Here is a 57,671-nt window from a genome sequence, read left to right on the forward strand (position 1 = left end):
ACCTTCCCTGACTGCGTCAGGGCTTGGCTCGGGATTACCATACTAAAGGCTTCCCCGAATTTGATGAATGTTCACTCCGGCGTTTCCACCGAAGCAGCCCAAGCAAGACCAAATATTAGCCTTTCGGCTAATCGATAAACTGCGTATCAGAGTATCAAAACGGCACTGCTGCCATCATTTGGAAATACGTTCTTGAGCCCGACGAGCTACCAACTGCTCCACCCCGCGATGTTAATTTTACCACGTTACCATCGTAACGGGCTGCAAATATAAAGACAAATCTGAAAGCGCAAAAGTTCGCGGTAAGTTTCTCAATTATTCTTCTGATTCGGGAGCAAGCTGCACGCGCAGGCCATCCAGATCGGGGGTGATGCGCAGCTGACAGCCAAGGCGGGAATTATCTTCCACAAAGAAGGCCTGATCGAGCATGTCTTCTTCGTCGCCGCCCATGTCGGGCAGTTCCGTATCGGAGATTACGTAACAGTGACAGGTACTGCACAGGGCCATCCCGCCGCAGGTGCCCTTGACGGGGAGCTCGTAGGCTTTGCATACTTCCATTACGTTCATGTTCATGTCCGTGGGCGCCTCCAGCTCGTGGGCTTCACCGAGGCGGTCGATAACGGTGATGGTGATGTTTCCTTCTTCGGTCATGGGGATCTATTTCGCGGCGAAGATACTGCGCTTCGGCGGGTCTGTTTATTATCGTACCTTTGCGGCTTCTTTTAGCAAGGGGCAGGTTGATCCGACCCATCACTAACCTACTGAGCGGCCGGCGGTCGTACGGATAATCCGTTGTCAGACAGATGAAAAAATATATCAACCTCTTCGATTTCGACCAGAAGGTCAACTATCGCATCGAGATCCTTTCGGGACTTACCGTTGCGCTGGCGCTGGTCCCCGAGGCAGTGGCTTTTGCATTTCTGGCCGGCCTTCCTCCACTAACGGGCCTGTATGCTGCCTTCGTCATGGGTATCGTGACGGCGGTATTCGGTGGGCGACCGGGTATGATCTCCGGAGCTACCGGTGCGGTGGCCGTGGTGATCGTATCCCTGGCCCAATCACACGGCATCGAGTACATATTCGCTACCGTGGTGCTGGCCGGCATATTCCAGGTCGCGGCCGGCGTCTTACGCCTCGGTAAATTGATGCGGCTGGTCCCCCACCCTGCCATTTTCGGCTTCGTGAACGGCCTGGCGATCATCATCTTCATGTCGCAGCTCGACCAGTTCAAGAACCCGGCTACGGGCGACTGGCTGAGTGGTACGCAACTGTACTTGTTCGGCGGACTCGTACTGGTGACCATGCTGATCATCTGGGGACTGCCTAAGATAACCAAGACGGTTCCCGCCTCGCTGGTTGCTATTCTGACCGTATTCGGTATCGTAGCCGTAGCGGGTATCGACACCAAAACGGTCGGGGACATGGCCAGCATTTCCGGTGGCTTTCCTCCCTTCCACATTCCGGCGGTGCCTTTCACCTTCGAAACCCTCACGATCATTGCCCCCTACGCCCTTGTGGTGGCCGGAGTGGGGCTGATCGAAAGTCTGCTTACCCTCAACATTATCGACGAGATCACGGAGACGCGCGGCCGGGGCAACAAGGAGGCGGTGGCGCAGGGAGCAGCCAACATTCTGAGTGGTTTCCTTTCCGGAATGGGAGGTTGCGCCATGCTCGGACAGAGCCTGATCAACATCAGTGCCGGAGCAAGAGCGAGGTTATCTGGCATCGTCGCCGCAGTCATGTTGCTTGTCTTCATCATGTTCGGCAGCAGTCTGATCGAACTGGTACCGATGGCCGCGCTGACGGGTCTGATGATCATGGTAGCGGTAGGCACCTTCGAGTGGGCCAGTCTGCGCACCTTCGGCCGGTTTCCGAAATCGGACATCCTGGTGATGGTGCTGGTCACCCTCGTCACCATCTTCCTGCACAACCTGGCCCTGGCCGTCATCGTGGGCGTGATCATCGCGGCCCTGCGGTTTGCCTGGGAGAGTGCCAAGCGAATCCGTGCAAGAAAACACATCGACGAGAATGGAGTGAAGCATTACGACATTTACGGACCGTTGTTTTTCGGCTCGGTGGCCGTGTTCGCGGAGAAATTCGATGTACTGGGCGACCCCGATGAGATCGTGATCAACTTCGAGGAAAGCCGGGTGGTCGATATGTCGGCCATCGAGGCCCTGAATAAGCTGACCGAACGCTACCAGAAGGTCGGCAAGAAGGTACACCTGGTGCACCTCAGCGAAGACAGCCGCCGCCTGCTCAGCCGGGCGGGGGCCATCATCGAGGTCAACGTGCTGGAAGACCCGACGTATAAGGTAGCCGTGGACAATCCATAGCACGTTACCTTCGCCCTCGCTATGGGCGCAAAACGCATCGGCATTACGGGCAACATCGGGGCGGGGAAAACAACGGTTTGCCGGGAGTTCGAACGCTTAGGGGTGCCGGTCTACTACGCCGACGCCCGGGCTAAAGTGCTAATGGTCGACGACCCCCTGCTGAGGGGTTCAATCGCCGAACGGTTTGGCGCAAACTCCTATACCCCCGAGGGTCAGTTGAACCGCTCCCATTTGGCTGACCGCGTGTTTGGCGATGCGGCTGCCCTGGCTGCACTGAACGAACTCGTTCACCCCGCCGTCGCCCGCGATGCGGCCGCCTGGCATACGCAACAAACCCACCCCTATACCCTCCACGAAGCGGCCATACTGTACGAGATTGGTGCGGCTGGTGCCTACGACGGAATCATCGTGGTAGCCTGCCCCCAAGAGATTCGCTTCGATCGCGTGATGGGTCGGGATGGCGTCGATCGCTCCGCCGTCGAGTCGCGCGCCGCCCGCCAGTGGAGCGATGAGGAAAAAGAAGCCGCTGCCGATTACGTGATCCGCAACGACGGACAGCGACTGATTCTTCCCCAGGTGCTGCGTGTGGATCGGTTGATCCGCGAGGGCGCTACGACAAACTAGTCCGTTCGCACTTATTCGGCGCGTACATCGTTTATCCGGAACCCAAGCAATCCTTCCCATGCGCTACCTGATTTTACTTTGCTGTCTCCCGCTCTTCATTGCCTGTGCCGCAGAACTGTCGCCGGATGAGATAGACCGGCAGTCGGCCTACTCCTTTCCGGCCCGGCCGGGTGAGGCCGATCAGTTTCCCATCGCGACCGAGGAAGACACCCTGCCCCTCCCGAAGGCTTCTGCTAACGATAGGGTGTCCACCCCGCCTGGTGCTCCTGCTCCTACCCCTTACGGACTAACCATTGAGGAGGAGCCGAAGACATACGATGGATCGAAGGGCACTTCCGAGACCGCCGCTGCTCCCGCGCTTGCCGCCCAAAAACTGTTGACGGGAAAATGGGTGAATGCCGAGGACGGGCAGGAAATGGTGGAGCTTACCCCGAGCCACTACAAAACCTTCTACGAAGGCAGCCTGCTGGTACAGGAGGATATGACCTTCTACGCGAGCTGCCCCAGTGCCTGCAGCGGAGGCAAACCTACCAATCAACCCTGCTTTACGATATCCGGACCGGCCCAGACGGATTGCTACGGTATCGTACGGCTAAACGAGGAGGTACTGGAGCTGCGCATGCTGGGCGTCAGCAACGAAACGGTGGTTTATCGGAGGGCGGACGAATAATTGAATACCTAAACGCCCCCGCGGACGGTTAATAGGGGACACGAATTCTCTATGCGACCAATATTTACCCTCCTTTTACTCCTTTCCTGCTTTTTCCAGCCCCTTGCCGCCCAGTTCAATGCGACCCTGATCTCCAACCTGAACTACGACGACGGAGTCAACGACATTTGGGGATATACCGCTCCCGACGGCACGGAATATGCCCTCGTCGGCCTGAACCGCGGTGTGTCGGTGGTCTCCCTCGCCGATCCCAAAAACCCAGTCGAAGTAGGACGCACCACGGGAGTTGACAACCCCTGGCGGGACATCAAGACCTACGGAACTTACGCCTACGTGACCGCCGACCGCGGTGAAGATGGACTTACGGTAATCGACCTGAGTAATCTTCCGGAATCCATCAGCTTCGAGCATCACCTTTACACCGTCCCCGGCTTCGATAAGCCGTTCGCGCGGGCCCACAACATTTACATCGATACCACAGCTGCCCTTGCCTTTACCGCCGGTGGCGACGGCAACGTGAACGCGGGCGGCATTCTGATCTTCGACCTGAAGGCGAACCCCGCCCACCCGCCGTTGATTGCCATGGGACCCAGCATCTACAGCCACGATGTGTACGTGCAGGATAGCATCATGTACACCTCCGATATCTCACGGGGGGAACTGTCCATTTATGACATTCGCGAACTAGACGACATCAAGCTGCTGGGCCGTACCCGCACACCCTTTGCCTTCACCCACAACGCCTGGACCAACGCCGAGGCAACCACGGTCTTCACCACCGACGAGAAGTCAAATGCATCGGTTGCCGCCTACGACATTCGTGATTACAACGACATCAAGCTGCTGGACGAATACCGTCCGCTGTCCAGTCTCAATACCCGGACCATTCCCCACAACGTGCACGTGATCGATGACTATTTGTCGATCAGCCACTATACCGATGGCCTCCGCGTGGTCGACGCCAGCGATCCCTCTAATTTGATCGAAGTGGCCAACTACGACACCTGGCCTGGAGCGAACGGGGGATACAACGGCAACTGGGGCGCCTTTCCCTTCCTACCGAGCGGTCTTACCTTGGTCAGTGACCGAAGTACCGGACTTTACGTGATTGACGTAAATTATGTGCGCGCCGCACGCCTTGAGGGAACCGTGACCGACCGCTGGTCGGGTGCGGGGGTCAACAATGCAATGGTCCACATCACGGCCGATCAACTGAACGAGGGCATGACCGACGCGTTGGGCAGCTACAAAACGGGTCTTGCAACGGCGGGCACCTACCGGGTAATCGCTACCGCAGCCGGATACCTACCGGACACCCTCGAAGTCACGCTAACCAACGGTACCCGGACTCAGCTCGATATCGTGCTCGAGCCCATCCCGACCTTCAGCGACGTAACGCTGACCGTAAAGAGTAGGCGCAGCGGCCTTCCCCTGGACGGCGCGGTAGTAAAACTCCAGGCCGAGGAACGCGACTACACCCAGACAAGCAGTACCGCGGGCAGCATCAAACTCGACAGCGTGCAGGAAATTCCCTACACCATTTACGTGACCGCGTTCGGTTACCTGCCCCGCACGATGGATGGGGTGGCCTCCACGACCATTAGCGGTTCCGTTATTTTGCTCGATGAAGGGTATGCCGATGGCTTCGTGACCGACCTCGGTTGGAAGGCCACGGCTTCCACCGAAGCAGGCTGGCAACGCGTTCGGCCGGGTGAAGCGGACGAGGTGTTTGGCGACGACGGTCCCGGCAGCGATTCGGCTAATGACCTGGGAGACTTCGCTTACCTGACGGCCATTGCTCCGGATGCGGACGAGGACGTCGTGACCACGCTGGAATCACCCAATCTAGACCTTAGCGATTATACCTCGGGAGCTACCCTATTCCTCGATTACTTTCTTTCTGGCGGAGATAGCCTCGTAGTAAGCGCACGGGACAAAACCGGTGAACTGAACCGCCTCGCTGCCTATACCCGCCCCACGAATGGCTGGAAATCTGATAGCCTGACGCTTCCGCGGGGTGTCGTTTTGGAAGATTCCTCGACGGTGGTGATCAGTGCGAAGAGCGGGGCCGGCAGTGTAGCATCCTCGGTAGTCGGGTTTGACAATTTTCGTATCCTGCGCGGTGAGCTATCTACCGGCACCCGCTCCTACCCCGAACTCCTTTCCTTCTCGGTACTGGCTTATCCGAATCCAACCACCGCTTCGTTCACCTTACAAATAGACGACCCGGAGGTACTGCGGGCCGATCTGAGGGTTTACACTGCGAGTGGACAGTTGATTCATCAGCGCGTCATTAGTGGAAGTGACCCGATCACCTTCGGCGCTGACCTGCCTTCCGGCCTGTACTTCGCCACCCTACGCGCTGATGGTCGAGCGCCCAGGACGCTGAAATTGCTTAAGCGCTAGATTGAAAGTTGTCCTACCGCTTGGCCTGATCGACCACTACCCGTAGTCCGATGTGGTCCGATGCGGGGACTTCGTCTCCACCGGTCGAATCCACGAAATCGTAGGCACTGTAGCCGTAGTGTCCGGTTCCCGAAGTGTACTCCGCTACGTTTCCGCCGACGTCGTACAGCTTTACCTTTCCGACCTGTACGGGTGCGAAGCTACCGACCGGCTTGATCAGGGTGGTACGCAATTCGTTGACCTTCCTGCGCAGATCAGTCACTTCGTCGCGGGTGATCTCGTATCCGGCCCAGAAATTCAGGGTGTTCTCCTTGGCTCCGACCTTGCGCGCCTGTTCCTGCAGCTGCTTGGCTTCTTTCTCATTCGGCATTCTGGCCTGCCGGCCCATCTTTTTGCTTAGCCAGGCCAGGTACGCTTCGGCCTGTGGCCGGGTGAGTTCAGCGGGCAGGTTGCCGCCTCCCACGGTCACCGGGTACTGGGGGTCGAAGGCCGCGTACTGGGCGGCCGTCAGTTCAAATCGGGCAATGGAGATGGTATCCGCACCGAGCGAGACGAGTTCGGGAAGCAGGATATCGTCCTCGTACTGTCCGTAGAGTTCATCGTGTTTGGCTACCGTGTCTTTCTCCAGGAGTTGTGCCAGGGGGCTTCCTTCCTTAAGGGCGGGGTTGTCCTTGCTGTCCTTTCCGAAAAGGTAGGTGTCGATCCAGGCCAATTCTTCCTCCATCTTCCGCTTTTGGTGGGTGATCCTCTGGAGACCGTGGGGCTGGCCCGGGAACCAGAGGAACCGAACGGGGGCCTGGGCGATTTGCTGGAGCGCCCGGTAGTATTCCCAACCCTGATCGCGGGGCACCGCCCGGTCTTCACTACCGTGAAAAATGATGGTCGGCGTCTTCACCTTTTCCATGTCAAAGAGGGGCGACTTGATCAGGTAATTCTCGTTGTAGTTCTTTCCGTTGGTATCGTCCCACGGTGCTCCCCCAAAGTAGCTTTGGTCGAAGCTTACGCCAAAACTGCAGGTGCCGAAGTCGCTGGTCCAGTTGACGTCCCCCGCGCCGGGGCAGGCCACTTTGAAGCGGTCCGGATAGCGTACAGTAAGCATCGTCGTAAGGATGGCGCCGTTGCTCCACCCCATGCTGCCCAGACTATCGGGGTGTACTTTCCCCTCGGCGATCAGCCGGTCGATGCCGGCGGTGATGTCTTCCATCTCCGGCTCGTAGTAGTTCTGCTTGATGCTCTCGACGTAGCTCAGTCCGTGGTTGCTCGAACCGTGGTAATTGGGCTTTAGTACGAAGGCGCCCCGCTGGCTCAACAGTTGGGGATAGGTGCTCCAGCGCTCGCTCCAACGGTCCAGGTCGGCACCGGAGGGCCCGCCGTGAATGCTCAGCATCAGGGGATATTTCCTACCCTCCCGGTAATTGGCTGGGTAGTACAGGATGCCGCTCACCAGTTCGCCTTCGTATCCCTCCCACTCGATTACTTCGCTCCGGGCAATGGACTTCTTTTTGAGATTCTGGTTAAGCTTCACTAACTCCTCCGGGTTCTTTACGGCGTCTCCGGTAAAGTCAGCGACGAAGTAGGTTGGTAGGCGGGATGCCGTAGAGTACTGAAACACAACCTTTTTACCATCCTCACTGAACGCCATCAGGCTGACGTGGTCCGCCAGGGTATCCAGATCGATGTCCCGGCGCTTCCCCCCCGGTCGGTAGATGGCCTGACGCATGGTGGCGCGGTTGGCCAGACTTGCCACCACGTCGTTGCCGACAACGGTAATGTCTTCGACGCCGTTCTCCCAGTCCAGTTCGACGGCTTGCGGCTCCGTACCGTTAACCGGCAGGTAGTAAAGCTGACCGATGCCCGCGCCGTCCCACTCCGGGTCGCTGCTTTTGGTGGCGGTGAAGTAGAGCCTTTCTCCACTAAGGGAAAACTGCAGGTTGCGGGGCCCCTGCAGACCGGTAAAGATCCGTCGCTCGGTACCCGTAGCCAATTCCTTCAGGTAGTACTCGCTCTTAGGTTGAGCGTCCGCCGCCTGGTGGGGGCTCCCCTTCAGCACGTAGGCCAGGTACTTGCCGTCTCTGCTTACGCTGTACCCGCCGACGGGTTTCACGTTTTCAGTCAGGCGGGTGCTCTGTTTTTCTTTGAGATCGTACGCATACAGGCGATCGATCTTCCAGCTACTGGTGTCCTCGATCACCACTACATCGTCCTTCTTTTCCTCGAGCTCCTGTGCGGTAAGCGTCTTGCCCTCGTAGCTGACGTAGGCCAGGGTATGCTCGTCGATCCACTGGGGGTCCGAGATTCCGTTCTTAAACTCCTGTACCTCCTGGGCTTCGCCCCCGTACACGCTCATTTTCCAGAGCTTTTTGCCCTCATCCCTGCCGCTGAGGAAGTAGATGTCCTCGCCGTCGCGGCTGAAGACGGCCGAGTGATCGCTGTCGTCGCCGGTAGTAAGCCGAACCGTGCGGAATTCGCCGTCCTTGCGGCTATCCAGGCGGGTTAGGTAGAGGTCGTGGACGAATTTATCCTTTTTCTTGTCCTCGGCCGCCCGTTGTTTGCTCCACAGGACCATGCTTCCATTGGGAGAAAACGACACATTGCTCACGTACTCGGTGTGGACGATGTCGTCAACCGTCCACTTCGCGTCATCCGTCTGGGCGCGGACGCAGGAGCAGAGCAAAATGGCTAATAGCGCAGTAAGTCGGTAGTTCATTCCGTCGTATTTGTGGTGAAGGTAAATGTACACGATTATCCTGCGCAGCAAAATCGCACTACCGTATTTAAATCAAATTATTTGTTATTTAATATTCAAACAACAAAATGTTTGTATATTTATGGAACAAACTCCCCGTGATGACCGCCACTCCTCCCCGTTTCTCCAGTGCCCGTTTCCTCCAGCCGGTGGGCCGGAATACCGCCTACGCCACCCTGCTGAAAATCGCGAACGACCGCCAGGCTACGCTGCGACAGATCGGCAATGCGGACGGGCGTACCGATAGCGGGCCGACCGCTGCCTGATCATCGAATGATTTCAATCTCTATTTTTGGCGGGGAACGAGGTACAGCTCCTCCTGACGGCCATTGATGTAGGTGAACCGGTCGCCGTCCCAGAAGCCATCCTCCTCCAGCATGATGCGTACATCTTGTTGCCACTCCTCTAGGTAGGTGCGGTTGTTCAGCTCGATGCTGTATGCCGTACGGGGGTAGATCGGATAGTCGCCGTTTACCGGTACGCCCTCCTGCATATCCCACAATCCGATCGTCGGTCCGGCACCGTGGCCGTGGTAGCCGATGGGGTGAGAGTAGATTGTCGGACGTAGGCCTTCCTCCCCCGCCGTCGTTAGTGTGTTTTGAAGCAATTCGTTGCCCGTGCGGCCGGTACGGAAGCCTTCGGTTAGGATATCCATCAGCCTTAGACCCTTCCTGTGGGCGGCCAACAGGTATTCCGGCGCCGCGGTTTCTCCGGGACGGAGGATGTAGGCATTTTGCTGGGTGTCCGTATTGAGCCCACAGTAGGTTATCCCAAAGTCGCAGTGCAGCAGGTCTCCCGGCCGGATGATCTCCGCTCCGGGGCGTCCACCGAATCCGTAGAGTTCCTGTTCCTGTGCGCGTTGCACGTCGACCGTTGGGTGGAACCACGTCGTCAAGCCAAGTTCACGGACCCGTTCCCGGAGGTACCAAACGACGTCTTCGGTGGTGGTCACGCCTGGCTGAATGACCCGTTCGCTAAAGGCCTCCGCGATAATCTCGTGCGCGATTTGCATAGTTTGGCGGTACACGACCATCTCGGCGGGAATTCGGGTTTCTAGCCATCCGATGGCCAGGCGTTCGCCGTTGACGATTCGATCGGAGTACGGCTTCGGTACCACCTCCAGGAGCCGGTCGTAGTGGTAGCTGCTTATCCCATCCGCTAAACCGAAGGAGGCACTGCGATTGACGGCTATTTTCTGGGGATTGCGCGTAGTGATGATTTCGGCAAGCCGCGCCCACTGGTCGGGCTGCTGTTCCTGGTCCCAGGCCTTTTTAAATACCTCACCTACGTCGTAGCGCGCGCACGCCAGTGTTTCCAACGGTTGTCCCTCTCCCGGATCATAAACGACCAGCATGGTGGTGCGCCGGGCACCCATCCAACTGCTCGGAAGCATGGTCCTCACCACCGCATCTTCGTTGTACTCCCGGGTGATCATAATCCACATATCGATGCCCTCTCGGCGCATTAAATCCGGTACGACGGTGGTGAACCGTTCCTTCAACCAGTCGTCCCGCAGCATCCCCTGCTGCTCGAGCGATAGGATCAGGGGCATGCCGGACTGCGTCATGACGGTACCGGAGAGAAAAAACAGGATAGAGAGCAGTAGAAAAGTAGTACGGACCACGGGAAAGATTTTGTGGCCGGCTAAAGTACGACTACCCAACTTCCTTACCTTCGCGAGAGTGAAGCGCTCTTCGATCCCCGTACTGTTGGTCTGTTACCTCATCATCGTCGTCGCGCATCTGTACTATCCAAAGTGGGCGCAGGCGGGCGGTGAGGCGACCCTGAGTTACGACGTGTCCGGATACTATATGTACCTGCCGGCCACCTTCATTTACGGTGACCTGAAGCAAGTTGCTTTCCTTCCTGAGGTAATAGAGACTTATCACCCGACCAGCGACCCCTACCAAACCTTCACCCATCCCGGCGGCAATGAGGTGATGAAGTATAGCCTGGGGCAGGCGATCATGTACGCGCCCTTTTTTGCCATCGCCCACGCGTATGCCACCGTTGCGGACGACTATCCGGCCGATGGATTCTCTTGTCCCTACCAGTTAAGCATCTCGCTGGGGAGTTTACTGGTTGCGTTTCTTGGACTGTTTTGGTTGCAACGCGTGCTGCGACGGTACTATTCCTACCGGACCGTCGCGGTGACCTTGCTCATCATCACCCTGGCTACTAACTACCTCAACTATTCGGCCATTGACGGAGCGCTGACGCACAACTACGAGTTCACGCTCTATGCGCTGCTGCTGTTGATGACCTCCCGCCTGTACCGACACCCAAGGGGCGAGCGGGAAGTCTTCCCCGTTGGACGGTGTCTGGGAATCGGGCTTATTCTGGGCCTGATGGCACTTACGCGGCCTACTGAAATTCTTGCGGTCGTCATCCCCCTCACCTGGGGTATGCGGGTGGGAAAGGGAGAATGGAGCAAGCGCCTACAGTTGCTTCGCCGCAATCTTTCCCGCATTTTGGTGGCCGCCGTCGGGTGCCTTGCCGTGGGATCGCTGCAGCTGTTTTACTGGAAGTACGTCACCGACGACTGGATCGTGTACAGCTACCAGGACCAGGGCTTCGACTGGTGGCAGCCCCACCTCATCGACGGCCTGTTCAGTTACAAGGCGGGCTGGCTGACTTACACCCCGGCCATGTGGATTGCCGTACTCGGATTTCTACCGCTGTACCTCCGTAGGAAGGGGACGTTCATCGCCCCCCTGCTGCACTTTCTGCTGTTTATCTACGTGGCCTTCGCCTGGAGTGTGTGGTGGTACGGGGGCAGCCTAGGACAGCGGACGATGGTTCAGGCCTACCCCGTGCTGGCCTTCCCCCTGGCGGCCGGCGTATCGTGGGCCCTGCGCCGGGGCAAGGTGGTTCGGTACGTTTTCATTGCCGCCGTCGTATTTTTTGCGGCGCACAATCTCTGGTTTACCCACCAGGCCCACCGGGGTGGCTTACTGATGATCGAGTGGATGAACCGGGCCTATTACTGGCGTACGCTTTTCACCTTCGGGGTCGACACCGACGACCAGCTGCTGCTCGACAATCCGGAATTTTACCGTGGCACGCCGCACCGAATCGACACCCTGTATACCAATCCCTTTGACTCCCTCAGTCCGGTGCCCTGTGCCACGGAGCCAATCAGTGGCGCGGGATCGCTTTGCCTTTCGGGTCCGCGCGACGCCAGTGAGGTGTACTTCATCCCGGGCACCTACGCCGGTCGCCAGTGGATACGTGCGTCCGTCGATTGCAGCATCACTGCGCCCCGCTACGGCGTTCACTATTCGACCCAGTTCGTCCTGCGCTTTTACCGCAACGGAGAGCAAACCAAGGAACGCGTCATCCGTATGCACCGGGTGCTGAATGAGGAAAACAACCGGAGCGTCCTGATCGAGGCCCGGGCTCCGAAGGATGGGGCCGATGCCGTGTCGGTGCACTTCTGGAACGGGGGGGCGGATCAGCCGTCTATTCTGCTCGACAATCTGGTAGTCACTGCCCTGGAGTAAGCTTTTCGCGGTCTATGCCACGGTAGAAGTTGCCCAGAAGCTCACCCGCCGGCTTGCCGCCCGGTGTGAACCCCGTATTGGTACTCCTGCGGCCTTCGTCGTGCCCGAGGTAAGAGGGCCACTTCCAGATGAACATGCCCCGCAGGCGCTCGGAATTGAGGCTGGCGGTGAGCAGTGCATCGTAACAGCGGGCCTGGTCCCTTAGGCTGGCCGACCGCTCGCCCGCCTCCGCGTGCGGATTCAGCCACGCCCGCTCGACGGATCGGAACCCGACTTCCGTCAGCCACAGGGGCCGGTCAAACGCTACGCTCACACTATCGGCCAGGTGCATCCACGTTTCGGCACCGGCACGAAGTTCGGCATCGGTCGGCCGGTCGCTGGTCGACAACGGGTAGTAACTGTTCAGTCCGATGGCGTCGAGGTCCGCCCAGAAGGTTAGTTGCTCGAATTCCCGTCCCCAGTTTGCGGCATACGTCAGCTTGCCCGAATACACTTTCCGCAGATCAGCAATGATCGACCGCCAGGCATCCGGGTGGCCAAGGGTGGTTTCCACCAGTTCCGTACCGATGCAGAGGGCTTCCACTCCCTCCTCCTCGGCCATTTTACCGTAGTGCATGATCCAGTCGCGGTAGGCCCGGAAAAATTTGTCCCACTTCTCCTCGCTTTCAAAGTTTACGTCGCCCGGCCAGCCCCCACTGACCCAAATCTGGGGCTTAAGCAGCACGAAGCAATTTCGCTTCCTGGCTTCCCGAATCGCAAACCGCACCGCCGGGTCGTTTTCCGAACCCGCCCCATCGGGTACGGGTAATTCACCCACCTCACCGGCCTGCCGCATGAAGGTGTACGGCACGATCGCCACGGAGTTAACGTGCATCCGTTGCAGGCTATCCAGCGAAGGGCCGATCCCGGAACCGCCGTACCCATTGTATACCCGGTACCCCTCATGGGCGACGGTCATCCCCCGTAGAAAGCCTTCCACTGGAATCCGCTTACGGGGTCGGTGGTCGAGGTGGTCCGGCACGAGGTGTAAGTCCCGGCCGCTGACCTGGTACGCCTCCATGTTTCCGCGCCAGAGTCCGATTCGTTCCACGCTTGGGTACAAATAGACCCGGGAGACGTCGGACATGACTGCCGGGTCCGCCAATAGGGTATCGGCGATTTTGGTGAGGCGTTCCGGCATTATTGGTCCGTCCATGGCGTAAAAAGCGACTCCATCCCGGTCCAGTACAGGCTTCGTGGAGGCCTGTAGGGTAATTTCTTCATCGGTAGCCAGCGTCCAATCGCTTCGCCCGGCGTAATCCCCCATTCGGCGGGATCCGTTGTCGGCAAGGATTTCGTAGGCCCACCGGCCCCGGAACACCCCGCCCCATTCCGAAGGAAGTTCGCGGAGGTACCGTACTATCCGCTCCGTATCTACGCTTAAGTATAGCGACACTACCGAGGGCATAGTATCCCTGACGGTCAGTGGATTAAGGTAGCCGTTCAGTATCATTAGTTCATCCGAGTTAAGGGTGAACGGTTCGCCGAATGCGCGTTGGGGCAAATCTGCCAATTGATCCGGCAGGTGGTCACCAAAGATGATCGTCGGCAGGGACGGATCGATGTCAGCACAGCCGACGACCCGCACGTCCACGTCTGCACTACTTCTGCGGGCCAGGCTATCAATGTAATTAACGAGACCGGCTGACTCGCTGCATACCACGAATTGCCAGCTCTCCGCCCGCATGGCTGCGCGCTGGACCTCCCGACGCCCGGGTGAAGTTTCGGACGACGCCGGAATTTCTGCGCGGTGACAGCTCACTGCACCTGCGATCCCGCATAAAACCATGGCCTGGAAAATGAATCTCATCGGGTTTTCTTTAGTGCTGCTGCGATTCGGTTGGGGTAGTCCGTGATGATGCCGTCCACGCCCATTTCACGCAATTCCCGCATCCGCGGGACCTCGTTGACCGTCCAGGGTACAACGCGCATTCCGAGGGAGTGCGCCTCCGCTACGATGGACCGAGTCAACCTGGCCTCCCACGGACTGTAGGTGACGGGCACGAAGCCTAGCTTACTCATTTTCCGCTTCACTACGCCGGGGTCTTCATCTAAGTAAGCCAACTGAATACCCGGATACCCCTCGTGAATAATGGCCAGCGTGGGGGGATCGAAGCACTGTAAGTTAACCAATTCCGGTTTGCCCCAGGCCAGGACATCCGCTACCACGAGATCGACGAGGGTCTTGCGATCCGGCACCAGTTCGGGTTCCCAGTCTGACTGGTACTTCAGCTCGATGTTGTAGCGCGGAGAGGGCCTTTGCTGCTGTACGCAGTAGCGGTCGACCGCCGCGAATACGGCCGCCAGGGTCGGCTTACGGGCGGGTCGGCGTGCTTGTTCGGGGAAGCGCGGGTGAGGACGCGTACCGCAGTCGTAAGCTGCGATCTCATCGGTGGTTAGTTTGCGCAGACTGATCACTTCCGTTATCTCCTCACCTGCCGGAGTCAGGCATATTTCGGCCTCCATGAAGGGATCGTGGCTGACGATCACGCGGTCGTCCGCCGCTATCACTACATCCAGTTCAAGCGTGACCACTTCGGGATAGCTGAGAGCGCGGAGAAAGGAGGGTATGGTATTTTCCGGAAGCAGGCCGCGGGCACCACGGTGTCCCTGCCAGTCGAAGGATGTAGGAGCGGCGTTTGGCATGTGGCGTTTATGACAGCTAGGCAACAGCGGAAGGGAGGGCAGCGCGGTATATTTGCCGCAGGGCAGCACCACCGTACCCGATGCTTTTCGCTGCCAATATAAACGCTTGCGCATGCTCGGTCACTGGTTATTTTGGGTAGGTGCCTTGTTCGTGGTCATTTTCGTGCGCTATTTGCTCTTTAGCGGACTGTACCACTACCTGCTGCGCCTGAAGCTGCGGGAGCGACTGCGTCACCGGATCTTTCACTACGAGGTGGGGGCGGGTGCGCAGGTGCAACGTGAAATCCGACGTTCAGCGATCGTTTCCCTGATCTTTGCCGCCTTCGGAATCCTGGTGCTCTATTTGTGGCAAGCGGGACACACCAAATTGTTCCTAAACCTGGACGGCCCCCGTGATTTTTTCTGGTTGATTGCCGGGCCGGTCGCGTTTTTGATGGCGCAGGAGACATACTACTACTGGATTCACCGGTGGATGCACCGACCGGGTATCTACGAACGCGTGCACCGGTGGCACCACGAGAGCATCGAGACAACCGCCTGGACGGCCTTCAGTTTTCATCCACTGGAGGCGGTACTTCAGGCCGTGTTTCTTCCCCTCAGCGTTTTGATTATTCCAATGCACGCACTCGCCTTTCTTACTTTACTGGCAATCATGACCTTATCGGCTACGATCAATCACGCCGGTATCGAAGTGTTTCCGGCGAGTTGGTCGCGGATACCGCTCGTTCGCGGACTCATCGGGGCCACCCACCACGACGCCCACCACAAGCAGGCGAAGTACAACTTCGGTCTATACTTCACCTTCTGGGATAAGTGGATGGGGACCGAAAGTCCCCGGTTTCGGGAGCAGTTTCGCCGGTTTACCCGGCCGGAATAGACGGCTCGAAGGTGCATACCCACGCCCGGTAAACGAAGATTCGTTCGGTACGGAGGACTTCTTCCCGCCCGATGGTCCAACCACGGCTGGTGAGGGCCGTGCGGTAGTCCGTTGCGGCGTGCTGCTGTGGGTGAAGCAGGTCGCCCGGAAGCATGCGGAATACCGGCTGCAACCAATCGTGGCGGTGAACGTCGCTGGTGAGCAACAACCGGGTGCCGGGGCGCGCCGCGGCGGTCAGGGCATCCAGGCTACCCGCCCAGTCGCTGACGTGGTTGATGGCATTGATGCAGTAGATCGCATCAAAGGGAGCCGCGGGCACGAGCTGTTCCAGTGGAAGTTCCCGGAAGTCAACGTCAGGATATCGGTTGCGGGCAAAAATATCGAGTGACTCGTAGCGACTCAGTAGGGGATCTACCGCGGTGACCCGCTGCCGGTCGTGGAGGTGCATAAAAATGCCGGCCGGACCGCAACCTGCGTCGAGTACGCGAAGCCCGTCTTCGACCGGCCAATCCAGTTGTGCCAGCAATTTGCGCCAGTATTCATTCTTAGCGGTCAGGTAGGCACGGGGAGACTGCCCGTGCAGGTACCGGCGCCACCACCGGTGCTCCAAACTCTGGGCCACCCGCCACCGCCACGATAGGCTACTTTTCCCCATGGCCCGCAAGGTATGACACCGACCTGCATGAAGACGTCCGCGGACACAACAACGCCGTACCCTAAACCTTTACATCTACACCAAATATCTATCCAATGAACTTCAAAGTAGGCGACCGCGTGACCATGTTACGCACCAACAAAACGGGGACGATTTCGTCCCTATTAGGCAACGACCTGTTTCAGGTAAGGCTCGACGGCGGCATGGGGTACTTACCCGCCCCGAGCCACGCCATTGCGCTGCTCACTGAATCCACCGCCCCGACAGCTATCGGAATATCCCCGCCTAAAGCTGCCTCTCCAACGCGCGACAGCTCCCACGACACCGGGGTACAGCTTGCCTTCGACCCGGTATTCAACGGAGAAGGCGAACCGGAGAGCTACCAGCTTTACCTGATCAACGGTACGGGCAGTAAAATTCTCTACGAGTTAAAGGTGCACACCGGTAGTACCAAGCGGGCGTCGAAATTCGGCCCCCTGCTCGCCTACGAGCGCCTTAAGTTTGAGCTAATTCCCTACCACTGGCTGAACGAGCGCCTCCAGGTCGATCTCGACGTGCGGGCGGTAGTCGAAGGAGGCACCGGCCCCCGCCACTTTCAACAACTCAAAATAAAGCCCAAGCAATTTTTCAGCAGCTTCCGGGAAGTGCCGGAACTGAGCCGGGGCGCCCACCTGTACCGCGTGTTTCCCCGGCTGGACAACAGCTCGGTGGCGGACCGGAACAGCGGCCCCAGCCTGCGGGAACTGACGCGCGCCCAATTGCAGAAGCCGGATCAGGTAGCGGTCGCCGCACCGAAGGAGAATGCGCTACAGGCCCGTGCGGAATTCAACGACACCCTCGATCTGCACCTGGAGGCCCTCGTCGACGATCCGGCCAGCGTACCCCGTCACGAAGTACTCAGCACCCAGATGCGCGCCTTCGATGCGTTTATGGACCTTGCACTCCGGCTCGATGTCGGTCAGGTGTACGTCCTCCACGGCGTAGGCGACGGGGTGCTGAAGGCGGAGGTGCACAAACGGCTGAAGCACGTTCCTTTCGTACGTAAGTTTCACAACAGTTACCACCCGAAGTACGGCTACGGTGCCACGGAAGTTCTCTTCGAATCGTAACCCATCACAACGCTAATCCGGCCCGCAATCCCGTTATTGCCGCACCAAACGTATACCGAATGAAAATTTTCCCCCTCGCCTTCCTACTGCTGGCCCTGCTGAGTTGCAACAAAGGCAAGATCACGGAGCTCGAAACCAAGCTATCCGGCGCCCAGAGCGAGAACGAACTGCTTAAGGGACAGCTGGAAAGCGTACAGCGCACCAACGGCGACCTGCTGAACCGCATGGAGGACCTCTCGGTCATCTCGAAGGAAGGGGCCACCAGTATCCGCGAGAGCCTACAGAGCCTAAGCGGTCAGACCAGCTACATCAACGAGCTGAACCGCAGCATCCAGCGCAAGGACAGCATTAACCTGGCCCTGGTGACCAACCTCAAGCGCAGCCTCGACAACATCGACGACGACGACGTAAAGGTCGAAGTACGGGGCGGTAAGGTGCTCGTAAGCATCAGCGACAACCTGCTGTTTGCCAGCGGATCGAGCCGGCTCAATCCCGCCTCGTCCAACATCCTCGACAAGGTAAGCCGGGTACTCAACGACCACCAAAACATCGACGTGATCGTGGAAGGACACACCGACAACGTGCCCGTCAACGGCCGTGGAATCCAGGACAACTGGGAACTGAGCACCATGCGTGCGGCCTCGGTCGTCCGTCAACTGGTCAATAATTTCGGGGTGGACCCCTACCGCCTTACGGCGGCCGGCCGGGCCGATAACGATCCACGCGGCGACAACGATACGCCGGAGGGACGGGCCATGAACCGCCGCACGGAGATCGTGATCACACCGGATCTCGATGAGTTCTTCAACCTTGCGCGGGATCAGGGGACGGACGGATAAAGGGAATTGCCGGGGTCGCGGGAGCCGTGATGTTCGGAACGGCAAGCCGCGCCGTGATGGGTCGCCGGCACACGCTGAATCCTTCCTTTACCGGGAGGCACAATTCCGCCTCCAGGGGAAAGGTCCGCATGTTCCGATCATCGATCATGCGCAGCGGCCAGCTGCGTTCGGTTTCCAGCGTTACATTCAGCACGGCCCGGCGGGCGTCGTAACTGGTCGCCACTACGCGGGCGTCCATGGTTTCCCCCGGTACGCCGATCGATAATTTTTGGGCATCGAAGCGGCCGGCGGCATCGAGGGGGTTTTCCCGATCCTCGACGTTGACGGCCAGGTGCCACTGCAGGGCGTACTGCCCCGTATTGCGGCGGTGCAACTCGAAGCGGGTGCCCGCCAGATCGACCAGGGGGTGAGCCGAGGTATTCAGTTGCTCGGTCACCGGCACCCGGATCGAGGGCATGGACCCCCGGGAGGGCAGTACGAGCACGTAGGAAACCGTGACCACCTTATTGCCGTCGGACCGAAACAGCGACGGCGCCGTATGACCGCTGAGGGTGAAGGAAATGCCCCGGTCGGTGGGGGAAACCGACAAGCCGGGAGCACCCTGGTATACGCCACCGGTAAGTTGCTCCAGGTGCCAGGCGGCGCCCGCCAGGGCGGCGGGGAGTCCGGGAATGCCGACGGTGTGGTGGTGGGCGGCCCCCTCCCGCAGGGGAACGGAAACTCCCGATACCGGACGCATGCCGGCAAAGTAATCGGCAATCTCCTCCGGGCCGGGCAGGCGGTAAAACATTGCTTCCCGGGTGTACGGGCCACTAAAATCAGTATAGACGATCGTTTCCCAGTCGCTGCCCGTGAAGGTATTCTCGTTTTCGCGGCGGTGACTCAGGCTGCTGTTTACCCGGGCGGTCAGGGGGAGGGATACATTTACGCCCACGGATTGCTCCGCCGCGATGACTTCCTTACTGTCCGTGAGGTGTTTGATGAGTACGCCATCGAACTGCCGGAGGTAATACGCTTCTCCGAGGTATTCCGGATGGGCCTCGTAAAATTGCCACAGGCGGGCCATCAGTTCGGTGGTACGCGCATCGTTGGCACCCAAGACTTCCGAGAGCGGACTTTCGAAGCTGCCCGCCATGGCCAGTACGCTGCTGCTGCGTTTGGCGTCGGTATCCAGGGCCGCGGCAAAGGCGGCGTACGGGGGTTTGAAGCCGGCGTCAAGGGAAGACTTCAGATAGCCGCCGCAGTTTTTTGTCAGTACGAATGCATCGAATCCCTCCCGCGGCTGTGGAAGTAAGTTCACGCCCTCCAGTTCGTTGTACAGCAGGTTGGTCGGGCTGTAGCGAATGGCATCGAGGGGGGCGGTGATCTCCCGCCCGGAAAAAACGTAGCTCAGGAGATTGCCGCCGTTGATGTCGGCTTTTTCTACTCGGGTGCGCAGGGAACGCTGGCCCAGAAATTTTTCGATCGTGGGCGGGGTGTAGTCACGCTTCCCCTCGCTTTTCGTGAAGCCGCAGAAGTCGTAGTGGCGTTCGAACACGCCCTGTAAAGCTCCGCCCAGGAACAGCCGGCTGTACGCGCGCTCGGGAGGCCAGGGGTCTTCGTCCTTCTTGCGTCGCCGCTGGGCGGTGGCGGGTTCGGGAATCAGTAGTACGAGAATAAGAATGACCAGGAGCGGGCGGATGTTGGACATATAGTGTGGGGTATAACGGAAGGCTACTGATCTAATTGAAAATGTCGTTCCCTTATTGTATTACCGCTGCGGGTCAATGCCCTAAAAGAGACGGAGTTGGGGCTGCCGTCCTCGCTCGAAAGGCTCGAAGTCGTAGGCGGGCCAGTCGGGCGTGCCGGGGAAGTACTTCCGGCGGGCCAGTTCGAACTGTTGCTGGATGAGCTTTGCCAGTTCTCCCTCTCCGCTGTGCCGGATGCCGAACCGCTTTTCCCCCAGATTGCCGCCCCTACAGTCGCGGATGCGATTGAGGACGCGTTCGGCCCGGTCGGGATAGGTTTTCCGAATCCAATCGGTAAAAATATCGGCGATCTGATCGTTCAGGCGTACGATGCTGTAGCCGATCTTCCGGGCACCGGACTCGGCGGCCCGCCGGGCGATGGCAATCAGTTCGTGGTCGGTCAAACCCGGGATAACGGGCGCGATATTCACCATGACGGGCACCCCGGCGGCACTGAGGGTCTCGATGGCCCGGAAGCGCTGGGCAATGGTCGCGGTACGCGGTTCCAGCATCCGTCGTACGTCTTCTTCCAGCGTCGTGATGCTGAAACAGACGTGGACCAACTGCTGCGAGGCCATCTCGGTAAGGATACCCAAATCCCTGACGATCAGGCTGTTTTTGGTGATCAGTCCGACGGGATGCTTGAAGTCGCGCAGAACCTCGAGGCACTTACGGGTTAATCCAAATTTTCGCTCCGCGGGCTGATAGGCATCCGTATTGCCCGACATCATGATGGGCATGGGGAGGTAGGACTTTTTCACCAGAGACTGACGCAGTACACTGGGCGCTTCCTCCTTATAGAGAATCTTGGTTTCGAAGTCGAGTCCTGCGCTGTACCCCCAGTACTGGTGAGTGGTGCGCGCGAAGCAGTACACGCAGCCGTGTTCGCACCCCTGGTAGCAGTTCAGGCCGTAGCCGTTACCCAAATCGGGGCTGGTGATCTTATTGAGGATTGTTTTGGGGTGGGTGGGAATGTACTCGGTACGCAGCGCATCTTCCGGATCGGGCAGCTCGTCGTAGCGCAGGTTGTCGTACGGGTTGTGGGTATTGATTTGGGCACCGCGCCCGCGGAGCTTATCGTTCGGGCCGGCCACCTTAGCGTCGCTTCAGTCGAATGGCGTTGCCGATCACCACCACGTCGGAAAAGGCCATGAAGAGGGCGGCCCACATGGGATTAAGGTAGCCGAGCGCGGCCAGCGGAATGGCAACGATGTTGTAGCTGAAGGCCCAGAAGAGGCTCTCCCGAATCGTTTTGACGGTAAGGTGGGCAATGCGCCGGGCCTCTACTAGCAGGGAAAGATCGTCGCGCATGAGCACCACCTGAGCGGCATCGAGGGCGGCGGCACTGGCTCCCCCCAGGCTGATACCGAGGTCCGCCCGGCTCAGGGCGGCGGCGTCGTTGATGCCGTCTCCTACCATTGCGGTCGGCTGCTGATCGCTCAACTGGGTGATGCGGTCGAGTTTTTGATCGGGCAGTTGCTCGGCGTAAACCCGGTCGATCCCCACGGCAGTTGCTACCCGTTCGGCCTTTTCCCGGCGGTCTCCGGTAAGCAGCACCGTTTCCACCCCCTCCCGGTGGAGATTGCGGATGAGTGCGGGTACGCCATCTCGCACGGTATCGATTAGGGTAAACCAGGCAAGTACCTCATCCCCCCGCCGCAGGACCACGTCGGCATCCTCTACCTTACCGTGAGCTGCGCCCAGATAGAAATCGCCCGAAGTAAGGCCGAGCCCGGCAGTCTCCTCCACACTGAGGGTGCCGGCAAAATCTCGGTACGTCCGGTCACTCGGCTCCGCCATGGGTTGCTTCCACAGGTAGTTGCGGATCGAACCGGCGATGGGGTGCGAGCTGTATCCTTCCATTTCGAATACGAGCCGGTGGATAATAGCTGGGTCGTAACCCACTGCAACGGTAAACTCACCAATTTCCAAATCGCCCGTCGTGAGGGTGCCCGTCTTGTCGAATACGATCTGCTTAATTCCATCAAGGGTTTCGACGGTACTGCCGCCGCGGATGAGCACTCCGGCCCTGGCAAGTCGACCGACCCCGACCATTACCGCAGTGGGAGTAGCCAAACCCATCGCACAGGGGCAGGAAATGAGCAGTACGGCGATGGCGTTCATGAGTGCCTGGGTGGCCGTTGCGTAGCCGGTGAGCCATCCGACCAGGAAGGTCAGCACGCTGATGGCGACCACTACCGGGACGAAGATCGCGCTGATGCGGTCGGCCAGGCGCTGCAATTTCGGTTTGTCGGCCTGGGCCGTCTTGACCAGTTCGATGATGCGGGCCAGGGTGCCATCGCGGTAGGTTTCGGTGACTTCGATGGTGGCCTGGCCGGAAACCAGGATGCTTCCGCCCAGGAGCCGCTCCCCCACCCGCTTTTCTACCGGTAGGCTTTCGCCGGTGAGCATGGACTCGTTCACGCTGCCGCCGCCCTCGCGAAGGGTGCCGTCGAGGGGCACGCGGTCCCCCGTGTTGACCCGCACCAGGGTGCCGGGTTTTACTTCATCGACCGGTAGGGTAACGATCGTGCCGCTGGGCATCACCGCGCGGGCGGTTTCCTCCCGCAGTGCCGTGAGTGAACCGATGGCGGTAGTCGTCCGCTCTACGGCACGGGCCTCCAACCAGTTGCCCACCAGGACCAGGGTGATGATGGTAGCCGCCGTCTCGAAAAAATAGTAGCGGGGCTCCAGGAGGTAAAGGCCTACCAAACTGTAGACGAATGCCGCGGTAGCCCCCAGAAAGATCAGGACGTCCATGTTGAGCATCCGCTGCCGCAGACCGGCGAGGGCCGACCGTCCGAAGTGGAGCCCCCCGATCAGGTAAACCGGCAGCGTAAGGCCAAACTGCACCCACCCGTTTTCGAGTAAGGGCACCTCCAGCCCGGTCATCATCACGAAGTGGCCAAGCAGCAGTGGAAGGGTAAAGGCCGCACAGATCAGCAACCGGCGGTGGGCCGTCAGTCCGGTGGGGACAGCAGGGGTGCCGTCGGCATCGTCTTCGACTACCGTGTAGCCCAGCTTTTGAATTCCGGCCTTCACTGCTCCTGCGTCCGCGACCAAATCGTCCTGCCGGTAACGCACTTCCCTGGTCTGGAAGTTGACCATCACGTCCTGCAGACCCTCCCGTTCCAGGAAGCGCTGAATGGACATGGCGCAGTTGTTGCAGTCCATCCCGTCGACCCGTAATTCTATAATATCTGCGCGTTTCGTCACGAACTAAATGGTATTAAGTAACTTCTAGAGGTAACGCCCGACCGGGCAATACGGTTAACTTAAACACGCTACCATGAAAACGTTCCACACCCTACTTCTTATCTCCCTGCTCGGCCTGTGGGCCTGCGGCGGCGACACTGAAGAAACCGCCATGGACCAGGGCGGCGTCGAGGAAGAAGACGGCACCCTGATCGGATCGGGCAACCCCAATAATGACGCGATCACGCTTACGGACATGCCTCCGACCGAGGATTTCCCCAATGCCAGCATCGACGATTGGTCGTACGACGCCGGCACCTTTAACTATACGATCAGCGGCGGCTACACCCTCGGCCGGCAGACCGATGACGCGAGTTCCGTAATGTGCGCCAATTCCGATAAGGGGCAACACATTCACCTCATCATCGACAACGAGCCCTACATCGCCAAGTACGAGCCTACGTTCAACCAGCCCATGACCAACGGTGAGCACTACCTGCTGACCTTCCTGAGCCGGAGCTACCACCAGTCGATCAAAACCGACAAGGCCCACCGCGCCGTGAAGGCCAGCGTCAACAACAACAGCTTCTCGAACCCGCAACCCATTACCGAACCGATGCTGTTCTACAGCCGTCCGAAAGGAACCTACACGGGTAAGGCGGAAACCGAGAACGTGATGCTGGACTTCTACCCCGTCAACGCCCCCCTCGGCGATGAGTACCAGGTCAAGGCCAGTGTCAACGGCAAGGAATTCATGATCGACGAATGGAAAGCCTACTACCTCAAGGGCCTTCCGATGGGCGAAAACACCATCACCCTTACCCTCATGGCCGGCGACAGCATCGTCGACGCGCCGCTGAATCCCGTCGTGCGGACCTTCACCTTACAGGAGCTGCCAACCGAAGCGGCCGGGAAATAATTTCCGCTCTGTCTTCTACGCAAAAACGCCCCGGCTACCTGACGGTAACCGGGGCGTTTCTTGTTTAGCGTTATGATTAGTCCTCGAAACGGGTGATCTCGCCACTCTTGACCCGGGCCCGGTAACTCGAGAGGGCCCGTCGGACATTGGGCATCAGGATGTAGAGCCCCAGCACGTTCGGGAAACACATCGCGAAGATCATCGCATCCCCAAAATCGAATACGGCACTAGCCGAGATGGCCGATCCGATGACGACGAAGATGCAGAAGATGATCTTGTACACCGCCTCGTTGGTTTTGCTTTCCCCGAAGAGGTAGGTCCAGGACTTCAGGCCGTAGTACGACCAACTGATCATGGTTGAGAGCGCGAAGAGGATAACCGCCACGCCGAGTACGACGGGGAACCAGCTGATGACGCTTTCGAAAGCGGCCGAGGTAAGGGTGATGTCACCGACCTGTCCGCTCGTCTTGTTGGCAAATGCGGCATCGGCACCGTAGCCTCCGTAGTTCGTGATGATGATCACCAGGGCGGTCATGGTACAGATCACCACGGTATCGATGAAGGGCTCGAGCAGGGCGACGATTCCCTCGCTGATGGGTTCGTCGGTCTTGGCGGCCGAGTGGGCGATGGACGCCGATCCGACGCCCGCTTCGTTACTGAAGGCTGCCCGACGGAACCCTTGAATCAGGACTCCGATGATGCCGCCGTAGAGGGCCTTTGCGTTGAAGGCACCGTCGATGATGGTTCCGAAGGCCGCCGGTACGTCCGCAATATGGTATCCCAGCACGACCAGGGCGCCGAGTACGTAAATACCGACCATGAAGGGAACGACCTTGTCCGTCACCCGGGCAATACTCTTAATGCCACCGATGATGATGAGGCCCACGGTGATGGCCATGGCCACGCCGAAGATCCACCCGCGACCGTAGAAGAAGCTGTCTACCCCACCGGTCACTTCCGTCAACTGTTGGGTAGCCTGGTTGATCTGCACCATGTTACCTCCGCCGAAGCTGCCGCCAATACAGGCGATGGAAAACATCACGGCGAGTACCTTGCCCAAGGTAGCCCAACCGGGCCCCTTTTCCCGTAGTCCCTTATCGAGGTAGTACATCGGACCCCCGGACACCGAGCCGTCGGCGTGCACGTCGCGGTACATCACACCGAGGGAACACTCTACGAATTTAGAGGTCATACCCAGCAAGCCGGCAATGATCATCCAGAAGGTGGCTCCCGGCCCGCCGAGGGCTACGGCATAGGCCACTCCGGCGATGTTACCGACGCCGACCGTGCCGGAAAGCGCGGCGGTCAGGGCCTGAAAGTGGGAGACCTCCCCGGCGTCGTCGGGGTCGTCGTACTTCCCCCTGACCACGTCCAGGGCGTGCTTAAAGCCGGTAATGTTAATGAAGCCCATGTAGATGGTGAATACCGTAGCACCTACGATCAGCCAGGGCAACACGAAGGGGATCTCGAAACCGCCAATGGGAACCGTAAAGAAGACAATCGACTCTACTACCTGGGTAATGGGCTCAAAAACGGCCTGGATTTTCTCGTCAATGGTAGTTCCGGTGGTCTCGACGTCTTCCACCAGTGCCGGATCTTCCTGGGCGAATAAGAGGAGCGGGCCGAGCACCGATAGAAGTAAAAAGTAAAAACGTTTGACCATGCGGTAGATTGATTTGAGCGTGACGCAAGGTAGGAACTTTTTAAAAGCTCAAAAACAACACTACCTTACGACCACGCTATGCCTGCTCTCCCCACCGCTACTGACACCGCGCTCTTCGCAGCCCTGCGGACGGGTGAATCCGCCGCCCTCGATGAATTGTTTCGCCGCCATTACGTAGAACTCTGTCGGGTGGCCATCCGACTGGTAACCGACGGGGCCGCAGCCGAAGACATCGTGCAGGAAATGTTTACCAGCCTGTGGACGAAGCGGGATAAACTACCCGAGGAGACACCGGCGGTCTCCGCCTACTTACGCCGGTCCGTACGCAACCGCAGCCTGAATTTTCTGCGCGACCGCAAACGCATTCCCGTCGACAACGGGGACATCCCCGAAAACTCCACCGATACCCAGTATCAGCCCGCGGCCGCCCTCGAACAAGAGGAACTGCAGGTTCGCATCAACCGGGCCATCGACCGACTGCCGGAGCGCTGCCGCCTGGTCTTTGTGATGAGCAAAGTGGAGGATATGGCACACCGGGAAATCGCCGAAGAACTGGGGATTTCCGTCAAAACCGTTGAAAACCAGATGACCCGGGCCTATAAGTTCCTTCGGGAGTGGTTAGCGCCGGCAATTCTACTAATCTTCGCCTACTTTGGTTAATTTGAGCCCATCGAGTCAGCCAACGGACCAAACTCCGCCAAAAGCACCCCCACCCTTTGGGGGGCTTACCTACATTTGGGGTCCAGTCAGTGAAGCACCCACTCACGAACTTTAACCCATGCGTCTAGATCACAAGGACATCGACCGATTGGTCTCTACTTACCGGGAGGACTTTACCCCCGACGTGGAGAAAGGGTTGCGGCGGCTTCACGGACGGATTACTCCCGTCCGGCAATTGCGTCCTCATTCCCGCCAGACCTACCTTTTCGGGGCCGCGGCTGCCATCGCCCTGCTCGTCGCCTTCTTTTTCCTCTTCATCGGCACGGGCAACCAGCAACTGCTGGTCAACCACACCGGTGCCCCCCTCGCGTTTGACCTGCCCGACGGCACCCGGATCGTCCTGCAGCAGGGCAGTGAGGCTGGCTACAATGCGGACGAGTACAACCTCGAAACGCGGGAGGTGCAACTCGACGGCCAGGCCTACTTTGAAGTGCGCCCGGATGCCGACCGTCCTTTCCTCGTTGCGAACGGCGACAGCGAACTGCGGGTGACGGGTACCGCCTTCAATTTGCGTACGGAAGGCAACGTGATGGAAGTAGAGGTTTCGGAAGGATCCGTTACGCTTGAGCAGGCCGGGGAACGCATCGCCGTAGCCGCACTGGAGTGTGGCCTCGCCGAAGCCGGTAAACCCCTCCGCCATGCCGCCTCGCCGAACCTCAATCACCACGCCTGGCGTACCGGAGAGCTCAAGTTCGACCACACGCCCATTTCCGAAGTCATTGGTTATTTCCACGACAACTGGGGCATCGAGTGCACCTGGGCCGGAGCAAAGGAGTGCGACTACGCCGTAAGCGGCAATTATCAGGGCGGGGACGCAGGAGCAGTGCTGGAGGATATAGCTAAGCTCGGTGGCCTTACCCTTACCGCAACCAGTACCGACGGTAAACATTATGAGTTGAGCGGACCTTGTCCCTTATAAACCCTTCGCTTCATGGGATGGCCGCGCCTGCTGTTGATCGTACTACTGCTGGGCGGGCCGCTGGCACGCCTCAGCAGTCAGCAGGAACAGGAACGATTTGCGCTGCCCCGGCGGGTCGTCACGCTCGAACAGGCCCTTACCGCCCTGAATGATGCCGGTGCCCACCTCAGTTACCGGCCCGATCAACTACCGGATAAGGCCATTCGCCTCCCCGGCGGCCGGCGCACCCTGGCCCGCTGGCTTGACCTCTTGTTGCGGGATACGGAGCTGACTTATTCTCAAGGGGCCGCTGGATACCTCGTGCTCCCCGATCCCGATCTCCTGAACCGGACGTTCAGTGCGTTCGGCATGATTACCGACTCTCGTACCGGTGAGCGGCTCATCGGCGCTACGGTGCAGTGGGTGGACCGGGGCACCGGTACCCAAACCAATGAATACGGATTTTTCACCCTCCCTTCCCGGGGGGGCAGTCAGCGGCTACGCGTCACGTACATTGGATACTTCCCCTTCGAGCAGGAGGTGTTGCTGCGGTCCGACACCCTCGTCAACCTGGCCCTGCAGCCCAATCGTGAGCTACCCCAGATCATCGTTACCGCCGCCGGAAACGAGGGAGAAAGCAGTAGCTACCTTGAAACCGGTACCAGGATCGGGCGGGCGGAAGTCACCCAGCTCGGCGGTCTGGGGGGGGAAGCGGACCCCCTGCAACTGGCCCGACTGCTCCCCGGAGTAACCAGCGGAGCGGATGGCATCGGTGGCGTCTTTATTCGCGGCAGCGAAGCGGGTCACAACTTAATTTTACTCGATGGGGTGCCGGTATACGGCCTAAACCACGCGGGTGGACTGTTCAGCATTTTCAGTAATCAGGCGATTCGGCGCATCGATTTATACAAGGACGGATTACCCGCCCGCTTCGGGGGTCGGATCGGTGGCGTACTCGACGTACATACCCGTGACGGCAACCTGTACGAGAATGAACTTACGGTGGGAAGCAGCCTACTGAGCGCCCAGGTGTCAGCGGAAGGGCCGATCAAACCGGGGGAAAGCTCCTATCTCCTTACGGGCCGGTATTTCTGGGCGGGGAAGCTGATTCGGGAATACAGTCGCCAGTACAAAAGCAAGCGCGGCCGGCGGGGGCTTACCGACTATGATGTTTACGATCTTAACTTCAAACTAAACCAGCGAGCCGGCCGGCGGGGAAGGATCTACCTCAGCCTCTATTCCGGTTCCGACGATTACACCAACTCCAGTTGGCAATCTAAGACCATCTCACAGACCACCGAGGCCGGTGCCACATTTTTGTACACCACTCCCGTATCCCGCAGGGAGGACCTAAAGTGGGGGAACACCGTAGGCGCCCTGCGCTACAACCACGTATTCTCCAATCGCACCTTCGGCAATTTCCGCCTCTCCTACAGCGATCTGCTTACCCAATCCGCCTTCGAACGGTCGGACAGCCTCCTCAACCTCACCAACGGTTACGCTCACGGGGATGTCTTTAGCGGCAGCTACGCTTCCCAAATCCGGCAGTTTGGTTTTGCCTTTGACGGACAAACCAGTCTTGGCGTAAGCAACTTCGTCCGCTACGGCGCGGAAGTCAATGCCCACCGGTTCGAACCCCACCTGCTCAACGGGAACGAAAAACTGGCGGTATACATCAGCGAAAATACCGACCAGTCCGACGGTGCCCACCACCCGCTGCAGTACACGCTATACGGTTCGTACAACGGCACCGTGGGCAGCACGTTTTACCGCTTAGGACTGCGGGGCGGACTGTGGAGTAATCAGGGTAAGGGCTACTTCTCCCTATCCCCACGAGTGGTTCTGGCGGGACCCCTCTCGCCTACCGTCGACTGGCAAGCCACTTACGACCGCACGGTTCAGCCCGTTCACCTGCTGAACAGCTTCGTGATCGGTCTGCCGTCCGACCTGTGGGTTCCGTCCGCGCCCACCCTGGCTCCCTCAACCGCCGATCAGGTCAGCGGTAAGATCAAGTTCAGTCCGTTTCCGACCTGGAGCGTGGAATCCGGAGTTTACTACAAAGCCTTACACCGCCTGGTGGCCTATTCCGAAGGGTCCCAGACCAGCGACAACTGGATGCAGAACCTTAGCCGGGGCAGCGGTGAGGCGTACGGTTTTGAAACGGTGGCGCAGCGCAGCCGTGGCCGATTGCGGGGTTGGCTCAGTTATACCTTAGCCCGTAGCCAGCGCGACTTCGACGATCAGATAAACCTCGGACGTCCCTTTCCTTTTCGCTACGATCGGCGCCACTCCGTTAAATTGCTCATGATCTACCAACTTGCGGAGCGAACCACCATTACGGGAAGTTGGCGCTACGAGACGGGTCTGGCATATAGCCTGAGCCTCGAAACCATACAGGATCCCGCCATTGGAGGATCGGCCGAACTGCCGATCACCAGCGAACGCAACGGCTACCGGATGCCACCCAACCACCGCTTCGACCTGAACCTGCATACCACCCTCAGCGCGCCCGGAAGCAAGTTCACTCACTCGATTGATGTCGGCGTCTACAATCTTTATAACCGCCACAATCCGGTCTACTTCGAAACCCGTCCGGAATACTATATCGACGAAGACGAACTACTTAGTCGCACGCAGTTCTACCAGATATTCGTCGCGCCACTGTTGCCGGTTCTCAGTTATCACCTCACCTTCAGCAGCGGGGAGCAACCATTTTTTGGTAGATAGTTGACAATAGAGTATTTTTACCTTCTATGCGAATTTTCGCTTACTACCTCCGGTGTTGCACGGTGGCGGCTGGTTGCTGCCTGACGCTGCTCTTTGCCTGCGAGGAACCGGTGGAGCTTAACATAGATATCCCCAAAAGCCGGCTGGTAATCAATTCCAACTTCTACCCGAACGAACTGGTCGTACTACGAATTTCCTCAACCCGACCGATCGGCGGCGTTTCCCACGCCAACATCGACAACGCAGAGGTAAGCCTGTTCGAGGGCACCGAATTAGCCGAGAGCCTGGAGTACCTCCCCGATCCCGAAACCGCGGGCGCAGGCAGTTACCGCACCAAAGTCTTCCGGCCAAAGGTCGGACAGCAGTATACCATCCACGTTGCGGCCGAAGGCTACGATCCGGTCACCGCGGTCAGCAGCATCCCCGATCCCATCGCGATCACTTCGATTGCCATCAACGGCCTGACTAAAATGACCGTAGACGACCTCACTACCTACGATTATTCCCTGCTTATCGATTATGCCGATCCGGTAGAGGAGACGAACTACTACGATTTACGAATCTATCAGGAGGTTATCGGCTATAAAATGAGCGCCAAGGGAGACACGGTCCGCCAGAGCGCTTACCTCAAGTCCGTTGGAACACCCACCCGTGCTGCCGGACAGGGAGCGACGGTGAGCGTGCTCCTCCGGGATAAGTGCCAGATGAACGCCATAGAGGTTCACCTCCAGAGTCAGTTAGATGCCAGCCGCGAACTTCCCGGTGAAATTGTCGCCGAGCTACGTACCGTGAGCCCTGAATATTATTTCTACAAGCGCAGTTTGCTTGGGTACGAAGGCACCAGCCTACCCCTGAACGAACCGGTCATCCTCTTTAATAATGTCGACCAGGGACTTGGGGTCTTTGCCGGCTACAATTCCGTTCAGCAAAAGCTCCTGCTTCTCCCGGAGTAATCACCGGTTAGCATCTTGCGGCAGCAACCGAATGACGAAGGTCTGGGCCCACCGGTCGTGCAGCGCCCGACTCCACGGATCCATGATCAGCCAGACGGCCGAGAAGACCGGTAAGTTGTTGCAGATATTTACCAACAGGTTCTGGTTGAGGGGGAAACTCGACATGTAATTAACGTACAACTCCAGGTTGTTGACCTCCCTAAATTCGGGGGTCTCGAACATGCGGATTTGTACGAACAACGTAGCGAAGGCGGATACGGCAAACGGCAGATACCGTACGAAACTTTGGTTCAGACCGATCTTCCTGTTCGTGCCGCGGTCGACCACCCGCAGTCGCATGATCCACTTTCCCACCGTAAAGCCCAGAAAACTTTCGGTTAGCGGCTTATACAGACTTTGCACCAGCCAGAGGGCAATCACGGCATAAAGGAGCGGTTGCTCTACCATGAAATAAAACGTGGCATACATCACCGGAATCATCACGAACTGATCCACCAGATAGGCAGCTACTCGGGGGAGAAAACCCGCCGTGGGGACGGTGGTGGGGTCGGGAAGGTCCTGGATGGTCTGTGAAGTCACGGTAAATTATCTATGCCTGACGGTAGACGACGTAGCTGTTAGCCAGGATATCGTGCGCCGCCTGCTTCGGTTTGTTGAAAAGCATCACCAGTGCCGAAAGCAGGGGTATGAGGGAGGTGAATTGCTGGATACGACTCAAACGTACAATCTCTGGGTCGCTCTGCAAAAAGGTAACGTAGCTGATGTAACCATCCAGGGCGTGAAAGGATTCGCGACCAAACATTTCAATGTTTAAATAAACACCCACCACCGTGGCGACTAACCAGGGGGTATAGCGTATCCAGGCTTCCCCCATACCCAGAAAGTTTCCTCGATCGTCAATGACGCGGAGCTTACAGGCCATTTTCCCGACGGTAGCGCCGTAAAAATGCTCCATGAGCGGTTTGTAAGCCGCGGTGAGCAGCAGCACTAGAATAACGGCGATCAGACTAGGCTGGTACACCGTAAACAGGATGGTGAGTGCGGCTGCAGGCAGTAGAATCAGAAAATCGATCAATGCGGCAGCCACCCGGATCCAGAAACCCGCCGGCCGGGCCGCCCCTAGGATCTGCTCCTCATCGTTTGAGTCGGTCGTCATAGTGAATCGTTTAACGACTCAAAACTACGGTTCCCAGCTCTTTTGCGAGCGCCATTCGCATTTCGTCGAGTTTCATTTGCACCCGTAGGTGAGTGCGCATCTTCTCGAAATTGCCCGAGGCTTCGAGTCTGGCGATCTCGGCCGCGTTCTCCCTACCCTTCCGCTCGATCTTTTCCATTCGGAAGATGCGGAGGAAAATCTCCGCCGCCAGCCGGTGATTTTCCTCCGGAGCCTTCTGGCTGAGCCGAAGCCCATACTTGAGTTTCCAGTTGGGACTGTAGGTGTAGGGGCTTATGGCTGCCTCTACGGCAAGCTTGCGCAGGTCCTGATCGGGATGGCTGGTATACCAGGCGGGATCCGGAGCTTTGCCCCGCTCACGAAGGGCCGCCATCACGGAGAGGACCATCTCCCGGTATCGCTCGCTGTCGAAGTCGCCGAGCAGGTCCGCCACGTTGGTCGTTAGGTAGGTGGCCACGTCGGTACCGGTGGCCTCGTCGTACTCCTTGTGTCCGTGCAGGACGAGCAACTGCACCAAAAACTTCTCCTGGTACCCGTGACCCAGTTCAATGTCCGACGCGGCGCTTGCTTCTTCGGGTGCGGTTGGTGCAGTGACCCTTACCCCATTGTCCGGTCCGTCGATTTCCGTTGCCCAGCCCGGCTCCTGCAGGTGAGCCCAATCGTCTTCGTCGGGAGTACTTTCCTGTGCGCGGGGTTTGGTTGCCATCTCGTTGCGCCGACGTTGCCTTGCTTCCCGATCCTGGTCCTTGCGGGTCTGGGAGCGACGGTCCGCGATGGCCTTATTGACCAAGTTAATGAGCAGCTTTTCCTCGATCCCCAGCCGGCCACTGAACTGTTGGAGATAGGCGGCCCGTTTCAGCGGATCTTCTACAAGGGCAAGGGTCGACCCGATGTCCCGAATTGCGGTTGTACGGCTAGCGACGTCATCGCCGGCTTCCTCCAGCAGAAGATCGGCCTTAAAGAATAGAAAGTCCTTGCGCTGCTCCTCCAAGTACTGCTCGAAGGCGGTGCTGCCTACCTGCTGCATGTAGCTGTCCGGGTCCTGACCTTCCGGCAACACGACCACCCGGACGTTCAGGTCGGCGGTAAGCAGCACGTCCACCCCACGCAGCGCCGCTTTAATGCCGGCCTTGTCGCCGTCGTAAAGCAGGGTGACGTTCTCGGTAAATCGCTTGACGAGGCTGGCCTGTCCAGACGTCAGACTCGTACCAGAGGTAGCCACCACGTTACGGACTCCATTCTGGTGTAGGCTGATCACGTCGGTGTAGCCCTCTACCATGTACACGTTGTCCAGCTTGCGCACCGCCTGACGGGCCTGGAACATACCGTAGAGGACGTCCGATTTGTGGTAAATTTCCGTTTCCGGGCTGTTGACGTACTTCGGGGCTTTAACGTCTTTTTTCAGCACCCGCCCGGCAAAGGCAATGGGTTTACCCGCCAGGTTGTGGATGGTAAACATGACCCGATCGTAGAAAAAATCTCTGCGATTGCGGATGAGGCCCAACTTTTCCAGCTGCTCTTCCCGGTGACCGGCCGCGGTGGCCGCCTTCAGCAACCCATCCCTGCTGACCGGCGCGTAACCGAGTCCGAAGGTCTCCATGGTCTCCTTCAGGAAGCCCCGTTGCTTGAAGTAACTCAGTCCGATGCTCTTTCCCTCTTCGGTGTTATACAGTTGATCTTCGAAGTAGGAACGGGCAAAGTCGTTGGTGATGATCAGGCTGTCGCGCTCCTGTAGTTCTGCCCGAACCTCCTGGCTGACTTCCCGCTCCTCCAGCTTAATGTTGTACTTGCCGGCGATCCACTTGATCGCGTCCGGAAAAGTGAGCTGCTCGAGCTCCATCAAAAACTTTACGGGGTCGCCCCCTACCCCGCAGCCGAAACACTTGTATATATTGCGGGCTGGATTGACGTTAAAGGATGGCGTTTTCTCGTTGTGGAAGGGGCAGAGGCCTGAGTAATTATTGCCCCGCCGCCGCAGGTTTACGAAATCTCCGACCACATCCTCGATGCGCGCCGTGTCGATCACTTCCCGTACACTCTCGTCCGTAATCATGGGCGTAAAGGTACGAAATTTAATGGTCGGCTAAGTGTCAGATTCTAGCATAACTTTAAATGCAACAGGCTGAAAATCAGATACATTATATTTTGTGTAACACGATAATTCTTCCGTTCTGCATACTTTTTTGCTTTCTGAGTGTCTTATTAGTATAATAAGCGTGGCGACCCGCGAAAGTCGCAAGAATTTAATGGGTGTTCTCATAGTGTGTGGACTGTCCCGACGGCATTTTGGTCGCTCGGGGCAGTTTTTTTTTGCTATGGCCCGACTTCCCCGATCACTTGCAGTTGACTGAGGTCGGGAGTGGGTTTTCCACCTTCGTCTTCCAGCGTAATCGCAAATGCGGCCACGCCCGGTAAGTAGGGTACGCTGAGGAGCGCGTCGTTGGTGAGGTTCTGATCGAGTACGCCGAGATCCTGTGGGCCTTCCCCGTCGATCGCCCAGAGCTGGTACTGCTTACCCGTCGGGGGTGCGGGCAGGTTCACCGCGGAGAACAGCGTCTGTTCCGAGGTGGGATTGTAGAACACCACGGCCCGGCTCTCGGGTGCGTTCGGGGAACCGGCCAGAACTACGTTGCGGGTTTCGACGCTTGCCAGGACGGCAAGCTGTTGCCGATTCTCCTCGACCCGCTGCTGAATACTGTCGCAGTCGTCCTGTAGGGTGGTAAACTGCTGCCGCGCTTCGAGTAGTTCCGTGCTTGATTGGCGCAGTGCGTCCTCACGGGCCTGTGACTTCACCAGCAGGTAGGCAATTCCCAGCAGGGCCAGAGCAAGCGCAATGGCCAGCGCCCAGACAGCTGCGCCGCCCGAACGGGAGGCTTCGGTGGCAGGTCGCGCGACGGAGCTCGTAGTGGGTGCTGCCTGCTCACTCCGGATTCGCTGAAGTGCATGGTCCAGTACGGAGGGTGCGGGGGCTGCGGTCGCTTGGCCCTGCAGCACCGCATACTGCTCCAGTGCCCGTTCAATTTCACCCAGTTCGGCCCTTACTTCCGGGTACTGTTCGGCATACTGCTCCACCCGCCGACGTTCGTCGGGAGATAAGCGGTCCAGAACGTAGAGTTCCAGTTCGCCGGAGTTTATGTATGCTTGAATGTCCACGGTGGTCTAAGGGAAGTTGGCGGTTAGATTAGGAGTGAGTAAATGAATAAGATGACAAGTTCATGTTTCAGGAGTTTCCTCAGTTGCTGCAACGCGCGGCGAGACCGGGTCTTGACCGTGCCAAGCGGCAGGTCGAGCGCCTCAGCGGTTTCAGCCTGAGTATAGTCCTTAAAGTAGAGCAGGTCAATTATTGACCTATGTTTGGTATCGAGGTTGTTCAGCAGCTTAGCCAGGCCGATATGCTCTACGGACATCGACTCACTAAGGTTGTCGTGGTTAACTACGACAGCATCTATCTGATCGGTTTTCCCACCCTTTCGGTATGACTTGGATCGGACACGGTCAATCGAGGCATTGCGGGCGATCCGCGCCATCCACGTGTACAGCCTACTTTTATCCGGTTCGTACTTATCTATGTTCTGCCAGATGCGCATCAGCACGTCCTGAAGTACCTCCTGACCAACCTCCGGATCGGTGACGATCCTGGATATAATGAGGTTAAGCGCCCCGCCGTAATGGTCGAACAGATACCGCATACCCGCTTCGTCCTTCGCGAGAAGGAGCTTTAGCAGGACAGCCTGATTATCTGAATTCCCCGTAGCGGGCATGCTGGAAGTATAGTTTTTGCGGCGGCGCGCGGGTGCAATGTACAGCAAAAAAAAAGCCGTACCCTTCCGAAAAAAAATGTTTTACGGGAGGACTTAGGTTTCTTCAACGGGCGAAGGGCTAAATTGTGCGCGCTCCCTCCGGGAAGCGCAAACGGATAAAGCGCATTTAAATGAAAGCATTATTAGGCGGTATTGGCTTCGGACTGGTGTTCCTGATTTTCTGGCTGGTCCTGTTGAGCACGGGACGGCAGCAGGAAGCAACTTCCGCCCAACTGTCAACGGAGGTGTCGCCACCCACGACGGGCCTACCCCAACTGGTACGCGCCATCGACCTCACGGGCCCCTTTACTTTCGCAGGCCAGGAGGTTCCCGTGGATAATTTCGACGTCCGGGAGCGGCTCGACCTGGAACTAACGCGCAACGCCTATTTCCACCGCAATACCCTACTGTTGCTCAAACGCCGCACCCGCTACTTCCCCACCATCGAACGCATTCTTGCGGAGGCGGGCGTGCCGGACGACCTGAAGTACCTCGCCGCGGCGGAAAGCACCCTCACCGAAGCCGTCAGTCCGGCGGGAGCCAAGGGAGTGTGGCAGTTCATGGCTCCGACGGGCCGCGCTTACGGACTGCGGATCGACGGGGAAGTTGATGAGCGCTTTCACCTGGAAAAGGCCACCCGCGCTGCGACCCTTTACCTCAAGGATTACTACAAGAAATTCGAAGACTGGCATAAGGTGGCCGCTGCCTACAATATGGGCGGCCCTAACCTAAGCAAGTGGCTCGAGCGCCAGCGGGCGGAGGCGATCTACGACCTCGACATCAATGCGGAAACGATGCAGTACGTTTTCCGGATCGTCGCACTCAAAACCATCCTGGAGGACCCTGAGTCTTTCGGCTATCACCTGGAGGCATCGGATACCTACCCAAGCCTCGATGACTTCCGCACCGTGACCGTCGATCGCTCCGTATCCAACCTTGGCGATTTTGCCCTCGCCCAGGGAACCACCTACCGCCTGCTCAAGCGGTACAATCCCTGGCTGATCAGCGGAAGCCTGAGCGTGGATCCGGATAAGCCCGTGGAAGTCCGTATTCCGACCGGATCAAACTGAGACTAGCCTACCTTTAGTCCGCCCGAGCCACAACCTTTCGATCGTGAAGAAGTCCAGTCTGCTTAAACCCTACGCCCACTACCTGCGTCGCCGCATCCGGTACCGCGCCGGTTTCGCGGTGGAGATGCAGGAGGAAATCAGGAAAGACCTGGTGCGCACAGCGCGCAATACCGCCTTCGGGAAGGATCATTCGTTCGACCGGATCAAGACTTACGCCGACTTCAAACGCCACGTACCGATCGGAGACTACGAGGCGTTCCGCTCCTACTTCGACCGCACTAAAGCCGGCGAGGCCGACGTGTGCTGGCCGGGCAAGCCACGCTATCTGGCCAAAACCAGCGGCACCACCAGCGGCGTCAAGTACATCCCCCTCACCCGGGACAGCCTCCCCAATCACTTCGGGTCCGCCCGCAACGCCCTGTTCAATTACGTTGCCGAGACGGGTCACTCCCGCTGGCTGGACGGAAAAATGATCTTCCTCAGCGGCAGTCCCGAAATGGGATCTACCAACGGGATCCCGACCGGGCGGCTCTCCGGCATCGTCAACCACGAGGTACCCGCCTGGCTGAGAACCAACCAGCTGCCCTCCTACCCGACCAATTGCATCGAGGACTGGGAAACCAAACTGGAGGCCATCGTGGACGAAACCATTGGTGCCGACATGCGCCTCATCAGCGGCATCCCGCCCTGGGTACAGATGTACTACGAACGGCTACTGGCCCGCAGCGGCAAACGGACGATCAAGGAACTGTTTCCCAACTTCGAGATGTTTGTCTACGGCGGCGTCAACTTCGAACCCTACCGGGAATCGCTGGAACGGCTCGTCGGGGAGCGCATTCCCAGCGTAGAGACCTACCCGGCCAGCGAGGGTTTTTTAGCCTACCAGGACAGTCAAACCGAACCGGGCCTGTTGCTCAACACCGCCAGCGGCATCTTCTTCGAGTTCGTGCCGGCCGAGGAGGTTTTTTCGGACAATCCGCCCCGGCTCTCGCTCGGTGAAGTGGAAGTAGGTAAGAACTACGCGGTGATCCTGTCTACCACCGCCGGACTGTGGGGTTACAACCTGGGCGATACGGTCGAATTCGTAAGCACCGAGCCCCACCGCATCCTGGTCACCGGCCGGGTTAAGCACTTCATCAGTGCCTTCGGCGAGCACGTCATCGGCAAGGAGGTGGAGTCCGCCCTGCTGCGGGTCGCACAGGAGCACAGCGTGAGCGTCACGGAATTCACCGTGGCGCCGCAGGTAAATCCGGAATCGGGCCTCCCCTACCACGAGTGGTTTGTGGAATTCGGTACCCCGCCAGCGGACCTGGCTGCCTTCGCGGCGGCCGTAGACCGAGAAATGGTGGAGGAGAACCTGTACTACCGCGACCTGATCGAGGGTAAAATCCTGCGACCGCTGGTGATGCGCGAGCTTCCCGCGGGGGCGTTCCGCGAGTACATGAGAAGTCAGGGCAAACTGGGAGGGCAGAATAAAGTGCCCCGGCTCTCCAACGATCGGGCGCTGGTGGACCGGCTGTGATCCGCGCCGAATTTCCTTAGCTTAGCGGCGAACTACATTCCACCTATGCGCACCATTTATTCTTTGCTTTTTGCCACCTTGGCCTGCACCTGCGTCCGCGCCCAAACGCCCACCTTTTCTTTCCTGAGCGACGAGCAGAATGAGTTTGTGGCCTCCGAGATCCAGCGGCTGACTCTCAAGCAGAAAGCAGGACAAATGACGCAAGTGGCGGTCGACCTGGTGTTCGAAGGACAAACGTACGTGCTTACGGTCCCGCCCGTCTTCAGCGAGGAAAAACTCAACCACGTCATTGGTGAACAGGAGATCGGCTCGATCCTGAACGTGCCGAGCCGCTCGATCCCCACCCCCGCCGAATACCGGGAATACATCGGAAAGATCCAGGAAAAGGCAATGGCAACCACCGGCGTACCGGTCATTTATGGCCAGGACGCAGTGCACGGTGCCAACTACGTCAAGGGAAGCACGCTCTACGCCCAGCCCCTCGGCGTGGCCGCCAGTTTCAATACGGAACTCGCGACCGAACTGGCACGCATCACCGCCTACGAGTTGAAGGCGGCCAGCATACCGTGGAACTTTAGCCCGGCGATGGACGTCGGTCGCCACCCCGCCTGGCCCCGTACCTGGGAAAGTTTTGGAGAGGACACGTACGTCAACCAACAATTCGGGCTGGCGATGCTGCACGGATACCAGGGCGATGGCATCAGCGGCAAGGACAATGTGGTCGCCTGCCTGAAGCACTTCACCGGCTACGGCGCCCCCGCCAGCGGACGGGACCGTACCCCGGCCTACCTGCCCGAACGGCAACTGCGCGAACACTACTTGCCGCAGTTCCAGGCCGCCATCGACTCCGGTGCCATCACCATCATGATCAACTCCGGCGAGATCAACGGCGTCCCCGTCCATACGAGTAAGGAATTGCTGACGGACATCCTGAGAAACGAAATGGGCTTTGAAGGCCTGCTGGTGTCCGACTGGCAGGACGTCCGCTACCTCTACGAACGCCACAAAGTCGCAAGCAACCTTAAGGAAGCCGTACGAATGGCCATCGGGGCGGGAATGGACATGAGCATGACCGCCGTGACCACCGAATTTCCGGACGTGGTGGTCGAACTGGTGCAGGAAGGCGAACTTTCCGAAAGCCGTATCGACACCTCGGTAGCCCGGATCCTGGCCGTGAAGGTCGCGCTCGGCCTGTACGAAAAGAACGTGTGGGATCCGGAGGAATTTCCTGATTTCGGCGGCGAGCGCTTTGCCCGCAAGGCCCTGCAGTCGGCCGAGGAAGCGATCGTCCTACTCAAAAACGACGGATTGCCGCTGCCCATCGCGGCCGATCAGCGAATCCTCGTCGTCGGGCCCACTGCCGACAACATGCGCAGCCTCAACGGAGGGTGGACCTACAGCTGGCAGGGACAGGAGGCCGACCGGTATCTGGAGGACTTTCACACCATCCGGGAAGCCATTCAGCGTCAGTTTCCGGGGCGGGTTACCTACGCGTCAGGGGCCAGCTTCGATACCCTGCAGGACGTGACCACCGCGGTGTCGCTCGCCCGGGAATCCGACATCATCGTCCTGTGCGTCGGGGAGTTGTCCTACACCGAAGATCCGGGCAACATCAATTCCCTGGTGCTTCCCCTTGCCCAGCGCACCCTGTTTGACGAACTGCACCAGGTCGGTAAGCCCATCGTTCTCGTCATGGCGGCGGGTCGTCCGCGCCTGATGACCGGGCTTGCCAATCGCTCCAAAGCCGTGCTCTTCGCGCCCTACCCCGGCCCACGCGGGGGAGAAGCCATTGCTTCTATCCTGTCCGGCCGGATCAATCCCAGTGGTCGACTGCCCCTCACCTACCCCCGTCATACCAACGCCCTGGTACAGTACGACCACAAGCCCACCGAAGCCCGCAACGGGACCTACAACCCGCTGTTTGAGTTTGGCTACGGCCTCAGCTACACTGACTTTGTCTACTCCGATCTCAGCGTAAGCAGCCGGGTCATGAACCCCAACGACACCATGGAAATCTCCGTGCGGGTGACCAACGAAGGTCAGCGGGCGGGCAAGCATTCGGTCCTGCTCTACACGTCGGACCTGGTGGCCAGCGTGACCCCCAGCGTAAAGCGGCTGCGCAAATTCACCAAGATTCACCTGGAACCCGGTGAGAATCAGATCGTGACGTTCAACCTAATGCCACGGGACATTTCCTTCGTCGGGCGCGACAACCGGGCGATCACCGAACCAGGCACCTTCCGCATTTCGATCGGAGAACTGACGGCGGAGTTTGACTACGAGCCTGAGTAGACCCGGATAGGGAATATTCTATTTTTTCGCCTCGCGTACCATAGTTTTTACCGCCTCCCGTAGCTTGACGGCATCGTAGACGATCCCGTCCTTGATGGTGTAGCGAATGCCCTGGGTGGTGGTGACTTCATTGTCCTCCGTCAGGCGGGTGGCTCCGGTACCGTACAGCACCTTTAGGTCGGCCAGCGGATTTTCGGCGACCAGCACGATGTCGGCCAGCTTTCCAGCTTCGATGGTGCCGATCTGATCGTCCACGCCGAGGGCCTCGGCCCCGTTGAGGGTAGCGGAACGGACTACTTCGAGCGGATGGAAGCCCGCCTCCCGCAGCAGTTCCAGTTCACGGATGTAGCCAAAGCCGTACAGTTGGTAGATGTAACCCGAGTCCGAGCCGGCCGTCACGCGACCGCCGCGGTTTTTGTACTCGTTCACGAAGGTCATCCACAGTTCGTAATTTTTCTTCCAGTCGACCTCCTGCTCCGTACCCCAGTTGTGCCAGTAGCTGCCGTGGCTGATGCGGCTCGGTGCATAAAATTTAAGGAGACTGGGCAGGGTGTATTCCCGGTGCCAGTCGGCATTCCGCGCGCGCATCACGTCGCGGTTGGCGTCGTAGATGTTGAAGGTGGGGTTGAGGGTGAAGTCCAGTTCCAGCAACTCGTTCATTACGGCATTCCAGTGGTCGCTGTAGGGTTCCGCGGCCTGTTGCCACAGTTTGCCCGCCTCACCGAAGCGGTGTTGCTCGTTCTGGTAGTTGTAGTCTACGGGATAGTCCTGCACGGTGCGGTCGGCAAAGAGGGCTTCGGGCAGTCCGTACCAGTGTTCCATGGTGGTGAGTCCGGCCCGGGCGGAGTGCAGTACGTTCCAGCGACCTACGTTGGTCTGGGCGTGGTGGCAGGCACTGCGCAGCCCGAGTTCCTTATTGGTTTCCAGGGCGGCCTGCATCAGGTCGGGGCGGGCGCCGAAAAGTTTTATGCCGTCGCTCCCCTTTTCCTTGTTCTCCCGAACCCATTCCTTCACCTCGTCGGTGGTGGTGAACGGCTCTTCGCGTCCCTGTCCGAAGCCGGTGTAGGCGAAGATCCGGGGGGCGGCAATCTCGTTTGCGGCGGACCGGCGTTTGTGATCCAGGGTCCAGTCGATGCCGTTAAAGCTGCCGGGTTCGCGCACCGTGGTGATGCCGTGGCCGAGCCAGAGTTTGTAGACGTAATCGGGGGTCGTACCCTGGGCCGTGCCGCCGGTATGCCCGTGCATGTCCACGAAGCCGGGCAGGGCGTACATTCCGCTGGCATCGATCTCGCGGCCGCCTTCCTTCAGTTTGGGCCGGTTACTTGCATCGATGGGTACGCCAGGGAAGCCGACGGTAGACGCCGACACGATCCGGTTTTGCTCGATCACGATGTCTACCGGTCCGATGGGGGGTGCGGCGTTGCCGTTGATCAGCGTTACCCCGCGAATGATCAGCTGGACGTAGGGTCCCGCGCCGTATTCGTCGCCCCGATCCGTGGCAGTTGACATTTGGGCGGGGGCGCGGGTGCAACAGAAGGTGATAAGAAGCAATAGCGACAGGGAGCGCGCAGTTATGGTATTCATGCCGTGAAGGTAACAGCCTACCCCGCTATTTCCCTTACCTTCGCCCCGCGTAGTAAGAACGTCGTACATATGAGCAAGCGTAACAAGCAGAAGAACCGATCAGGCACCGTGGCCGAGCCCGCCGCCGAACCGGTCCGCATCGTGGCCACGCCCAAGGTCAAGGATTCCCGGGCTGCTCCGGATCGTGCCGTTCGCCCCCTGGTTTTTGGTTCAGAGACCTACAAGTGGCTCGGCATCGGATTTTTGCTCGTTGTGGTCGGCTTCCTCCTCATGATCGGTGGTCGCGACGCCGATCCAAGCGTGTTCGACGCTGAGGCGATCTATAGTTTCCGCCGCATCACCCTGGCCCCGCTCATCATTCTCGCCGGCCTCGGGGTGACCACCTACGCGATCTTTAAAAAATAGCCCGTGAGCGATTTGTTGCGCGCCCTGATCCTTGGCATTGTCCAGGGCCTAACCGAGTTTCTTCCCGTGAGTAGCAGCGGTCACCTGGAACTGACGAAGTGGCTATTCAACGACGACAGCCTCGCCGCCGACAGTATGTTGATGACCGTCACCCTCCACGCAGCCACCGCACTGGCGACCATGGTCGTCTTTCGCAAAGACATCGGGGAAATTTTTCGGGACCTGCTCAAGTTCGAATGGAACACGGGAACGAAGTTTTCCCTGCTGATCATCGTGAGTATGATCCCCGCCGCCATAGTGGGCATCATGTTCGACGAGCTGCTCACTACGCTGTTCGACCGACAGATCGTGCTGGTCGCCTTCATGCTCATCGTCACCGGTCTACTGCTTTTTCTGGCCGACCGGGCCAAGCGTACCGAGAAAAGCGTCGACTGGACCGATGCGATCCTCATCGGAATCGCGCAGGCGATCGCCATCCTACCCGGCATCAGCCGCTCCGGTGCGACCATCTCTACCAGCGTGCTGTTGGGCATCGATCGGGAGAAGTCGGCCCGCTTCTCCTTCCTCATGGTGGTGCCCCTCATCCTCGGCAAGATTGCGAAGGACCTGATTGACGGGGACTTCACCTCCACGAACTCCGCGGTTGAATTGACCGTTGGCTTCATCGCTGCCTTCTTTACGGGCATTGCCGCCTGTGTCTGGATGATCAAATTGGTAAAAAAAGCAGAACTTAAGTACTTCGCCTACTACTGCTTCGCCGTCGCACTGATCGTGCTGGCGGTAATGACCATTTCCTAAACTATGCTTACTCCCTCTACCGCCCCACCCTTTCCGTTCCGCGAAGGGGCGCTGTTCCTGATCGACAAACCGCAGGGCTGGACCAGCTTCGACGTGGTCAACAAACTCCGCTGGAAGATTCGTAAGCACCTGGGCCTGAAAAAATTCAAAGTCGGTCACGCCGGCACCCTCGACCCAATGGCCACCGGTCTACTCAACCTCTGCGTCGGACAGTGGACCAAGGAACTCAAACAGCTCGAAGGCCTGGATAAACGCTACACGGGGACCATCAAGCTGGGAGCGACCACGCCGTCCTTCGATGCCGAAACGGAGGAAGACGCATTCTTCCCGACGGAACACCTTACCCTGGACATGCTCCGCGAAACCGCGCTACGATTTACCGGTGACATCGAGCAAGTCCCACCCATGTACTCCGCCGTCAAGGTCGACGGCCAACCCCTGTACAAGCGCGCGCGCCGTGGGGAGCACATCGAGGTTCAGCCCCGCCCCGTCACCGTGCACGAGTTCGCCCTGGACAATTTTACGGGTACGTCGGTCGACTTTGCCATTTCTTGCAGCAAGGGCACTTACATACGTACGCTGGCCAACGACCTGGCGGAAGCGGCGGGCAGCGGCGGATACCTCACGGCCCTGCGACGCACCGCCGTCGGTCCGTATAACATCGAGGACGCTTGGCAACTCGATGATTTACTGGAAGTGATCGATCAGCTCTGATCGGTTTCTTCCCAGTTCATTGTCCGTTTGATGGCCTTTTGCCAGCCGGCGTAGCGGTTCTTCCGGTCGTCGGCCGTCATCTCGGGTTCGAAAGCCTGATCCAGCTGCCAGGTAGCGGTTAGGTCCTCCTTCTTCCAGAAACCAACGGCGAGACCGGCGAGCATGGCTGCTCCCAGGGCGGTCGTTTCTACGATTTTGGGCCGTTCCACATTGACTCCCAGGATATCCGACTGAAACTGCATCAGGAAGTTGTTGGCGCTTGCGCCCCCGTCTACCCGCAGGGTGGTCAGTTCGTTTTTGGCGTCCTTCTGCATGGCTTCGAGTACGTCTTTGACCTGGTACGCCAGGCTCTGGAGGGTGGCCCGCACGATGTGCGACTTTGAGGTTCCGCGGGTAAGCCCGAATATCGCGCCACGGGCGTACATGTCCCAGTAGGGTGCGCCCAGGCCGGCAAAGGCGGGTACCACGTACACGCCCCCCGTATCCTTCACCTTGCGGGCGTAGTACTCGCTATCGGGAGCTTCGTCGATCAGCTTCAGCCCGTCGCGCAGCCACTGAATCGCCGCCCCGGCTATGAATACGCTTCCCTCGAGGGCGTACTCCGTGCGACCGTCGATCTCCCAGGCGATGGTGGTCAGCAGGCCGTGCTTGCTGGGTACCGCTTCCGTGCCGGTATTGAGCAGCATAAAACAGCCGGTACCGTAGGTATTTTTGGCCTGGCCCGGTTCGAAGCAGGCCTGTCCGAACAGGGCCGCGTGCTGGTCGCCCGCCATACCCGCGATCGGGATCTCCGCACCGAACAGCGTGGTCGTTCCGTACACTTCGCTGCTGGACTTCACTTCCGGCAGTAACTCCCGTGGCACCTCGAGCTCCCGCAGCAGGCGATCGTCCCAGTCGCGTTTGCGGATGTCGAAGAGCATGGTTCTGCCGGCGTTGGTCACATCGGTAACGTGCTTCTCCCCCCCGGTAAGCTTGTACACCAACCAGCTGTCCATGGTACCAAAGCAGAGCTCCCCGGCCTCGGCCCGCTGGCGCGCGCCGGGGACGTTGTCCAGGAGCCACTTGATCTTGGTGCCGCTGAAGTAGGCATCAATCACCAGGCCGGTGGTTTGCCTGACGTGGTCCTCCAGTCCCCGCTCCTTCAGTTCGTCGCAGAGGGCTGCGGTGCGCCGGTCCTGCCACACGATCGCGCGGTGGATGGGCTCGCCGGTGGCCCGGTCCCAGATAAGGGTGGTTTCCCGCTGGTTGGTGATGCCGATCGCGGCGATGTCGGTAGCGGAGATACGGGTCTTGTCCAGCAATTCCCGCACCACGGTAGCCTGAGCCGTCCAGATTTCGGATGCGTCGTGTTCTACCCAGGCAGGGTTGGGATAAAATTGGGTGAATTCCTTCTGCGCGGTATCGACGATGCAGCCGTCGCGATCAAAAAGAATGGCACGTGAGGAGGTGGTTCCCTGATCCAGGGCTAAAATGTACTGAGGCATGATCTATAGGTATGCCACAATATAGGAACGGTGGCTATACCCGGACGAGGTCGATGAGCTGTTCGTAGTTTTCGATCAGCTTTTCACCCAGTACCCTGCGGTCGTAGTGACGGTAGAATGCAGCGTAGGCGTTCCGACCGATGCGCTCCAGCTGCCGTCCGCGGCCGATGCATTCTTCGATGACCTGGGCAAACTGGGCCGGGGTATCGGCGATGAACAGGTCCCGACGGTTGCGGGCCCGTATGCCCTCCAGTCCGACGGTGGTAGCGATCACCACGCGACCGAGCGACATCGCTTCGAGAATCTTGGCCCGCATACCGCCGCCGCTAAGCAGGGGCACTACGCTGATGCTGTGGGCGGCAACGAAATCGCAGCTGTTCGGCACCTCCCCGTGAATGACCACGTTCTGCATCCGCAGCTGGCTGATGCTGTGGGGCATATTCCGGCCGGCAATGTGAAATTTCACCTGCGGGCAACGGCTGCGAACCTCGGGCCAAACTTCGTTCAGGAACCACTGCAGCCCCTCCAGATTGGGCATCCAGTCGAGGGAGCCGATAAAGTGTAAGTCAGGCGAGGAGGCGTAGCTGTCGTAGGTCGGCGGACCGCACCTGGTTTCCAGTCCAATCGGAAGCACGAACGACCTGCCCCGGTACCCGAGGCGTTCGAAGTGCTTTTTGTCGCGGTGGGTGATGGGCAGCAACAGGTCGTACTGGTTGAGCTGACTGCGCTCGTATTCCCGCAATTGCTTGGTGAGGTGACGCAGGTACCACCGTTTTGGCGCGAAGGAGATGTTCTCGCAGCACCGCTCCCAAATTTCGTGCTCTACGTTATGCGACCGCATGACTACCTGGGCCGATGAGTGCTTCCGAATGGTGCCGAGGTAAGGCGCCAGGTACAGCGTCTCCAACTGCACGATGTCAAAATCTACCTCCCGCAGCCAGTATTCCAGCGCGTCGTGGTAAGATTGCTGGTGGAACCGGCTGATGTGGTAGGAGGTCCCACGCACGAGGTTGGTGGCCGCGTCTACCGGACTCACGTTGTTATCGATTGCCACGGTACGCACTTCGTGGTAGTGGTCCATCTCCGGGGGAAGCTCAAGTCCCGCGAAGAAGTGCTTCGAGGTGTTCATAGCCAGGAGACTGACCTGGCAGCCCAGTTCGCTCAGGCTCTTGGTCAGGCCGTGAATGGCCAGACTCTCCCCGTCCATAAGGGGAAAGGGGAACTTTTTCGTCAGGACCAGTAGTTTCATCGGGCGTCAGTCTGTAGGGTGTGGTGGTATACTTTCAGGATAGCCTTTACTCCCGGAACGTGGCCTGGGGCCGCCGTTTGCACCAGAACTATGGTGAAAATTTTCGTCAGTCTCCCCAGGCATTGTTATCCAGATCGTCCTCGAACATCCTGCCCCGGGCGTTGATCCGCACGGAAGCGATCTGTTGCTTGTTGATGTCCAGGGTGAAAGAGTAATTAGGGTTCGCCCATCCCCAGTCCGGTAGCACGGTCCAGTCGGAAGCGTATTCCGGCTGCGGTTTCTCACCCCGAAGTATCTGGGGGGCGATGTAGTAGTACTTTTCCGATCCGTCTTCCAGGGTAACCGTCACTTCCACTGGCATGGGCATACGTCCAACCCGCTTAAGGTCGATGCGGGTGGTGCCGCTGCTGTCGATATCTTCCACGTCGTCTACCGCATAGTCGGCGTAATCGGTTCCGTTCACCCAGTACTCACGGTACCAGTCGAGCTCGAGACCGGAAGACTTCTCGGCAATCCGGATAAAGTCGTTCGGATTGGGGTGCTTGAACCGCCAGTCGTGGTAGTAGCGGTGCATCGTACGGGCAAAGGCCTCCTCGCCGATGATGTACCGGAGTTGTTCCAGAAAGACCGAGCCATTCACGTAGCTGGCCACGCTGTAGGCGGAGTTCGTCGCGAAGTGATCGGCGTGCACGGTTAGGGGCTCCTGTAATCCCGACTGGCGGAACGCGCGCAGGCTGGCAAAGGTCCGCTCGTGGGGATTTTCAACGTATTCTCCCTCGATCAGGCCCTCGCCTCGTAAGTGATTCATCACCTCACTGCTGGCCCAACTGGTGAACCCCTCGTCCATCCAGGCGTACAGCGCTTCGTTGGTACCCATCAGCATCTGGTACCAGGTGTGCATGAGTTCGTGCACGCTCACGCCCACCAGGCTGTTCAGATTGCGGTGTCCGGTGATCAGCGTAGCCATGGGATACTCCATGCCGCCGTCGCCCCCCTGAATGAAGCTGTACTGCTCGTAAGGGTACTGGCCGAAGTGAGTATTGACGTAAGCAAAGGCGGCGTCCATGATCGCGGGAAGCCGTTCCCAGTTTTCCGTCGTTTCTTCACCGGGTTGGTAAAAAAAGTTTAGCGTGGTGCCGTTCTCCCGCACAAGGGAGGTGTGGGTGTAGTCCGGATCGGCGGCCCAAACAAAATCATGTACCTGCGGCGCGACGAATCGGTAGCTGAGCATCTCCGGACGGCTGGCGGGGTCGGGTGCATAACCGTAGCCGATCGCTTCCGGCTGCTGCAAGTATCCCGTTGCGGCCACTATGTAATCGCTGTCGATGTTGATGGTGACGTCGAAGTCGCCCCACACGCCGTAAAATTCCCTTCCGATGTAAGGATTGGCGTGCCACCCCTGGTAGTCGTATTCGGCCAGTTTAGGGTACCACTGCGCCATGCTGTACTCGATGCCCTCGGCGTTGTCGCGTCCGCTGCGGCGAATTTGCAGCGGCACCTGGGCGTCCCAGCTCATGGAGAAGGTGGTGCTGTCGCCGGGCAGGATCGGCTCATCGAGCGTGACCTCCAGAATGGTGCCCACCTCCTGAAAGGTGAGGGTTCCGCCGTCGCGGGTCAGGGTATTTACTTTGATGTATCCGATCTCATCTGGGCCGAGTTTGCTGATCCGGTCCTTCACCCGATCGTCGGCGTCGGGCAGGTTCAGGTTGCGCAGGTCCATCTGACTGCCCGGCTGAAAGGCGTTGAAGTACAGGTGGTAGAACACCTTGTCCAGCGTATCGGGGGAGTTGTTAAAGTAGGTTAGCTCCTGGGTGCCGGTGTACTGATTCGAGCGTACGTCGAAGTCGATTTCCATGCGGTACGCTGCGCGCTGTTGCCAGCGTTCGGGCTGGGCGAAAAGAAGGGCGGGGGCGCAGGAGCAAAGCAATAACAGCAAGCGAAGGAAGGGGGCTGACATCAAAACGAGGGTTGGTTTTTCGGTAGGGGTTACGGCGCGGCGGTCCATACACAAAGCAACAAGGGACGGGCGCGTGTGAGGGAAACGCTTAAGTCGGGAAATGTGCTAAGCCACCCCCAAGTTTTTCACTTATCGGTAACAATCGGCCATCTCTGAGTTCGCTTACTGAAGGCTTATCGAAGCGAGTGGGGCGGGCGGTGTTTTCGTCCGCGGTGTGTGCTTTATCTTTGCCCCTCAATCGTATTTCTATGCCCGAGTCTAAGCTTCGTTTTCACCTGCCGGTGCTGCTGGTCCTTATTTTTTTGGCCGCCGCCAGCCGGTTACTTCCCCACTGGCCCAACTTCGGCCCGATCGGTGCCATGGCCCTCTTCGGTGCCGCTACCTTCCCCCGCAAGTGGATGGCGGCGGTCGTTCCCTTCGTAGCCCTGTACCTCAGCGACGTCGCCCTTAACAACCTGTTCTACAGCCAGTACTACGAAGGCTTTTACTGGGGATTCAACTACTGGGTGTACCTGGGCTTCGGGCTTACCCTGCTGCTTGGTTTCGGCCTGCTGCGCCACTTCCCCTTCAGCTGGGCGCGCATCGGCGGAGCGACCCTGAGCGCTACCTTGGTGTTCTTTCTGCTTACCAACTTCGGCAGCTGGCTGGGTTCTCCCTTCTACCCGCAGACCGGCGCTGGGCTAATTGCGGCGTTCGCGGCCGGACTTCCCTTTCTGCTAAGCAGCTTTGCCGGTAATATTTTCTTTGTCGGTGTACTTTTCGGGGGTACCCGCTACTTAGCGGAGGATACCCGCTTGGTTGAGGCCAAGGAACGGGCACAATAATCGCGATGAAGTTAGGTACACCGATCCTGTACGCATTGCTTCTTACGCTTTTGGCCTGCTCCCGCGTTTCCGCCCAAATCGTCAACATTGAAGACAAGCGGAAGGGCTTCGATACCATCGGATGGTACGGGCAGATCGACCTCGGAGGCAACCTCACCCGCAACAATACTAAGGTACTGAGCCTGAACGGCAGCGTACGCGTAGACCGCAAGGGACGCAAGCAGGCCCTCCTGGCCCTGGCCGACTACCGACTCGTGCAGGTAAGCGGCGACAATGCCCTGAACGCCGGTTTTGCCCACCTCCGTTACGCTTACTACCTGAGTGACCGCTGGCGCTGGGAGGCCTTTACCCAAGTGCAGTACAACGAGCAGCTGCGGCTCGGACTGCGGACGCTGGTGGGGACCGGCCCGCGACTGAAGCTCTTTTCGTTCGGAGACAATCGCGTGTACGTAGGCACCCTGTACATGTACGAATATGACGAGGTGGCCGAGGGCAGCATTACCTACCGCGATCACCGCCTGAGTGCCTATATGAGTTTTTCGCTGTTCCCCCTGCCCAACGTCACGCTGTCCAATACGACCTACTACCAGCCCGTCGTTCCGGACTTCCGGCAGCCCCGCGTGTCGAGCATCACCTCCCTGGGGGTAAAACTCACCGACCGACTGGCGTTCAACACCCGCTACAGCATCACCCACGATGCGCTCATCAGCCAGGGGCTGGACGACGTACCCGCCACCACCTCCGAATGGATCAACGGGCTACGCTACACGTTCTGAGTTAGCCTTAATTTAGCCGTAGGGATAAACTATTTATTCCCGCGCTACTTAGTCTGCTTCCGACAGCCTCCTGCACTGAAACCCAAGATTCCATGAGCTCCGCCGACTATCCGCCGATCCCCGTCACCTACCCCACCACCGCCAGGGACACCGTCGAAGACGACTACCACGGAACCGTCGTTGCCGACCCCTACCGCTGGCTCGAGGACGACAACAGCGTAAAAACCAAGGACTGGGTAAAGCGACAGAACGAAGCCACCTTCGGCTACCTCGAGCAAATCCCCTTCCGCAAGGACATCGAGGAGCGACTTACCGAACTGGTGAACTACCCGCGCCTTTCTTCTCCCTACAAGGTTGGCGAGTACTACTTCTATTCCCGCAACGACGGCCTGCAGAACCAGGCGGTGATCTACTACAAACGGGGAATGGACGGCGAGGAAATGGTCTTCATCGACCCTAACGCCCTCAATGCCGAAGGTACCACGAGCTTCAATCTGATGGGTGCCGATAAAAATAACCGGTACATGGCCTACAGCCGTAGCGACGCGGGCAGCGACTGGCAGAAGGTATACGTACGTGAAATTGCGACCAATCAGGACCTGGACGACGAGCTTGAATGGGTAAAATTCAGTGGGGCGGGCTGGTTTGGCGACGGTTTTTTCTACAGCCGCTATCCGGCCCCCGCGGCGGGAGAGGAGCTGAAGGGCAACAACCTGATGCACTCGGTCTATTTTCACCGACTCGGCCAGCCCCAGGCAAACGACCGCTTGGTGTACGAAGACGCCGCCCACCCTGACTACTACCACTACGGCGGCACCACCGAGGACGAGGATTACTTCGTCATGTACGCCGCACCCGGCACCGACGGCTTCGCGACCTACTACCTGCCCCTGGTCGGAGACGAACTACCGGCAATCATCGAACCCATCGCTCTCTTCCCGGACACCAAAAACAAGAGCCAGGTCATCCACGCCGACGGCAAGAATTTCTGGGTGCATACCAACATCGGTGCGCCCAATTACCGGCTGGTGAAGATCAATCTCGATAAACCCCAGAAGACCAACTGGACGGAGATCGTACCGGAGGGCGAAAACCTGCTGCAGAGTGTCGGCACGGGTGGGGGTTACCTGTTCGCCAACTACCTGGAGAAAGCCACCGACCGCTTCTACCGCCTCACCTACGACGGCGACGAAAAGACCCCCATTGCCCTGCCGGGTGTAGGCTCCGCCGGTGGGTTACGGGGCAAGGAGGATGAGAAACAGTTGTTCTACGTCTACACTAGTTTCACCTATCCGCCCACCATCTTCGAATACGACGTGGAGTCCAACAAAAGCAAGCCGTTCTTCGAACCCCAGCTGAAATTCGACCCGACGGAGTACGAAGAAAAGCAGGTCAGCTACATCAGCAAGGACGGCACCGAAGTAACCATGTTCCTGGTCCACAAGCGGGGACTAAAGTTGAACGGCGAGCATCCTACCTACCTGTATGGTTACGGTGGATTCAACGTCAGCCTGTCGCCTGGTTTCAGCATAATGCGCCTACCGCTGCTCGAAAACGGCGGCGTGTTTGCCATGGCCAACCTGCGGGGCGGCGGGGAATACGGGGAAGCTTGGCACAAGGCCGGCATGCTACAAAACAAGCAGAACGTATTCGATGATTTCATTGGGGCGGCGGAGTACCTGATCGACAAGGGCTACACCAGCAGGGAAAAACTCGCCATCGCGGGCGGTTCCAACGGCGGTTTGTTGGTAGGAGCGGTCATGACCCAGCGTCCCGACCTATTCGCGGTAGCCTTCCCGGCCGTCGGCGTAATGGACATGCTGCGCTACCACAAATTTACCGTCGGCAAGGGCTGGATTCCCGAGTACGGCAGCAGTGAGGATCCGAGCATGTTCCCCGTGCTCCACGCCTATAGTCCCCTCCATAATCTTAAGCCCGGAACCTCCTATCCCGCCACCATGATCACCACGGCCGATCACGATGACCGGGTCGTCCCCGCTCATAGTTTCAAGTACGCAGCCAAGCTACAGGAATGCCAATCAGGCGACAAACCCGTACTCATCCGCATCGAAACTAATGCCGGTCACGGTGCCGGAAAGCCCATCTCCAAATCGATCGAGGAGCAGGCGGATGTGTGGAGTTTTTTCTTTTATAATACGGGTGCGGTGGTGGGGTATGGGGTGAAGGGGTAGGTAGTATGTTAGTCGATTAGTACGTTAGTTATTTAGTCCATTAGTACGGACTAACAGACTAACCGACTAACAGACTATTGAACTAACATACTACCCAGCTATGCCACCGTCCCCCCACAGCTACTCCCCGCTCCCGCCGTGCAGCCGTAGCAGTGTTGATTGAGCACGATGTTGCGATTGCGAAGGGCTTCGATGTCAAAATCGCGGAGGTGTTGTCCCTTGCTGGCGACTTTGAGGTCGAGCATTTGGTTGAAGTCGCAGTCGTAGAGGTAGCCGTCCCAGCTGACGGATATGGTGTTGCGGCACATGAGTCCGTCGACGGTTGCGGGGTTGTAGGCGTCGACCAGCTTTTGCATGTACTCTGTGTAGTTGCCCGATTCGAGGAGGTAGTCGAGGAAGCGGCTGACCGGTAGATTGGTGATCGCGTAGAGCTCGTTGAAGACGATGCCGTACTTGCGGTCCAACTGCCGCTTAAATTCGGCCTGGAGGGTTTCTTGCTTGCCCGGCAGATAGGCTCCCGACGGATTAAAGACCAGGTCGAGTTTAAGTCCGGTGCCCGGTTTGCCGTACCCAACCTCGTTGAGCAGATGGAGTGCTTTGATCGAGTCTTCGAAAACGCCGTCGCCCCGCTGACCGTCCGTGCGCCCCTTGCTGAAGTAAGGCAGACTTGATACTACCTGCACGCGGTGTTTGGCCAGGAACTCGGGTAGGTCGCGGTACTTTGGGTTGGCCATGATGATGGTGAGGTTGCACCGATCGATGACCTGCTTTCCGAGGGCCGTACACTGTTCTACGAACCAGCGGAAGTGCGGATTCATCTCCGGGGCTCCTCCCGTGATATCCACCAGTTTGATGGACGGACTGGCCGCCAATACTTCTACGCACAGTTCCAGGTCCGCGCGGTTCATGTTTTCTTCCTTGCGGTCCGGACCGGCATCAACGTGACAGTGGGCGCACGTTTGGTTGCAGAGCTTACCGATATTGAGCTGAAAAACTTCAATTTCGGTTGGTTTGAAGGGGCGATGTCCCTGTGCCGCCAACTTGTCGGCAAAGCGGGGAAAACCGGCGTCCGCCACGTCCTTTCCGTTGAGCACGTTCAACTGAATGTACCCATTGCTCAGATCCGATCCCTTCCTTTTGAGGCTTAGGGTTTTTTGCTTAACGCCCATAAATTTTTATAATTTGAACTGTAAAATTTCGAATTTTACATGGTCACTTTTTCCACCTGCCGCTGCATTTGGCGGGCGTAGATGAGGGTGGTGCCCGCCTTCACGGCCGCGGCTACGTGGACTGCCTCCATCATTTGTTCTTCGTCGGCACCCGCCTGTAGGCTGTTGGTTGTGTATGCGTCGATGCAGTAAGAGCACTGGATAGCGTGACTGACCGCCAGGGCGATCAGTGCCTTTTCCCGTTCGGTCAGGGCGGAATCGCCCTCGGTCACGCCGCTGTACCAACTGAAGAACTTCTCCCCCATTTCCTCCTGCCATTCGGTAATTTTTCCGAAGGTGCGTAGGTCTTTAGGGTCGCTGTAAGGATTCATTCTTTTGGTCTTTGGGCTCTGGGACGAGTTGCCGGAAGGCACCGGCGATGTGGTGTAATCTAACAACGTAATCGGCTCGATGGGGTTCCCTTCCGCGGCCGCCTCCGCTGCGGGCATGATCTCGGTATTGTCCCAGATCCCCGTAGATAAAGTCGCCGCATAGCTTAGCGGAAGGCGGGTACGGAGCTTCAGTATTTTGTTTTTCGCCGTTTCATGGTCGTACTTCAGTGCATGAAACGAGTAGGATAGTTGGCCGTCAGTGTCGTCAAGCGACAAATACCAGGTGCGGGGCGTACCGTCGTTAGCGGGCATTCCCACCGCGCCGGCATTCAGCCACAACCGATCGTCTTGGCCGTCGGCAAACGGCAAGCCGCTGTGTCCGCCAATGATCACATCGGCCCCAAGTACGGCGAAACTACGCTGCTTGGTTTGCCAGGGCGTGGATTTCCAGATAAACTCCGATTCGTGGTCGGCGGACCCGTGTAATACGACCACCTGCCGATTGGCGTAGCGAAAGGAGAGCGCGAGTGGCAGGCTGTGCATGAAGCTTAGGCTCTGGGGACTGACCGCTTCCCGGGCGTAAGCGTACCACATACGGGCAAACATATCGCAGCGGCTCCCGTCGTTGAAATTGCACCCACAGTCGTCGACCCCGTCCCGTAGGTTTATCTCCACGTTACCGGCAATGGCGTGGCAGCCCCACTCCTGTAAAAATCGCAGGCATGCCTCGGGATCGGCGCAGTATCCGGGGGTATCTCCCGTACAGATCACGCGTTCCGGGGGAAGACCGCGGAAATCCGCTTCCGCGCGAATCGCACGTAGGGCCTCCAGATTCGAGTAGACTCCACCGAAGATCAGCAGAGGGCCGGAAGGGGGCGGGAGCGGGCTAACTTGGTTGGGGAGCATAATTTATAGATACGTGCGGACCGGCGTCTTAGTTCTGGAGTAAAATGGGGCCTACTCCCGTCGGTTACGGTAGGCGAAAGGAAGGAGATAAAGGAAAAAGCAAGCGAGCAGACTGACGACGGTTAGGCCCAGTAAATCGGCATAAGCCCCTTGTCCGATCCACAGCGACTCAGGCCACCAACCGAGCACGTAACTGGTACCGAAGCACAGCCCGCCGAATACGGAAGCATAAAAACTACCCTTCGGAACCGGCAGCCACCACAGGCAGAAAACCGGAGCGAGCCCGACAACCATTGCTCCCGAAATCGTCGTGGCCGAAAGAATGGTGGGGTTGAGAAACACCGGTAGCGTTCCCAGGAGAGTTATGGCTACCATTGCGTACCGGCCGTGGGTGGGTGTGGCGTGAGCTCCCGCCGCTCCCAGATCGACCACCGCAAGCTTGGAAAAACTGGCGAAGGTGCTGTCAAGGGTGCTTGCCGCCGAGGTAATCATGATGAAGTTCATCACCAGCAGGATCGGCCCACCCAGGATTCGGGCCACCTCGACCGGAGCCTGACCTTCCACCCCCAATAACTTCCCGTACACTCCCACCAGACTAAACAGCACGATGCAGAGTGCGCCGATCGGAACCGCCCAGAGAAAGGCCTTCAACGTTGTTTTGGGACCGGCGATAAATCCCCGGTCCGTCAGCACCGGATCGTGAAACGGATAACTCAGGCTCTGAAGGACGGCCACCAGCAGGAGGTTCACCCCCCCGGAAAATAAAGTATGATCGGTTACATCCGGTGGTGCGCTACCGGCATTTAGCAGGGGCGTCAGTTGGTAGTCGAGCCGCGGCAAAATTGCGCCGAGGATCACGGTCAACAATACGCCGAACAGCACCATCTGAATGACGTCGGTAAGTATGGAGGAGGACATCCCACCCCGCAGGCTATACGCCAGGGTGAGAAGTGTAAAGACCAGGATCGACCAGTAATACGGGGCACTCCCAATCTCACCGAAGTAGCTGCCGATGACCATGGTATTCGACCACACCTCATTGAACAAGCGAAAGCAAATGAGCAAGGAAAACACAAGCACTGCTCCCCTGCCGAAACGAGTCCGGAGAAAATCGTGGATGCTCCGGTACCCGCCTCGCGTCCGCATAAAGTATATGACGATCCCGGCGACGGCGAAGCTTAGGTAATAGCCGGCGTAGGCGATTCCCCCGATCAGACCGAAGGATAAGCCCAGGTTGGCGGCGTTGGTAATTGACTTCGCGAAGAGCCACGAGATGACCAGACTACTCGTCAGGGCCAGGGCACCCGGTGTACGGTCCCGACGGGCCCCCTTAAAAAATGCGGCCGGGGTACGCGCTGTCGGTGAAACCAGCAACAGAACGATGCTGGATCCGATAACCAGTACCCATTGCAGTACACCGTAATCGAAGAAACCCTCCATTAATTTAAGTCCCACCAAACGGGAACATTAACGGAGTTGCCGTCGGTCTCGGCGGCGGCTCGGCGGTAATTTTCTACATTTAGTGCCTGTTCGTCTGCCGGATAGGGAAAACGGATCGGGTACAGCCCTCCGTTCAAGCTCGCAGCCACGGGCATCAGTGCCGGATAGCCCGTACGGCGCCACTCGATCCATCCTTCGTATCCATTGCCAATACTGGCGATCCACTTTTGGGTGATGATCTGACGCAGGGCTTGATCCCGATCCCAGGCTACGGCCCCGGTAGAAAGGTAAGCATCGGGCAGATCGGTCATCCAGTACGCGAAGGCCTCACGTACGCCGAGCCTATACAGCGATTCCGCATCGGCGTCGATCAGTCCCCTCAGCGCTGCCTCGGCGAGTAACAAATGCGTCTCCCACGAAGTCAGGTAGTTGAATTTCAGGTCCTGGGTGTTTTCCCGCCAGACGGTGCCCGGGCGCGCGTAACTGTCGGGTACGATCGGGCTCGAAGCGTCGATGCCGTTGATTATACCGACAAAGTCTCCGGTCGTTGCAGCCGGCCGGTAAAGCACGGCAACGCGAGGATCGTCGAGTCCGGAAAATATGTCTTGTGCGGTTTCGGACATCAGAAAAACATTAAAAATGCCGATTCGGGCCGTTGCGAAGGCGAAGCTATTGGGCGGTCCGGCCGAAAA

Annotated in this window: 46 protein-coding genes and 1 pseudogene (1 of these 47 running past the window's edge); 23 read left to right on the plus strand and 24 right to left on the minus strand. The window is 58.6% G+C overall.

Going from position 1 to position 57,671, the window contains the following annotated elements; all coding sequences use genetic code 11:
• Positions 1-315 precede the first annotated feature (315 nt).
• Entirely contained in the window at positions 316-651 is a 336-nt protein-coding gene (locus tag GGR28_RS03645) for a 2Fe-2S iron-sulfur cluster-binding protein (RefSeq protein ID WP_183494348.1), read from the minus strand.
• Between the two features lie 152 nt (positions 652-803).
• On the opposite strand from GGR28_RS03645, the gene GGR28_RS03650 reads away from it, so the two are divergent.
• Genes GGR28_RS03650 through GGR28_RS03665 form a run of 4 tightly spaced genes read left to right on the plus strand, consistent with a single transcriptional unit; the run spans position 804 to position 6,036 of the window.
• Positions 804-2,336, plus strand: coding sequence for a SulP family inorganic anion transporter (locus GGR28_RS03650; RefSeq protein ID WP_183494349.1), 1,533 nt, complete (start codon positions 804-806; stop codon positions 2,334-2,336).
• Between the two features lie 21 nt (positions 2,337-2,357).
• Complete coding sequence (gene coaE / locus GGR28_RS03655; RefSeq protein WP_183494350.1) at positions 2,358-2,960, plus strand: dephospho-CoA kinase; 603 nt, start codon at positions 2,358-2,360, stop codon at positions 2,958-2,960.
• A gap of 58 nt (positions 2,961-3,018) precedes the next feature.
• Positions 3,019-3,630 carry a hypothetical protein gene (locus GGR28_RS03660; protein WP_183494351.1) on the plus strand — a complete coding sequence of 204 codons (612 nt, stop codon included), beginning with the start codon at positions 3,019-3,021 and terminating at the stop codon, positions 3,628-3,630.
• Between the two features lie 51 nt (positions 3,631-3,681).
• Complete coding sequence (locus GGR28_RS03665) at positions 3,682-6,036, plus strand: choice-of-anchor B family protein (RefSeq protein WP_183494352.1); 2,355 nt, start codon at positions 3,682-3,684, stop codon at positions 6,034-6,036.
• 13 nt (positions 6,037-6,049) lie between these two features.
• Here GGR28_RS03665 and GGR28_RS03670 read toward each other — a convergent pair whose 3' ends face one another.
• On the minus strand, positions 6,050-8,743 hold the full coding sequence (locus GGR28_RS03670) for a prolyl oligopeptidase family serine peptidase (RefSeq protein WP_183494353.1): 2,694 nt from the start codon (positions 8,741-8,743) through the stop codon (positions 6,050-6,052).
• A 140-nt stretch (positions 8,744-8,883) separates the two neighbouring features.
• Between GGR28_RS03670 and GGR28_RS03675 the strand changes: the two genes are divergently transcribed.
• Positions 8,884-9,048 (plus strand): hypothetical protein, encoded by a 165-nt coding sequence (locus tag GGR28_RS03675; RefSeq protein ID WP_183494354.1) that lies wholly within the window; start codon positions 8,884-8,886, stop codon positions 9,046-9,048.
• A gap of 20 nt (positions 9,049-9,068) precedes the next feature.
• On the opposite strand, the gene GGR28_RS03680 is transcribed toward GGR28_RS03675, so the two are convergent.
• Complete coding sequence (locus tag GGR28_RS03680) at positions 9,069-10,406, minus strand: M24 family metallopeptidase (RefSeq protein ID WP_319936697.1); 1,338 nt, start codon at positions 10,404-10,406, stop codon at positions 9,069-9,071.
• A 58-nt stretch (positions 10,407-10,464) separates the two neighbouring features.
• Here GGR28_RS03680 and GGR28_RS03685 point away from each other — a divergent pair, with 58 nt between their 5' ends.
• Positions 10,465-12,285 carry a hypothetical protein gene (locus GGR28_RS03685; protein WP_183494355.1) on the plus strand — a complete coding sequence of 607 codons (1,821 nt, stop codon included), beginning with the start codon at positions 10,465-10,467 and terminating at the stop codon, positions 12,283-12,285.
• On the opposite strand, the gene GGR28_RS03690 is transcribed toward GGR28_RS03685, so the two are convergent.
• The gene (locus tag GGR28_RS03690) at positions 12,269-14,134 is read right to left on the minus strand and encodes a glycoside hydrolase family 113 (RefSeq protein WP_183494356.1); all 1,866 of its coding nucleotides are present in this window, start codon (positions 14,132-14,134) and stop codon (positions 12,269-12,271) included. The two genes, GGR28_RS03685 and GGR28_RS03690, sit on opposite strands and share 17 nt — an antisense overlap.
• A complete protein-coding gene (locus GGR28_RS03695) occupies positions 14,131-14,970 on the minus strand; it encodes a glycerophosphodiester phosphodiesterase family protein (RefSeq protein WP_183494357.1) in 840 nt (279 codons plus the stop codon). Before GGR28_RS03695 ends, GGR28_RS03690 begins: the two co-directional genes overlap by 4 nt.
• A 112-nt stretch (positions 14,971-15,082) precedes the next feature.
• Between GGR28_RS03695 and GGR28_RS03700 the strand changes: the two genes are divergently transcribed.
• Entirely contained in the window at positions 15,083-15,847 is a 765-nt protein-coding gene (locus GGR28_RS03700; RefSeq protein WP_183494358.1) for a sterol desaturase family protein, read from the plus strand.
• Here the strand turns inward: GGR28_RS03700 and GGR28_RS03705 are convergent.
• Positions 15,831-16,502 (minus strand): class I SAM-dependent methyltransferase, encoded by a 672-nt coding sequence (locus GGR28_RS03705; RefSeq protein ID WP_183494359.1) that lies wholly within the window; start codon positions 16,500-16,502, stop codon positions 15,831-15,833. The two genes, GGR28_RS03700 and GGR28_RS03705, sit on opposite strands and share 17 nt — an antisense overlap.
• Before the next feature lie 95 nt (positions 16,503-16,597).
• On the opposite strand from GGR28_RS03705, the gene GGR28_RS03710 reads away from it, so the two are divergent.
• Together GGR28_RS03710 and GGR28_RS03715 are read left to right on the plus strand one after the other, a co-directional pair.
• Positions 16,598-17,611 (plus strand): Smr/MutS family protein, encoded by a 1,014-nt coding sequence (locus GGR28_RS03710; protein WP_183494360.1) that lies wholly within the window; start codon positions 16,598-16,600, stop codon positions 17,609-17,611.
• Positions 17,612-17,670: 59 nt separating this feature from the next.
• Positions 17,671-18,450 carry an OmpA/MotB family protein gene (locus tag GGR28_RS03715; RefSeq protein ID WP_183494361.1) on the plus strand — a complete coding sequence of 260 codons (780 nt, stop codon included), beginning with the start codon at positions 17,671-17,673 and terminating at the stop codon, positions 18,448-18,450.
• On the opposite strand, the gene GGR28_RS03720 is transcribed toward GGR28_RS03715, so the two are convergent.
• The 3 genes from GGR28_RS03720 to GGR28_RS03730 form a co-directional block, all read right to left on the minus strand.
• The gene (locus tag GGR28_RS03720) at positions 18,416-20,140 is read right to left on the minus strand and encodes a hypothetical protein (protein WP_183494362.1); all 1,725 of its coding nucleotides are present in this window, start codon (positions 20,138-20,140) and stop codon (positions 18,416-18,418) included. The genes GGR28_RS03715 and GGR28_RS03720 overlap by 35 nt on opposite strands.
• Positions 20,141-20,221: 81 nt before the next feature.
• The gene (locus GGR28_RS03725) at positions 20,222-21,271 is read right to left on the minus strand and encodes a PA0069 family radical SAM protein (protein WP_183494363.1); all 1,050 of its coding nucleotides are present in this window, start codon (positions 21,269-21,271) and stop codon (positions 20,222-20,224) included.
• Between the two features lies 1 nt (position 21,272).
• Positions 21,273-23,393, minus strand: a complete 2,121-nt coding sequence (locus GGR28_RS03730) for a heavy metal translocating P-type ATPase (protein WP_183494364.1) — start codon at positions 23,391-23,393, stop codon at positions 21,273-21,275.
• Between the two features lie 73 nt (positions 23,394-23,466).
• Here GGR28_RS03730 and GGR28_RS03735 point away from each other — a divergent pair, with 73 nt between their 5' ends.
• Positions 23,467-24,291 carry a phosphopeptide-binding protein gene (locus GGR28_RS03735; RefSeq protein WP_183494365.1) on the plus strand — a complete coding sequence of 275 codons (825 nt, stop codon included), beginning with the start codon at positions 23,467-23,469 and terminating at the stop codon, positions 24,289-24,291.
• A gap of 76 nt (positions 24,292-24,367) precedes the next feature.
• Here GGR28_RS03735 and GGR28_RS03740 read toward each other — a convergent pair whose 3' ends face one another.
• A complete protein-coding gene (locus tag GGR28_RS03740) occupies positions 24,368-25,954 on the minus strand; it encodes an alanine/glycine:cation symporter family protein (RefSeq protein ID WP_183494366.1) in 1,587 nt (528 codons plus the stop codon).
• Between the two features lie 78 nt (positions 25,955-26,032).
• Here GGR28_RS03740 and GGR28_RS03745 point away from each other — a divergent pair, with 78 nt between their 5' ends.
• The 4 genes from GGR28_RS03745 to GGR28_RS03760 all read left to right on the plus strand — a co-directional run bounded on the left by GGR28_RS03745 (position 26,033) and on the right by GGR28_RS03760 (position 31,252).
• Positions 26,033-26,614 (plus strand): RNA polymerase sigma-70 factor, encoded by a 582-nt coding sequence (locus GGR28_RS03745; protein ID WP_183494367.1) that lies wholly within the window; start codon positions 26,033-26,035, stop codon positions 26,612-26,614.
• Between the two features lie 118 nt (positions 26,615-26,732).
• Positions 26,733-27,593: a FecR family protein gene (locus tag GGR28_RS03750; protein ID WP_183494368.1), complete on the plus strand. Its 861-nt coding sequence runs from the start codon at positions 26,733-26,735 to the stop codon at positions 27,591-27,593.
• Between the two features lie 12 nt (positions 27,594-27,605).
• Entirely contained in the window at positions 27,606-30,299 is a 2,694-nt protein-coding gene (locus GGR28_RS03755; RefSeq protein WP_183494369.1) for a TonB-dependent receptor, read from the plus strand.
• Between the two features lie 26 nt (positions 30,300-30,325).
• The gene (locus GGR28_RS03760) at positions 30,326-31,252 is read left to right on the plus strand and encodes a DUF4249 domain-containing protein (protein WP_183494370.1); all 927 of its coding nucleotides are present in this window, start codon (positions 30,326-30,328) and stop codon (positions 31,250-31,252) included.
• Here the strand turns inward: GGR28_RS03760 and GGR28_RS03765 are convergent, their stop codons facing one another.
• From GGR28_RS03765 to GGR28_RS03785, 5 genes are all read right to left on the minus strand, one after another.
• Positions 31,253-31,831, minus strand: a complete 579-nt coding sequence (locus GGR28_RS03765; RefSeq protein ID WP_183494371.1) for an RDD family protein — start codon at positions 31,829-31,831, stop codon at positions 31,253-31,255. It abuts the gene before it with no gap.
• Between the two features lie 10 nt (positions 31,832-31,841).
• Positions 31,842-32,408 carry an RDD family protein gene (locus tag GGR28_RS03770; protein WP_183494372.1) on the minus strand — a complete coding sequence of 189 codons (567 nt, stop codon included), beginning with the start codon at positions 32,406-32,408 and terminating at the stop codon, positions 31,842-31,844.
• 10 nt (positions 32,409-32,418) lie between these two features.
• Positions 32,419-34,479, minus strand: coding sequence for a DNA primase (gene dnaG / locus GGR28_RS03775; RefSeq protein ID WP_183494373.1), 2,061 nt, complete (start codon positions 34,477-34,479; stop codon positions 32,419-32,421).
• A gap of 260 nt (positions 34,480-34,739) precedes the next feature.
• Positions 34,740-35,579, minus strand: a complete 840-nt coding sequence (locus tag GGR28_RS03780; protein WP_183494374.1) for an anti-sigma factor — start codon at positions 35,577-35,579, stop codon at positions 34,740-34,742.
• A 23-nt stretch (positions 35,580-35,602) separates the two neighbouring features.
• Positions 35,603-36,187, minus strand: a complete 585-nt coding sequence (locus tag GGR28_RS03785; RefSeq protein WP_183494375.1) for an RNA polymerase sigma factor — start codon at positions 36,185-36,187, stop codon at positions 35,603-35,605.
• 170 nt (positions 36,188-36,357) lie between these two features.
• On the opposite strand from GGR28_RS03785, the gene GGR28_RS03790 reads away from it, so the two are divergent.
• From GGR28_RS03790 to GGR28_RS03800, 3 genes are read left to right on the plus strand one after another with little or no spacing between them, the layout of a single operon-like run.
• A complete protein-coding gene (locus tag GGR28_RS03790; protein WP_183494376.1) occupies positions 36,358-37,296 on the plus strand; it encodes a lytic transglycosylase domain-containing protein in 939 nt (312 codons plus the stop codon).
• Between the two features lie 40 nt (positions 37,297-37,336).
• Entirely contained in the window at positions 37,337-38,818 is a 1,482-nt protein-coding gene (locus tag GGR28_RS03795; protein WP_183494542.1) for a GH3 auxin-responsive promoter family protein, read from the plus strand.
• 45 nt (positions 38,819-38,863) lie between these two features.
• Positions 38,864-41,110, plus strand: a complete 2,247-nt coding sequence (locus GGR28_RS03800) for a glycoside hydrolase family 3 N-terminal domain-containing protein (RefSeq protein WP_183494377.1) — start codon at positions 38,864-38,866, stop codon at positions 41,108-41,110.
• An 18-nt stretch (positions 41,111-41,128) separates the two neighbouring features.
• Here the strand turns inward: GGR28_RS03800 and GGR28_RS03805 are convergent, their stop codons facing one another.
• Complete coding sequence (locus GGR28_RS03805) at positions 41,129-42,619, minus strand: amidohydrolase family protein (RefSeq protein ID WP_406603756.1); 1,491 nt, start codon at positions 42,617-42,619, stop codon at positions 41,129-41,131.
• Between the two features lie 144 nt (positions 42,620-42,763).
• Here GGR28_RS03805 and GGR28_RS03810 point away from each other — a divergent pair, with 144 nt between their 5' ends.
• From GGR28_RS03810 to truB, 3 genes are read left to right on the plus strand one after another with little or no spacing between them, the layout of a single operon-like run.
• The gene (locus tag GGR28_RS03810) at positions 42,764-43,099 is read left to right on the plus strand and encodes a DUF3098 domain-containing protein (RefSeq protein ID WP_183494379.1); all 336 of its coding nucleotides are present in this window, start codon (positions 42,764-42,766) and stop codon (positions 43,097-43,099) included.
• 3 nt (positions 43,100-43,102) lie between these two features.
• Positions 43,103-43,897 (plus strand): undecaprenyl-diphosphate phosphatase, encoded by a 795-nt coding sequence (locus tag GGR28_RS03815; protein ID WP_183494380.1) that lies wholly within the window; start codon positions 43,103-43,105, stop codon positions 43,895-43,897.
• Between the two features lie 3 nt (positions 43,898-43,900).
• Complete coding sequence (truB, locus tag GGR28_RS03820; RefSeq protein WP_183494381.1) at positions 43,901-44,611, plus strand: tRNA pseudouridine(55) synthase TruB; 711 nt, start codon at positions 43,901-43,903, stop codon at positions 44,609-44,611.
• On the opposite strand, the gene glpK is transcribed toward truB, so the two are convergent.
• The 3 genes from glpK to GGR28_RS03835 all read right to left on the minus strand — a co-directional run bounded on the left by glpK (position 44,602) and on the right by GGR28_RS03835 (position 49,301).
• Positions 44,602-46,095 (minus strand): glycerol kinase GlpK, encoded by a 1,494-nt coding sequence (gene glpK / locus GGR28_RS03825; protein WP_221233782.1) that lies wholly within the window; start codon positions 46,093-46,095, stop codon positions 44,602-44,604. The genes truB and glpK overlap by 10 nt on opposite strands.
• Before the next feature lie 34 nt (positions 46,096-46,129).
• On the minus strand, positions 46,130-47,344 hold the full coding sequence (locus tag GGR28_RS03830; RefSeq protein WP_183494382.1) for a glycosyltransferase family 4 protein: 1,215 nt from the start codon (positions 47,342-47,344) through the stop codon (positions 46,130-46,132).
• A 106-nt stretch (positions 47,345-47,450) separates the two neighbouring features.
• Positions 47,451-49,301: a M1 family metallopeptidase gene (locus GGR28_RS03835; RefSeq protein WP_183494383.1), complete on the minus strand. Its 1,851-nt coding sequence runs from the start codon at positions 49,299-49,301 to the stop codon at positions 47,451-47,453.
• 248 nt (positions 49,302-49,549) lie between these two features.
• On the opposite strand from GGR28_RS03835, the gene GGR28_RS03840 reads away from it, so the two are divergent.
• The 3 genes from GGR28_RS03840 (at position 49,550) to GGR28_RS03850 (ending at position 53,093) form a co-directional block, all read left to right on the plus strand.
• Positions 49,550-50,125 (plus strand): DUF6580 family putative transport protein, encoded by a 576-nt coding sequence (locus GGR28_RS03840; protein WP_183494384.1) that lies wholly within the window; start codon positions 49,550-49,552, stop codon positions 50,123-50,125.
• Positions 50,126-50,130: 5 nt separating this feature from the next.
• A complete protein-coding gene (locus GGR28_RS03845; RefSeq protein WP_183494385.1) occupies positions 50,131-50,901 on the plus strand; it encodes a DUF481 domain-containing protein in 771 nt (256 codons plus the stop codon).
• A gap of 92 nt (positions 50,902-50,993) precedes the next feature.
• Entirely contained in the window at positions 50,994-53,093 is a 2,100-nt protein-coding gene (locus tag GGR28_RS03850) for a prolyl oligopeptidase family serine peptidase (RefSeq protein WP_183494386.1), read from the plus strand.
• A 98-nt stretch (positions 53,094-53,191) separates the two neighbouring features.
• Here GGR28_RS03850 and arsS read toward each other — a convergent pair whose 3' ends face one another.
• The 5 genes and pseudogenes from arsS to GGR28_RS03875 form a co-directional block, all read right to left on the minus strand.
• A complete protein-coding gene (gene arsS / locus GGR28_RS03855) occupies positions 53,192-54,262 on the minus strand; it encodes an arsenosugar biosynthesis radical SAM (seleno)protein ArsS (protein WP_183494387.1) in 1,071 nt (356 codons plus the stop codon).
• 35 nt (positions 54,263-54,297) lie between these two features.
• Complete coding sequence (locus GGR28_RS19445; protein WP_183494544.1) at positions 54,298-54,633, minus strand: arsenosugar biosynthesis-associated peroxidase-like protein; 336 nt, start codon at positions 54,631-54,633, stop codon at positions 54,298-54,300.
• 285 nt (positions 54,634-54,918) lie between these two features.
• Positions 54,919-55,539, minus strand: a pseudogene (locus tag GGR28_RS19450) (metallophosphoesterase family protein); the annotation flags it as partial.
• Between the two features lie 51 nt (positions 55,540-55,590).
• On the minus strand, positions 55,591-56,979 hold the full coding sequence (locus GGR28_RS03870) for a sodium:solute symporter family transporter (protein ID WP_183494388.1): 1,389 nt from the start codon (positions 56,977-56,979) through the stop codon (positions 55,591-55,593).
• Positions 56,979-57,671: the final stretch of a SusD/RagB family nutrient-binding outer membrane lipoprotein gene (locus tag GGR28_RS03875; RefSeq protein ID WP_183494389.1), read on the minus strand. Its footprint extends 735 nt past the window's final position; only the last 693 of its 1,428 coding nucleotides appear in the window; its start codon lies off the right edge, out of view; the stop codon is at positions 56,979-56,981. The genes GGR28_RS03870 and GGR28_RS03875 overlap by 1 nt, the downstream gene beginning before the upstream one ends.

The sequence above is a fragment of the Neolewinella aquimaris genome (assembly GCF_014197245.1).
GTDB lineage: Bacteria > Bacteroidota > Bacteroidia > Chitinophagales > Saprospiraceae > Neolewinella > Neolewinella aquimaris.

Coding starts and splice junctions, on each gene's coding strand:
- GGR28_RS03645 (WP_183494348.1), bottom strand. CDS start 651: ATGACCGAAGAAGGAAACATCACCATCACCGTTATCGACCGCCTCGGT.
- GGR28_RS03650 (WP_183494349.1), top strand. CDS start 804: ATGAAAAAATATATCAACCTCTTCGATTTCGACCAGAAGGTCAACTAT.
- coaE (WP_183494350.1), top strand. CDS start 2,358: ATGGGCGCAAAACGCATCGGCATTACGGGCAACATCGGGGCGGGGAAA.
- GGR28_RS03660 (WP_183494351.1), top strand. CDS start 3,019: ATGCGCTACCTGATTTTACTTTGCTGTCTCCCGCTCTTCATTGCCTGT.
- GGR28_RS03665 (WP_183494352.1), top strand. CDS start 3,682: ATGCGACCAATATTTACCCTCCTTTTACTCCTTTCCTGCTTTTTCCAG.
- GGR28_RS03670 (WP_183494353.1), bottom strand. CDS start 8,743: ATGAACTACCGACTTACTGCGCTATTAGCCATTTTGCTCTGCTCCTGC.
- GGR28_RS03675 (WP_183494354.1), top strand. CDS start 8,884: ATGACCGCCACTCCTCCCCGTTTCTCCAGTGCCCGTTTCCTCCAGCCG.
- GGR28_RS03690 (WP_183494356.1), bottom strand. CDS start 14,134: ATGAGATTCATTTTCCAGGCCATGGTTTTATGCGGGATCGCAGGTGCA.
- GGR28_RS03695 (WP_183494357.1), bottom strand. CDS start 14,970: ATGCCAAACGCCGCTCCTACATCCTTCGACTGGCAGGGACACCGTGGT.
- GGR28_RS03700 (WP_183494358.1), top strand. CDS start 15,083: ATGCTCGGTCACTGGTTATTTTGGGTAGGTGCCTTGTTCGTGGTCATT.
- GGR28_RS03705 (WP_183494359.1), bottom strand. CDS start 16,502: ATGGGGAAAAGTAGCCTATCGTGGCGGTGGCGGGTGGCCCAGAGTTTG.
- GGR28_RS03710 (WP_183494360.1), top strand. CDS start 16,598: ATGAACTTCAAAGTAGGCGACCGCGTGACCATGTTACGCACCAACAAA.
- GGR28_RS03715 (WP_183494361.1), top strand. CDS start 17,671: ATGAAAATTTTCCCCCTCGCCTTCCTACTGCTGGCCCTGCTGAGTTGC.
- GGR28_RS03720 (WP_183494362.1), bottom strand. CDS start 20,140: ATGTCCAACATCCGCCCGCTCCTGGTCATTCTTATTCTCGTACTACTG.
- GGR28_RS03735 (WP_183494365.1), top strand. CDS start 23,467: ATGAAAACGTTCCACACCCTACTTCTTATCTCCCTGCTCGGCCTGTGG.
- GGR28_RS03740 (WP_183494366.1), bottom strand. CDS start 25,954: ATGGTCAAACGTTTTTACTTTTTACTTCTATCGGTGCTCGGCCCGCTC.
- GGR28_RS03745 (WP_183494367.1), top strand. CDS start 26,033: ATGCCTGCTCTCCCCACCGCTACTGACACCGCGCTCTTCGCAGCCCTG.
- GGR28_RS03750 (WP_183494368.1), top strand. CDS start 26,733: ATGCGTCTAGATCACAAGGACATCGACCGATTGGTCTCTACTTACCGG.
- GGR28_RS03755 (WP_183494369.1), top strand. CDS start 27,606: ATGGGATGGCCGCGCCTGCTGTTGATCGTACTACTGCTGGGCGGGCCG.
- GGR28_RS03760 (WP_183494370.1), top strand. CDS start 30,326: ATGCGAATTTTCGCTTACTACCTCCGGTGTTGCACGGTGGCGGCTGGT.
- GGR28_RS03770 (WP_183494372.1), bottom strand. CDS start 32,408: ATGACGACCGACTCAAACGATGAGGAGCAGATCCTAGGGGCGGCCCGG.
- dnaG (WP_183494373.1), bottom strand. CDS start 34,479: ATGATTACGGACGAGAGTGTACGGGAAGTGATCGACACGGCGCGCATC.
- GGR28_RS03785 (WP_183494375.1), bottom strand. CDS start 36,187: ATGCCCGCTACGGGGAATTCAGATAATCAGGCTGTCCTGCTAAAGCTC.
- GGR28_RS03790 (WP_183494376.1), top strand. CDS start 36,358: ATGAAAGCATTATTAGGCGGTATTGGCTTCGGACTGGTGTTCCTGATT.
- GGR28_RS03800 (WP_183494377.1), top strand. CDS start 38,864: ATGCGCACCATTTATTCTTTGCTTTTTGCCACCTTGGCCTGCACCTGC.
- GGR28_RS03805 (WP_406603756.1), bottom strand. CDS start 42,619: ATGTCAACTGCCACGGATCGGGGCGACGAATACGGCGCGGGACCCTAC.
- GGR28_RS03810 (WP_183494379.1), top strand. CDS start 42,764: ATGAGCAAGCGTAACAAGCAGAAGAACCGATCAGGCACCGTGGCCGAG.
- truB (WP_183494381.1), top strand. CDS start 43,901: ATGCTTACTCCCTCTACCGCCCCACCCTTTCCGTTCCGCGAAGGGGCG.
- glpK (WP_221233782.1), bottom strand. CDS start 46,095: ATGCCTCAGTACATTTTAGCCCTGGATCAGGGAACCACCTCCTCACGT.
- GGR28_RS03830 (WP_183494382.1), bottom strand. CDS start 47,344: ATGAAACTACTGGTCCTGACGAAAAAGTTCCCCTTTCCCCTTATGGAC.
- GGR28_RS03835 (WP_183494383.1), bottom strand. CDS start 49,301: ATGTCAGCCCCCTTCCTTCGCTTGCTGTTATTGCTTTGCTCCTGCGCC.
- GGR28_RS03840 (WP_183494384.1), top strand. CDS start 49,550: ATGCCCGAGTCTAAGCTTCGTTTTCACCTGCCGGTGCTGCTGGTCCTT.
- GGR28_RS03845 (WP_183494385.1), top strand. CDS start 50,131: ATGAAGTTAGGTACACCGATCCTGTACGCATTGCTTCTTACGCTTTTG.
- GGR28_RS03850 (WP_183494386.1), top strand. CDS start 50,994: ATGAGCTCCGCCGACTATCCGCCGATCCCCGTCACCTACCCCACCACC.
- arsS (WP_183494387.1), bottom strand. CDS start 54,262: ATGGGCGTTAAGCAAAAAACCCTAAGCCTCAAAAGGAAGGGATCGGAT.
- GGR28_RS19445 (WP_183494544.1), bottom strand. CDS start 54,633: ATGAATCCTTACAGCGACCCTAAAGACCTACGCACCTTCGGAAAAATT.
- GGR28_RS03870 (WP_183494388.1), bottom strand. CDS start 56,979: ATGGAGGGTTTCTTCGATTACGGTGTACTGCAATGGGTACTGGTTATC.